The organism is Amycolatopsis sp. NPDC057786 (assembly GCF_042797905.1).
In the GTDB taxonomy this organism is placed as follows: domain Bacteria; phylum Actinomycetota; class Actinomycetes; order Mycobacteriales; family Pseudonocardiaceae; genus Amycolatopsis.
The window spans coordinates 1-44,176 of the sequence record NZ_JBHVKW010000072.1; the positions used below are offsets into that span (position 1 = coordinate 1).

At 68.9% G+C, this 44,176-nt stretch carries 44 protein-coding genes and 1 pseudogene; 19 read left to right on the top strand and 26 right to left on the bottom strand.

Annotated features, from left to right (window positions below; all coding sequences use genetic code 11):
* Positions 1 to 11 precede the first annotated feature (11 nt).
* Together ACFVM3_RS29230 and ACFVM3_RS29235 are read right to left on the bottom strand one after the other, a co-directional pair.
* Positions 12 to 458 carry a pyridoxamine 5'-phosphate oxidase gene (locus ACFVM3_RS29230; protein WP_378443178.1) on the bottom strand — a complete coding sequence of 149 codons (447 nt, stop codon included), beginning with the start codon at positions 456 to 458 and terminating at the stop codon, positions 12 to 14.
* A 56-nt stretch (positions 459 to 514) separates the two neighbouring features.
* A complete protein-coding gene (locus tag ACFVM3_RS29235) occupies positions 515 to 2,278 on the bottom strand; it encodes a family 20 glycosylhydrolase (RefSeq protein ID WP_378443179.1) in 1,764 nt (587 codons plus the stop codon).
* Between the two features lie 155 nt (positions 2,279 to 2,433).
* Here ACFVM3_RS29235 and ACFVM3_RS29240 point away from each other — a divergent pair, with 155 nt between their 5' ends.
* Entirely contained in the window at positions 2,434 to 3,483 is a 1,050-nt protein-coding gene (locus ACFVM3_RS29240; RefSeq protein WP_378443180.1) for an NAD(P)H-dependent flavin oxidoreductase, read from the top strand.
* Here ACFVM3_RS29240 and ACFVM3_RS29245 read toward each other — a convergent pair.
* From ACFVM3_RS29245 to ACFVM3_RS29255, 3 genes are all read right to left on the bottom strand, one after another.
* Positions 3,458 to 4,933, bottom strand: a complete 1,476-nt coding sequence (locus tag ACFVM3_RS29245) for an amino acid permease (protein ID WP_378443181.1) — start codon at positions 4,931 to 4,933, stop codon at positions 3,458 to 3,460. The genes ACFVM3_RS29240 and ACFVM3_RS29245 overlap by 26 nt on opposite strands.
* A gap of 79 nt (positions 4,934 to 5,012) precedes the next feature.
* Positions 5,013 to 6,056 carry an alpha/beta hydrolase gene (locus tag ACFVM3_RS29250; RefSeq protein WP_378443182.1) on the bottom strand — a complete coding sequence of 348 codons (1,044 nt, stop codon included), beginning with the start codon at positions 6,054 to 6,056 and terminating at the stop codon, positions 5,013 to 5,015.
* A gap of 171 nt (positions 6,057 to 6,227) precedes the next feature.
* Positions 6,228 to 7,205 carry a zinc-binding dehydrogenase gene (locus ACFVM3_RS29255; protein ID WP_378443183.1) on the bottom strand — a complete coding sequence of 326 codons (978 nt, stop codon included), beginning with the start codon at positions 7,203 to 7,205 and terminating at the stop codon, positions 6,228 to 6,230.
* Between the two features lie 59 nt (positions 7,206 to 7,264).
* On the opposite strand from ACFVM3_RS29255, the gene ACFVM3_RS29260 reads away from it, so the two are divergent.
* Genes ACFVM3_RS29260 through ACFVM3_RS29270 form a run of 3 tightly spaced genes read left to right on the top strand, consistent with a single transcriptional unit; the run spans position 7,265 to position 8,312 of the window.
* Positions 7,265 to 7,468 (top strand): hypothetical protein, encoded by a 204-nt coding sequence (locus tag ACFVM3_RS29260; RefSeq protein ID WP_378443184.1) that lies wholly within the window; start codon positions 7,265 to 7,267, stop codon positions 7,466 to 7,468.
* Between the two features lie 11 nt (positions 7,469 to 7,479).
* Entirely contained in the window at positions 7,480 to 7,959 is a 480-nt protein-coding gene (locus ACFVM3_RS29265; protein ID WP_378443185.1) for a ribonuclease domain-containing protein, read from the top strand.
* Complete coding sequence (locus ACFVM3_RS29270; RefSeq protein ID WP_378443186.1) at positions 7,956 to 8,312, top strand: barstar family protein; 357 nt, start codon at positions 7,956 to 7,958, stop codon at positions 8,310 to 8,312. The genes ACFVM3_RS29265 and ACFVM3_RS29270 overlap by 4 nt, the downstream gene beginning before the upstream one ends.
* Here the strand turns inward: ACFVM3_RS29270 and ACFVM3_RS29275 are convergent.
* The 10 genes from ACFVM3_RS29275 to ACFVM3_RS29320 all read right to left on the bottom strand — a co-directional run bounded on the left by ACFVM3_RS29275 (position 8,309) and on the right by ACFVM3_RS29320 (position 16,290).
* Complete coding sequence (locus tag ACFVM3_RS29275; RefSeq protein ID WP_378443187.1) at positions 8,309 to 9,082, bottom strand: enoyl-CoA hydratase family protein; 774 nt, start codon at positions 9,080 to 9,082, stop codon at positions 8,309 to 8,311. The genes ACFVM3_RS29270 and ACFVM3_RS29275 overlap by 4 nt on opposite strands.
* Before the next feature lie 78 nt (positions 9,083 to 9,160).
* The gene (locus ACFVM3_RS29280; RefSeq protein ID WP_340685470.1) at positions 9,161 to 9,784 is read right to left on the bottom strand and encodes a cyclase; all 624 of its coding nucleotides are present in this window, start codon (positions 9,782 to 9,784) and stop codon (positions 9,161 to 9,163) included.
* A gap of 193 nt (positions 9,785 to 9,977) precedes the next feature.
* On the bottom strand, positions 9,978 to 10,715 hold the full coding sequence (locus ACFVM3_RS29285; RefSeq protein WP_378443188.1) for a sirohydrochlorin chelatase: 738 nt from the start codon (positions 10,713 to 10,715) through the stop codon (positions 9,978 to 9,980).
* Positions 10,712 to 11,974 (bottom strand): sulfate adenylyltransferase subunit 1, encoded by a 1,263-nt coding sequence (locus ACFVM3_RS29290; RefSeq protein ID WP_378370802.1) that lies wholly within the window; start codon positions 11,972 to 11,974, stop codon positions 10,712 to 10,714. The genes ACFVM3_RS29285 and ACFVM3_RS29290 overlap by 4 nt, the downstream gene beginning before the upstream one ends.
* Positions 11,974 to 12,894 (bottom strand): sulfate adenylyltransferase subunit CysD, encoded by a 921-nt coding sequence (gene cysD / locus ACFVM3_RS29295; RefSeq protein WP_034316337.1) that lies wholly within the window; start codon positions 12,892 to 12,894, stop codon positions 11,974 to 11,976. Before cysD ends, ACFVM3_RS29290 begins: the two co-directional genes overlap by 1 nt.
* An 11-nt stretch (positions 12,895 to 12,905) precedes the next feature.
* Positions 12,906 to 13,601, bottom strand: coding sequence for a phosphoadenylyl-sulfate reductase (locus ACFVM3_RS29300; RefSeq protein WP_192745816.1), 696 nt, complete (start codon positions 13,599 to 13,601; stop codon positions 12,906 to 12,908).
* Positions 13,598 to 13,750: a hypothetical protein gene (locus ACFVM3_RS29305; RefSeq protein WP_034316341.1), complete on the bottom strand. Its 153-nt coding sequence runs from the start codon at positions 13,748 to 13,750 to the stop codon at positions 13,598 to 13,600. The genes ACFVM3_RS29300 and ACFVM3_RS29305 overlap by 4 nt, the downstream gene beginning before the upstream one ends.
* Complete coding sequence (locus ACFVM3_RS29310) at positions 13,747 to 15,441, bottom strand: nitrite/sulfite reductase (RefSeq protein WP_378443189.1); 1,695 nt, start codon at positions 15,439 to 15,441, stop codon at positions 13,747 to 13,749. Before ACFVM3_RS29310 ends, ACFVM3_RS29305 begins: the two co-directional genes overlap by 4 nt.
* Before the next feature lie 36 nt (positions 15,442 to 15,477).
* On the bottom strand, positions 15,478 to 15,564 hold the full coding sequence (locus ACFVM3_RS29315; protein ID WP_360907593.1) for a putative leader peptide: 87 nt from the start codon (positions 15,562 to 15,564) through the stop codon (positions 15,478 to 15,480).
* 153 nt (positions 15,565 to 15,717) lie between these two features.
* Positions 15,718 to 16,290: a TetR/AcrR family transcriptional regulator gene (locus tag ACFVM3_RS29320; protein WP_378443190.1), complete on the bottom strand. Its 573-nt coding sequence runs from the start codon at positions 16,288 to 16,290 to the stop codon at positions 15,718 to 15,720.
* 82 nt (positions 16,291 to 16,372) lie between these two features.
* Between ACFVM3_RS29320 and ACFVM3_RS29325 the strand changes: the two genes are divergently transcribed.
* From ACFVM3_RS29325 to hemW, 3 genes are all read left to right on the top strand, one after another.
* Positions 16,373 to 16,786: a VOC family protein gene (locus tag ACFVM3_RS29325; protein WP_378443191.1), complete on the top strand. Its 414-nt coding sequence runs from the start codon at positions 16,373 to 16,375 to the stop codon at positions 16,784 to 16,786.
* Between the two features lie 85 nt (positions 16,787 to 16,871).
* On the top strand, positions 16,872 to 17,228 hold the full coding sequence (locus ACFVM3_RS29330) for a hypothetical protein (protein ID WP_192745812.1): 357 nt from the start codon (positions 16,872 to 16,874) through the stop codon (positions 17,226 to 17,228).
* A 65-nt stretch (positions 17,229 to 17,293) separates the two neighbouring features.
* On the top strand, positions 17,294 to 18,508 hold the full coding sequence (gene hemW / locus ACFVM3_RS29335) for a radical SAM family heme chaperone HemW (RefSeq protein ID WP_378443192.1): 1,215 nt from the start codon (positions 17,294 to 17,296) through the stop codon (positions 18,506 to 18,508).
* 193 nt (positions 18,509 to 18,701) lie between these two features.
* Here hemW and ACFVM3_RS29340 read toward each other — a convergent pair whose 3' ends face one another.
* From ACFVM3_RS29340 to ACFVM3_RS29360, 5 genes and pseudogenes are all read right to left on the bottom strand, one after another.
* A complete protein-coding gene (locus tag ACFVM3_RS29340; protein WP_378443193.1) occupies positions 18,702 to 19,412 on the bottom strand; it encodes a hypothetical protein in 711 nt (236 codons plus the stop codon).
* The gene (locus tag ACFVM3_RS29345) at positions 19,409 to 21,211 is read right to left on the bottom strand and encodes a carbamoyltransferase C-terminal domain-containing protein (RefSeq protein ID WP_192745809.1); all 1,803 of its coding nucleotides are present in this window, start codon (positions 21,209 to 21,211) and stop codon (positions 19,409 to 19,411) included. The genes ACFVM3_RS29340 and ACFVM3_RS29345 overlap by 4 nt, the downstream gene beginning before the upstream one ends.
* Before the next feature lie 20 nt (positions 21,212 to 21,231).
* Entirely contained in the window at positions 21,232 to 22,509 is a 1,278-nt protein-coding gene (locus ACFVM3_RS29350) for a hypothetical protein (RefSeq protein WP_378443194.1), read from the bottom strand.
* Entirely contained in the window at positions 22,506 to 23,786 is a 1,281-nt protein-coding gene (locus ACFVM3_RS29355; protein ID WP_378443210.1) for an ATP-grasp domain-containing protein, read from the bottom strand. Before ACFVM3_RS29355 ends, ACFVM3_RS29350 begins: the two co-directional genes overlap by 4 nt.
* Positions 23,787 to 24,740 (bottom strand): annotated as a pseudogene (locus tag ACFVM3_RS29360) (glycosyltransferase family 2 protein); the annotation flags it as partial.
* Between the two features lie 319 nt (positions 24,741 to 25,059).
* Here ACFVM3_RS29360 and ACFVM3_RS29365 point away from each other — a divergent pair.
* From ACFVM3_RS29365 to ACFVM3_RS29380, 4 genes are read left to right on the top strand one after another with little or no spacing between them, the layout of a single operon-like run.
* Positions 25,060 to 25,785, top strand: a complete 726-nt coding sequence (locus tag ACFVM3_RS29365) for a hypothetical protein (RefSeq protein WP_378443211.1) — start codon at positions 25,060 to 25,062, stop codon at positions 25,783 to 25,785.
* Positions 25,785 to 26,888, top strand: coding sequence for a hypothetical protein (locus tag ACFVM3_RS29370; protein ID WP_378443195.1), 1,104 nt, complete (start codon positions 25,785 to 25,787; stop codon positions 26,886 to 26,888). The genes ACFVM3_RS29365 and ACFVM3_RS29370 overlap by 1 nt, the downstream gene beginning before the upstream one ends.
* Positions 26,885 to 27,928 (top strand): GNAT family N-acetyltransferase, encoded by a 1,044-nt coding sequence (locus tag ACFVM3_RS29375; RefSeq protein ID WP_378443196.1) that lies wholly within the window; start codon positions 26,885 to 26,887, stop codon positions 27,926 to 27,928. The genes ACFVM3_RS29370 and ACFVM3_RS29375 overlap by 4 nt, the downstream gene beginning before the upstream one ends.
* On the top strand, positions 27,922 to 28,944 hold the full coding sequence (locus tag ACFVM3_RS29380; protein WP_378443197.1) for a GNAT family N-acetyltransferase: 1,023 nt from the start codon (positions 27,922 to 27,924) through the stop codon (positions 28,942 to 28,944). The genes ACFVM3_RS29375 and ACFVM3_RS29380 overlap by 7 nt, the downstream gene beginning before the upstream one ends.
* Before the next feature lie 15 nt (positions 28,945 to 28,959).
* On the opposite strand, the gene ACFVM3_RS29385 is transcribed toward ACFVM3_RS29380, so the two are convergent.
* On the bottom strand, positions 28,960 to 29,634 hold the full coding sequence (locus ACFVM3_RS29385; protein ID WP_378443198.1) for a TetR/AcrR family transcriptional regulator: 675 nt from the start codon (positions 29,632 to 29,634) through the stop codon (positions 28,960 to 28,962).
* 112 nt (positions 29,635 to 29,746) lie between these two features.
* Here ACFVM3_RS29385 and ACFVM3_RS29390 point away from each other — a divergent pair, with 112 nt between their 5' ends.
* The 4 genes from ACFVM3_RS29390 to ACFVM3_RS29405 are packed head-to-tail and all read left to right on the top strand — an operon-like array spanning position 29,747 to position 32,589.
* Complete coding sequence (locus tag ACFVM3_RS29390) at positions 29,747 to 30,148, top strand: SgcJ/EcaC family oxidoreductase (protein WP_378443199.1); 402 nt, start codon at positions 29,747 to 29,749, stop codon at positions 30,146 to 30,148.
* A complete protein-coding gene (locus tag ACFVM3_RS29395) occupies positions 30,145 to 30,501 on the top strand; it encodes a hypothetical protein (RefSeq protein ID WP_378443200.1) in 357 nt (118 codons plus the stop codon). The genes ACFVM3_RS29390 and ACFVM3_RS29395 overlap by 4 nt, the downstream gene beginning before the upstream one ends.
* Before the next feature lie 29 nt (positions 30,502 to 30,530).
* Positions 30,531 to 31,331, top strand: coding sequence for a siderophore-interacting protein (locus tag ACFVM3_RS29400; RefSeq protein WP_378443201.1), 801 nt, complete (start codon positions 30,531 to 30,533; stop codon positions 31,329 to 31,331).
* Between the two features lie 10 nt (positions 31,332 to 31,341).
* Positions 31,342 to 32,589: a serine hydrolase domain-containing protein gene (locus tag ACFVM3_RS29405; RefSeq protein WP_378443202.1), complete on the top strand. Its 1,248-nt coding sequence runs from the start codon at positions 31,342 to 31,344 to the stop codon at positions 32,587 to 32,589.
* On the opposite strand, the gene ACFVM3_RS29410 is transcribed toward ACFVM3_RS29405, so the two are convergent.
* On the bottom strand, positions 32,565 to 34,028 hold the full coding sequence (locus ACFVM3_RS29410) for an alpha/beta hydrolase (protein WP_378443203.1): 1,464 nt from the start codon (positions 34,026 to 34,028) through the stop codon (positions 32,565 to 32,567). The two genes, ACFVM3_RS29405 and ACFVM3_RS29410, sit on opposite strands and share 25 nt — an antisense overlap.
* Before the next feature lie 173 nt (positions 34,029 to 34,201).
* Between ACFVM3_RS29410 and ACFVM3_RS29415 the strand changes: the two genes are divergently transcribed.
* The gene (locus tag ACFVM3_RS29415; protein ID WP_378443204.1) at positions 34,202 to 35,692 is read left to right on the top strand and encodes an FAD-dependent monooxygenase; all 1,491 of its coding nucleotides are present in this window, start codon (positions 34,202 to 34,204) and stop codon (positions 35,690 to 35,692) included.
* Between the two features lie 61 nt (positions 35,693 to 35,753).
* Here ACFVM3_RS29415 and ACFVM3_RS29420 read toward each other — a convergent pair whose 3' ends face one another.
* From ACFVM3_RS29420 to ACFVM3_RS29435, 4 genes are read right to left on the bottom strand one after another with little or no spacing between them, the layout of a single operon-like run.
* Complete coding sequence (locus ACFVM3_RS29420; RefSeq protein WP_063274641.1) at positions 35,754 to 36,743, bottom strand: TIGR03842 family LLM class F420-dependent oxidoreductase; 990 nt, start codon at positions 36,741 to 36,743, stop codon at positions 35,754 to 35,756.
* Between the two features lie 10 nt (positions 36,744 to 36,753).
* Positions 36,754 to 38,139, bottom strand: a complete 1,386-nt coding sequence (gene hydA, locus ACFVM3_RS29425; RefSeq protein WP_378443205.1) for a dihydropyrimidinase — start codon at positions 38,137 to 38,139, stop codon at positions 36,754 to 36,756.
* The gene (locus ACFVM3_RS29430) at positions 38,139 to 38,981 is read right to left on the bottom strand and encodes a nitrilase-related carbon-nitrogen hydrolase (RefSeq protein WP_378443206.1); all 843 of its coding nucleotides are present in this window, start codon (positions 38,979 to 38,981) and stop codon (positions 38,139 to 38,141) included. The genes hydA and ACFVM3_RS29430 overlap by 1 nt, the downstream gene beginning before the upstream one ends.
* A complete protein-coding gene (locus tag ACFVM3_RS29435) occupies positions 38,932 to 40,503 on the bottom strand; it encodes an NCS1 family nucleobase:cation symporter-1 (protein ID WP_378443207.1) in 1,572 nt (523 codons plus the stop codon). Before ACFVM3_RS29435 ends, ACFVM3_RS29430 begins: the two co-directional genes overlap by 50 nt.
* Before the next feature lie 241 nt (positions 40,504 to 40,744).
* On the opposite strand from ACFVM3_RS29435, the gene ACFVM3_RS29440 reads away from it, so the two are divergent.
* The 3 genes from ACFVM3_RS29440 (at position 40,745) to ACFVM3_RS29450 (ending at position 44,085) form a co-directional block, all read left to right on the top strand.
* Positions 40,745 to 41,428 carry a response regulator transcription factor gene (locus tag ACFVM3_RS29440; protein WP_185926950.1) on the top strand — a complete coding sequence of 228 codons (684 nt, stop codon included), beginning with the start codon at positions 40,745 to 40,747 and terminating at the stop codon, positions 41,426 to 41,428.
* Positions 41,425 to 42,462, top strand: a complete 1,038-nt coding sequence (locus tag ACFVM3_RS29445) for an ATP-binding protein (RefSeq protein ID WP_378443208.1) — start codon at positions 41,425 to 41,427, stop codon at positions 42,460 to 42,462. The genes ACFVM3_RS29440 and ACFVM3_RS29445 overlap by 4 nt, the downstream gene beginning before the upstream one ends.
* Positions 42,463 to 42,531: 69 nt before the next feature.
* Positions 42,532 to 44,085 (top strand): DUF4153 domain-containing protein, encoded by a 1,554-nt coding sequence (locus tag ACFVM3_RS29450; RefSeq protein ID WP_378443209.1) that lies wholly within the window; start codon positions 42,532 to 42,534, stop codon positions 44,083 to 44,085.
* Positions 44,086 to 44,176: the final 91 nt, after the last annotated feature.

Genomic DNA, 44,176 nt, shown 5'->3' on the forward strand with positions numbered 1-44,176 from the left:
GCCTTTTCACGTCAGCGATTCCCGCTGATGCGGTTCGCCGTGACGAAGACGGCGACCCGGCGTTCGGCGGCCATCACGCGGTCGTACTCGTCCCAGTCGTCGTGGGTCCCCGTCGCCGCGACGAAGACCTCGCGCAGCAACCGGGGAAGGCCTGCCGGGTCGAAGTCCGGATCCGGGTCGTCCGGACCGATCAGGTGCGTGCTTCCCTGGACCGCCGCCCACTCCCAGCCGCGCCGGAAGGTGACCGTGGCGTGGCCCGCCCGGCGGAACAGGTCGAGTTTCTTCACCCCGCCCATCGCTACGAAGGCGACTCCCGGTGCTTTGGTGACCGGGTCTTCGAAGACGCCGGCGTTGACCACCGAGGAGTGGACGGTGCCGTCCGCGCGGACCGTCGAGACGGTCGCGAGTCCGTTTTCGCGCAAGGAAAGTGTGCGGACGAGTTCGAGATCTGCGGCCATGGGACCACCGTAGCCCGCCCGGCCGGGGAAAGTGGGCCGAGCGGACCACCGGAAGGTCAGCAGGTGCCGTTGTCGCGCCAGACACCCCATTGGCCGCCTGCGCCGGGTTCCTCACCTTGCGTCCACCACTGCGCCGTCCACTTGTGCCCGTTGTGGGAGACGGTCGCTCCGCCGGTGTAGACCGAAGCGCGGTCCCAGGCGGGGAGCGAGCAGGTGCCCGGGTTTCCGGATCCGGTTTCCCAAGGCACCTGGCCCGACTTGTAGTAGTCGAGGCCCTGGGCCTGCCACCGCGGGGCTTGGGCGCCGAGGCGTACTCGGAAGGTGTTCCAATCGTGGGTCGACCACGGTGACCAGCCGAGCTCGGCGTGCGCGGGCAGGCGGGGGAAGGCGAGGTAGTCGATATTCGCCGGAGTGACCACGGTTTCGGTCCACAGCGGGGATTCGACGCCGCGGACAGCGGATTCGGGCACGCCGGAGAGGTAGGCACCCGGGTTCCAGTTGTAGGCGTCCTGGACCTCGATGTAACCGGCCCACGCGAGCCCGATCGGGGTACTGGAGTTGTACTTCATGTCCAGGTAGGCCTTGTTCGCCGGCGACAGGATCACCTTGCTGCCGCGGGCGACGGCGTTCGAGACCTCCGTGCTGGACGTCGTCGTGCCCCAGAACTGCGGCGTCGCCGTGGCGGGCAGGGTGGCTTTGCCGATTTCGTGCCAGCCGACGACCTGCTTGCCCGCGGCGGCCACCATCGGCAGCACCCGGTTCATGAACGTGCGGTAGTCCGCGTCGCTGGTGGCCTGGGCCTCGTCGCCGCCGAGGTGGAAGTACGGCCCGGGCGTCAGTGCGGCGACCTCGCGGATGACGTCGTTGACGAAGGTGTAGGTGATCTCCTTGGAGATGCAGAGCGAGCTGTAGCCGACGGCGGTGTCGGTGCGCAGCGGGGGAGCGGTGTTGTTGCAGTTCAGCTCGGCGTACGAGGCCAGCGCGGCGTTGGTGTGCCCTGGCATGTCGATCTCCGGGATGACCGTGATGAATCGCGAGGCCGCGTAGTTGACGATCTCCGTGTACTGCGCCTTGGTGTAGTAGCCGCCGGCGCCACCGCCGACCTGGGTGCTGCCGCCGTAGGTGGTCAGTCGGGGCCAGCTGTCGATCTGGATGCGCCAGCCCTGGTCGTCGGCGAGGTGCAGGTGCAGGTTGTTGATCTTGTACTGCGCCAGCTGGTCGATGTACCGCTTGACCGTGGCGACCGGATGGAAGTGCCGGGCGACGTCGAGCATCGCGCCTCGGTACCCGAATCGCGGGTAGTCCAGGATGTCGGCACCCGGGATCGTCCAGGGGCCTTGCTGGACCGTGGGGCTTTCGATCTTGCCCGGCAGCAGCTGCCGTAGCGTCTGCACGCCGCCGAAGAGACCTTGCGCGGTCGTCGCGCGCAGGACGACCGACGCGGAGGTCGAGTTGAGCTGGTAGCCCTGGTCGCCGACGCGAGAGTCGGCGCCGGACAGCAGGAGTGAGATCCCGTCGGCCGGGGTGCCCGAGGGTGCGTCGGAGACGGGCAGGGGGAAGCCGGTGGAGGCGCGGAAGATGCCGACGAGGTAGTCGCCGACGGCCTTGGCCTGCGCCGAACCGGGCTGGGTGTAGATCTTGGTGTTCGCGGTCAGGGTGTGGTCAGCACCAGTGGCCGCACGGACCGAGACCGGGACCGGGACGATCGCCTGCAGCGGCGGGGTGGCCGCGTCGGCGACGGGGGCGGCTGCGGTGGTGGCGCCGGCGAGCAGCGCCACCCCGACGAAGGCACGGCCCAGCCGCGCTTTCAAGGTCTTCACCGGGTGCCTCCAGGGGGACAGGGTGCGTGACGCACGTCACGCACGGATCCGATCGTCGCATTTTCGGTGTCAAAGGTCTAGACCACCAAGAGGGAACCTTGGAGTGACTCGAACGTCACATTCCGTGCCGCCACGGGGGGACTATCGTCGGAAACGTGTTCGAAGATCTGCGTTTTCCCGTGATCGCGGCCCCGATGGCGGGCGGGCCGACCACTCCCGAGCTCGTGGCCGCGGTGACCGCGGCGGGGGGATTCGGTTTCCTGGCCGGAGGCTATCTGAGCGCCGATGCCCTCTCGGACCGGATGGCGAAGACGGCCGAGCTGACCGGTGAGCCGTTCGGCGTGAACCTCTTCGTTCCGGGCGGCGCCGCCGAGGCGGACCTCGGCGCGCACATCGAGCGCTGGCGCGCCGAGGCCGAGCGCCACGGTGTCGAGCCCGGCGAACCGCGCTGGGACGACGACGCCTACGCCGCGAAGCTCGAGGTCGTCCTGGAGCGGAAGGTGCCGATCGTTTCGTTCACGTTCGGCACACCTTCGCCCGTGGACGTCGGACGCCTGCACGCCAACGGGAGCAAGGTGGCTGTCACCGTCACCAGCCCGGCGGAGGCCGATCAGGCCGCGGCTGTCGGCGCGGACGCCCTCGTGGTCCAGGGATTCGAGGCCGGAGCGCATCGAGGGCTCTTCGCTGACGAGCCCGGTGCTGAAGGCGGGGGCGCGCAGTACGGCGTTCTGAGCCTGCTCCGCCTGGTCTCGGCGCGGACGGATTTGCCGATCGTCGCGACGGGCGGGCTGGTGCACGGAGCCGATATCGCGGCAGTGCTGGCGGCAGGGGCCGTCGCGGCACAGCTGGGCACCGCTTTCCTGCGGGCGGACGAGGCCGGGACGCAGCCCGCGCACCGGCAGGCGCTCGCGGACGGCGGAAGGCCGACGGCGTTCACCAGGGCGTTCAGCGGGCGTCCTGCCCGGTCATTGGTCAACCGCGTGGTCGCGGACTTCTCGGCCTCGGCGCCGTCGGCGTATCCGGAGGTCAACAACCTGACCAAACCGATCCGCGCGGCGGCGGGCAAGGCGGGTGACCCCGAGATCATGTCCCTCTACGCTGGGCAGACCTACGAACTCGCGGGCTCCGGCCCGGCGGCGTCGATCGTCGAACGCCTCCAGGCCGAAGCCCGCGAAGCCGCTACGCGTTTGAGTCGTCTCCGCTGACCTGCTTCGCGTCGCCGTTGTCCGCGTTCATCGCGGAGTGACGGCGGCTGTAGGCGAAGTAGATGATCAGGCCGACGCCGAACCAGGCCGCGAACCGCAGCCAGGTCTCCGGGTTCAGGAACGTGATCAGCCAGATCGAGAAGACGACGCCGATGATCGGCACGATCGGCATGCCCGGCGTCTTGAACGTGCGGGGCAGGTCGGGCTGCTTGTAGCGCAGGACGATCACCGCGATGCAGACGACGACGAAGGCGAGCAGGATGCCGATGTTCGTCAGTTCCGCGGCCTCGCCGATGGGCAGTAGCCCGGCGATGACCGCCGAGGCGATACCGAGCACCCAGGTCATCCGGCTCGGCACCTTGCGGACCGGGTGGGTCTTGCTGAACCACTTGGGCAGCAGACCGTCGCGGCTCATCGAGTAGCCGACCCGGCTCGCGCCCATGAGGAAGGTGAACAGCACCGTGGTGATACCGATGATCGCGCCGACGGCGATGATCAGGCCGAGCCACTTCATGCCGAGCCCGGCGAAGGCGCTGGAGAAGGCGGCCTCGCTGTCGATGTCCTTGTAGTTGACCATCCCGGTCAGGACCAGGCAGGCCAGCACGTAGAGCACCATCGAGATGGCGAGCGAGTAGATGATCGCCTTCGGCATGTGCTTCTGGGAGTCGGTCGATTCCTCGGCAGCGGTGGACATGGCGTCGTAACCGAAGACCGCGAAGAACACCGTCGCCGCGCCGGTGAACGCGCCGCTGAGGCCGAACGGGAAGAAGTTCGAGTAGTTGTCGGTGTTGATGTGGAAGACACCGACGACGATGACCAGCAGGACCAGGCCGACCTTCAAGTAGACCAGCAGCGTTTCGAACCGGGCCGCGTTCTTCATGCCCTGGTTGAGGATGAAGGCGATCAGCAGGCACAGCAGCACGGCGAACAGGTTGATCTTGTAGGACCCCGGCGCGACATCGCCCGTTTCGGTACCCGGAGCGCCCAGCATCCAGGTCGGGAGCTTGATGTCGAGATAGCCCAGCAGTTCGTTGAAGTAGCCGGAGATGCCGATCGCGACCACCGCCACGATCGCGGTGTACTCCAGCAGCAGGTCCCAGCCGATGAACCAGCCGACGATCTCGCCCAGCACGGTGTAGCCGTAGGTGTAGGCCGATCCGGCGCGGGGGATCAGCCCGGCGAACTCCGCGTAGGAGAACGCGGCGGCGGCGCTGGCGATACCCGCGATGAGGAACGAGATGAGCACGGCGGGGCCCGCCGTCTTGTTCGCGACCGCGCCGGCCAGGGAGAAGATCCCCGCACCGATGATGCCGCCGACGCCGATCGCGGTCAGCTGTCGCAGGCCGAGCGTGCGTTGGAGCCCTCCGCCCCCACTGAGTTCTTGGATCTGATCGATCGGTTTACGGCGGAAAATCCCGGATCCCGAGCCCAGGCTGCGCGGTGCGGACATCGTCGTCTCCCAACAGGTTGTGCCCTTCGGACTGGGTCACAGTCCGAAGGGCACCGTACTGGCAGACGGGCGATCGCACCTATCCGGCGACGGTGTCCTCGCTCACTTCGGCGGCCACGCGAGCGGCGATCTTCGACGGCCTCGAGGCGCCGGCGGAGAAGTAGGTCAGCAGCTCGGAGATCTCGACGGGGTCGTCCAGCTGGGGGCAGTGGCCCCAGTCCTCGCGCACCATCAGCCTGCTGTGCGGGACCAGCGCGTGCAGCCGGCGTCCGGAGGCGGCGCTGACCAGCTTGTCCTTGCCACAGACGACCACCAGGAGCGGGACCCGGATCTCCTCGAGCCGGTACGCGTTCGCCAGCTCTTCGACGAGTTGCCTCGCCTGTTCGAGCCGGGTGGTGGTGGACCGGTAGTCCGGGAACAACGAGGTGAACCGGCGGACCTGGGTGGCGTCCGCGGCGGAGGAGTCGGCGTACAGAAGCCGGGGGACGACCTGCTCGGCGACGGCGCGCACGAGGAAACCGGGGATCGGCAGCGGCAGGGCCGAGTACATCCGGAGCGGCAGCGGGTACCGGGCCACGGTGCGGATGAGCCAGCTGTCCACGAAACCGGGCGCGGCGATCGACACCACGCCCGCGACGGGCAGCCGGTGGTTCTCGGCGGCCCGGAGACTCATCGTGCCGCCGAGCGAGTTGCCGGCGAGCACCACGGTGCCGAGTACCGCCTGCTCCTTGACCACCGCCGCGGTGAACGCGTCCAGCTGCGGGAGCATCGGGCCCGGCCGCAGTGGCTGAGCGTCACCGAATCCGGGCAGATCGACCGCGACCGCCGGAACACCGGCGGCCGCGAGCAACTCCAGAACCGGGCGCCAGGTGTCGGCGCTGTCGCAATAACCGTGCAGCAGCACCAGCCTCGGCGCCGTCGGCTTGACCTGTCCGCGCGCGGCGGCTCGCTTGCCGAGCACCCGCCGGGGTGCGCGGTCGGTGGACTCCACCGGCTGCGGCCCGACCTCGAGGACTCTTGTGCGGACACCGGCGTAGCGCCGGAACGAGACGCGGATCGGGTCGGCGTCGGTACTGGTCCGGCCCCCGGGGTCCGCCGGTTCGGGCCGCTGCGATGCGGTCATTCTTCAAGGCTAACCGCGAGACGTCGGATTTTGGTCGAACTTTGGTCGTGAAAAGCTCCCCGAGTCATAACGTTCTTGACACTTGACAAGACCGCGAAATGACTGTTTGACCTGCGAGGAGCGCGCGGACGTGCGCCTGTGTGCGCGGTTCATCGTGGCGCGGGGAAGGACTCACCCCTCCGATGAATGAGTGAAGACCACCTTGCCGGAAGTTTCCCCGTCGAGCATGTTCTTAAACCCGGTCTCGGCTTCCGCGAACGGCAGTTCGGCGCCGATCTGCGGACGGACCCCGGTGAGTTCCAGGTAGGCGAGGAGATCGTTCAGTTCGTCCCTAGTCCCCATGGTCGAACCCGCGATACGCAGTTGCAGAAAGAACACACGCTGCAACTCCGCGTGAGCGTCCGGACCGCTGGTCGAACCGGAGACGACGATGATCCCGCCCGGTTTGAGCGACTTCACCGAATGCGACCAGGTCGCCTTCCCGACGGTTTCGAAGACGGCGTCGACCCGCTCCGGCAGCCGCGCGCCGGACTCAAAGGTCTGATGTGCGCCCAGATTCTCGGCCAGCGCACGCTTTTCCTCGCTACGCCCGGTCACCCAGACCCGGAACCCCGCCGCGCGCCCGAGCTGGATGAGGGCGGTCGAGACGCCGCCGGAGGCGCCCTGCACGAGCATCGTCTGCCCGGGTCGCAGCCCGGATTTCACGAACAGCATCCGGTACGCGGTCAGCCACGCCGTGCCCATGGTCGCGGCTTCCGCGAAGGTCAGGCTCGACGGCTTCGGCACGACGTTGCGGGCCGGAACCACGACCTGCTCGGCGAAGGTGCCCTGGTACTTCTCGGTGAGCAAGGTGCGCTTCGGGTCGAGCGTGTCGTCGCCTTGCCAGCCAGGGGCGTTGATCACCGAGTGGACGACGACCTCGGTGCCGTCGTCGAGGGTGCCCGCGCCGTCACAGCCCAGGATCATCGGGAACTGCTCGGGTTTGATGCCGACGCCGCGTAACGTCCACAGGTCGTGCATGTTGAGGCTGGCGGCCCTGACGTTGACCCGCACCCAGCCTTCGGGCACGTCGGGCTCGGGTCGCTCGCCGATCACCAGCGAGTCCAGCGGCTTTTCGGCGTTGGGTTCGGATGCGTAGACGGCGAACATGTCAGCAACCTACATGGCCTGACCGGCGGTGGCAGTGGGTGCGAGCGTAGGCTCACATCGTGTTCAACGGGCTCGCAGACTGGTGGGACGGCGTCGAGTTGTGGCTCGCGCAGGCCCCGTTCCCCGTGCAGTTCGTGCTGGTCATGGCGGTCGTCGTGCCGCTGTGCCTGGTCGCGGCCTTGGTGCTCGATTCGGTGTTCGGAAAGGTCGCCCGGCTCTTCGGCACGGCCCGCGATGCGAACGACTCCGACGGGCCGTCCTAAGCTGGCACACCATGTTCAACCGTAGGCGGATCACCGCCGCCCTGATCGGCCTGATCGTGCTGGTGCTCGCAGGCTGGTTCGTCAAGGACGGCATCAGCGGTGACGACACGAAGAGCGCTCCGGCGAGTTCGTCCGCTTCGGCCACGCCGTCGGGTGACGCCGCGGCGGGCCAGGCGAAGGGCAAGGTCGCGGGCGCGGAGTCCGGGCTCCCTGTCAAACCGCTCACCGGACTTCCCCCGCAGGCGTCCGACACCTGGAAGCTCATTCAGGCGGGCGGGCCGTACCCGTATCCGCGCAACGACGACGTCACCTTCCAGAACCGGGAGAAGGTCCTGCCCGCCAAGGGGTCCGGTTACTACCGGGAGTACACGGTCAAGACGCCGGGCAGCCCTGATCGCGGGGCGAGGCGGCTGGTGACCGGTGGCGGCAAGGAGCTGTACTACACCGAGGACCACTACAAGTCCTTCGTCGTAGTGGATCCCAGCCGATGAGCGCGGCCAAGGAAGCGGCGGACAAGGCGTTCGCCCGCGGCGCGTATCCGCATCTGATCGACGGCACGCGGACGGTCGACAAGGACTCGACGCTCGATGCGATCGCGGAGGCCTTGTCGTTCCCCGACTACTTCGGGAAGAACCTCGACGCGCTCTACGACTGCCTCACCGACCTGTCGTGGCTCCCGGCCGGCGAGCACGTGCTGATCTGGTCCGGTTCCTCGGGCCTCAGGGAGCGCGAACCCAAGGCGTACCTGGCCGTCCGCAGCGTGCTTTCGGACGCGCAGCGGGCGCTGGGGCCCTCCGGTGACCGGAAGGACTCCCGGCGCCTCACTGTCGTCTTGCCGGACTAGACCTCCGGGACCCAGTTCGGCTTGCGCTTCTGCGCGAAGGCGGTAATGCCCTCCTGGCCTTCTTCGCTCGCGAAGAACCCGGCGGACAGCTTGTTCATGGCCTCGAAGCCTTCGGACGGCGTCGCCGGGCGAGGTTTGCTGAGCAGTTCCTTCGTGGCCGCGAGCGCCTTCGGTCCGCCGAGGGCGAGCGCCTTGACGTAGCGGGCGACCTCGCCGTCGAGTTCGTCGGCGGGGACGGCGGAGTTCAGCAGGCCGATCTCGACGGCGCGTTTCGCGTCGAAGGTGTCACCGGTCAGGAAGAGTTCGTGGGCGGCGCGGGCGTTGAGCCGCGGCAGCACGGTGAGTGAGATGACGGCGGGAACGACGCCGATCCGCACCTCGGAGAAGGCGAAGGTCGCTTCGTGGACGGCCACGGCGATGTCGGTCGCGGCCACCATGCCGATACCGCCCGCCCGCGCGGGGCCCGCCAGCTTGGCCACGACAGGTTTGGGGCTGGTCCACAGCTGCTCGAGGATCTTCGGGAACTCGTTGACGCCCTGGGCGCCCGCACCGGCACCGCGGGCCTCCTTGAGATCCATTCCCGCACAGAACACCGGACCGGTGTGGGTGAGCACGATGACCCGCACCGCGTCGTCCGCCTTCGCCTTGTCCAGCGATTCGCTCAGTTCACGCCGCAGCTGGGCGGAGAGCGCGTTGCGGTTGTGCGGGGAATCCAAGGTGATCGTGGCGGTGCCGCCCACCACGTCGTAGTGCACCAGTTCGTCAGCCATGCCCCACCTTCGCACGGGCGAAGTCGGGCCGGGCAGTGGCCTGCGCCACCATCTCCATGACGGTGGCGCAGGCACGGGTCAGCCGATCGTCGTCGTGGTGAAGGTCGGGCTCGGGTTCGGGAAACAGGCGGTCGGGGCGGAGACGTCGAAACCGGCGCTGACCACGGCGGTGAACGTCAGGCCCGGATCGCTGTAGCTGGTCCCGCCCAGTTTCGTCTCGATGGTGCCGGACGAGCCCGCGGTCAGATGCGCGGTCACGGTCGGCAGCTCGAACGTCGAGCCGCCCGCGATCGGGCCGGGGAAGCTCAGCGTCGCGACGCTGCCGGAGACGGTGATCTTCGGCGGGGTCGAGCCGATGCCGGAGCCGCCGGCGAGGTCGGCGCCCACCCAGGTCGAGTTCGCCGGGATCGGGATCTTCAGGGAGAAGTCCTTGATGTTCTTGACCTGGTAGCCGCTGACCTCGGCCGGGACGGTGTTCGGCGCCGGGTCAATGACGACGTCGAGCGCGGCGCCGGGGGCGACCGTGGCCGGAGCGGTGACGTCGGCGTCCTGGTTCAGCTTGAGGTACTTGTTGCCGACGAGCGGCGGCTTCGCCTCGCAGTCGAAGACGACAGTGGTCGCCGCGGAAGCCGGTGCGGCGAGCCCGACGAGCGGGACGAGCACGGCCGAGGCGCAGACCAGGGCACGGATGGCAGCCTTCATGTTCCACCTACCTGGGGGTTCGATGGGGAGAGAGGGAGCTGCGCAGCGTTTAGAGAGTTACCGGCAAGTTAAGTAACTCGTCAAGAAATCTCCGTTCCCATACGCGGGGCGTCACGGAACTGGGAACGGAACCCACCGAAAATCGGTATCAAGCGCCCGAACGGGACACGAAACTCTACTGGCCGTTGAGTGATCAGGCGGCGAGCCGGGCGGCGGCCACGTCGTAGCGGTCCAGGACGAGCCCGGCGATCCGCGGCTCCGGCCCCAGCGGCCCGGCGACGATCACCGACGGGTCGGCTTCACGGGCCAGTCGCGCGATCCGGTCCGGCAGGAGCCCCGGCGCGAGGAACCAGCCCGCGACCGCGAGCCGCTGCGCGCCGTTGAGCCGCAGCCGCGCGATGGCGGCGGGCACGTCCGGCTGCGCGGCGCTGGCGAAGGCGGGCGTCGCGAGCAATCCGCGGCGCAGGTGCCAGCGGGTGGTGATCCCGGCGACGGCGTCGTTCGCCGCTACGTTCGACGAACCGACGCCTGCCAGCAGGACACCCAGCCCGGGATCGTCCAGGTCGGCGCCCGCCTCGGTGAGCCGGTCCAGCGCGACCGTCTCGATGAGCGGGTCGATGCCCAGCACCCCGGAAACTCGCACGTCGAGGCCCGGGCAGTCCGCGGTCGCCTCGGCGACGAGCGCGGGCAGGTCGACCCGGGCGTGGTACGCGACACCGAGCAGCAGGGGCACCACGACGACCTCGCGATGCCCCTCGGCGTACAAACCGCGCAGGGCGTCGGTGAGCAACGGCTCCGAGAGATCCAAAAAGGACTCACGGATGTCCAGACCCGGCGCCAGCCCACGGGAGACGTCGAGCAGGGCGCGGATGGTCGCGGCCGACCGCGGATCACGGCTGCCGTGGGCGACGGCGAGGAGCGGTGGGGTCATGCGAACCTTTCGCCGACGAGTCCGGCCGCCAGTGTATCGCCGTCCTTCGGGTCGATGACCAGGAAAGCGCCCGTCCGCGGGCTGACGCCGTAGTCGTCGACGCCGATCTCCTCGGCCAGCCGGAGCGTGACCCGGCCGATGTCGTTGAGTTCCAACGTGCCCGGATCGTCCACACTGGACAACGTCTGTTCGTCGAACCGCGCGTGGAGTTCGCCGACGAGGGCCTGCACCGTCCGCGTCCCGTGCTTCACCAGCACCCGCGCTCCCGGTTTGAGCGCCTTGGCCGAGAGCCAGCACAGGGTCGCGGTGATCTCGTCGGTCACCGTCGGCTGCCGGTCGGCGGCGGCGATCAGATCACCCCGCGAGATGTCGACGTCGTCCGCGAGCAACAGAGTCACCGAGGTACCTGCGCCGGCTTCGGCGAGCGGCCCGTCGGCGGTGTCGATGGCTTCCACCCGGCTACGGATTCCTTGCGGGAGAACGACGATCTCGTCGCCCGGCCGGACGGTGCCCGCCGCGATCTGCCCCGCGTACCCGCGGTAGTCGGGGTGGTCGGCCGTGCGCGGCCGGATCACGTACTGCACCGGGAAGCGGAACGCCGAATCGTGCGGATCCGGCGCCACCGGAACGGTTTCCAGGTGCTCCAGCAGCGTCGGGCCGGAGTACCACGGGGTCTTGTCCGACTTCTCCGCCACGTTGTCGCCCACGAGCGCCGAAACCGGCACCGCGAGCACGGAACCCCGTTCGTAGCCCAGTGACGCGGCGTGCTCGGCGAACTCCTCGGCGATCACGGTGAACGTCGCTTCGTCGTAGCCGACGAGGTCGATCTTGTTGACCGCCAGCACCAGGTTCGGGACGCCGAGCAGGGCCAGTACCGCGGCGTGACGACGGGTCTGCTCGATGACGCCCTTGCGCGCGTCGACCAGCAGCACGGCCAGCTGCGCGGTGGACGCGCCGGTCACCGTGTTCCGCGTGTACTGCACGTGACCAGGGGTGTCCGCGAGCACGAAACTGCGTTTCGGGGTCGCGAAGTACCGGTACGCCACGTCGATCGTGATGCCCTGCTCGCGTTCCGAGCGCAGGCCGTCCACGAGCAGGGAGAGGTCCGGAGTGGACAGTCCTTTGTCGACACTGGCGCGGGTGACCGCGTCCAGCTGGTCGGCGAGGACGGATTTGGTGTCGTACAGGAGCCGCCCGACCAGGGTCGACTTCCCGTCGTCCACGCTGCCCGCGGTCGCGAGCCTGAGGAGGCTGGACATCAGAAGTACCCTTCCCGCTTGCGGTCTTCCATCGCCGCTTCCGACATCCGGTCGTCGGCGCGGGTGGCGCCGCGTTCGGTGAGCCGGGAGGCCGAGACCTCGGCGATGACCTCGTCCACCGTGGCGGCGGTCGATTCGATGGCGCCCGTGCACGAACCGTCGCCGACGGTCCGGTAGCGCACGGTCAGTTCCTTGACGACCTCGTCCGGCCTCGGCCCGCCCCACGGACCTTCGGCCAGCCACATGCCGTCGCGCTGGTAGACCTCGCGCCGGTGCGCGTAGTAGATCGACGGCAGCTCGACCTTCTCCCGCGCGATGTAGTTCCAGACGTCCGCCTCGGTCCAGTTGGACAGCGGGAAGACGCGGACCTGCTCGCCGGGGCGGTGACGGCCGTTGTAGAGGTTCCACAGTTCGGGGCGCTGCCGTCGCGGCTCCCACTGGCCGAAAGCGTTGCGCAGACTGAAGATCCGCTCCTTGGCACGGGCGCGCTCCTCGTCGCGGCGCCCGCCGCCGAAGACGGCGTCGAACTTGTTCTCGGCGATCGTGTCGAGCAACGGCGTGGTCTGCAAGGGATTGCGCATGCCGTCGGCGCGCTCTTCGAGCCTGCCGTCGTCGATCCAGTCCTGGACCTTCGCCACCACCAGCCGCAACCCGTGCTGCTCGACGACGCGGTCGCGGAAGTCGATGACCTCGTCGAAGTTGTGCCCGGTGTCCACGTGCAGCAGCGGGAACGGCACCGGAGCCGGCCAGAACGCCTTGATCGCCAGGTGCAGCAGCAGCGTCGAGTCCTTGCCGCCGGAGAAGAGGATCACCGGCCGGTCGAACTCGCCCGCCACCTCGCGGAAGATGTGGATGGCCTCGGATTCCAAGGCCGCCAGGTTGTCCTGTGCCGCGGCGGCGACTGGTTCGAGCGTGGTCATGTCGTCCCTTCTCACCCGTGCAAACCGCACTCGGTCTTGCCCTGCCCGGCCCACCGGCCGCTGCGCGGGTCCTGCCCCGGCGCGACCTTCGCGGTGCACGGCGCGCAGCCGATCGACAGATAACCGATGGATACCAACGGGTTCTCGAGGATCCCGTGCTCGTCGATGTAATCCCGGAACTCGTCGTCGGACCACGGCGCGATCGGGTTGATCTTCACCAGTCCGTTGCGGTCGTCCCAGGTGACGATGGGGGTGTTCGCGCGGGTCGGCGCGTCGACGCGGCGGACGCCGGTCACCCACGCCGAGTACTTCGCGAGCGTGTTACGCAGCGGCACGACCTTGCGCAGGTGGCAGCACTGGTTCGGGTCGCGCTCGTGCAGTTTCGGGCCGTATTCGGCGTCCTGTTCGGCGACGCTCTGTTCTGCCTCGGCGTTGACGATCCGCACCCCCGGGTACACCGCCTGCACCGCGTCACGGGTGCCGATGGTCTCCGGGAAGTGGTAGCCGGTCTGCAGGAACAGCACGTCGACGTCGGGTTTGACCTGGGTGGCCAGATCGATGAGGACGGCGTCCTGCATGTTCGAGGCGACGATGAAGTCGTCGCCGAAGGTCTCCGCGGTCCAGCGCAGGGCTTCGGTCGCGGTCGCCTCCGCGAGCTCCTTCGAAGCCCGTTCGGCGAGCGTCTTGTAGTCGGCAGTGGCGGTCATCCTTGCGACACCTCCGGAAAGGACAGTCCGAGGAACTTCACGGTGAAGACCCGGCGGCAGCCCGAGCACAGCCACGAGCCGCCCTCTTCCGGCCGCAGGTCTTCATCGCCACAGAAAGGGCAGTAGTACGGGGTCGCGCGCTCCGTCATTGCAAGACGCCCTCGTCGGCCCGCAGGACCCACTGGGCGAACCGCTCGCCGGGTTCGCGGCCGGCGATGTACGCCCGCACGACCCGTTCGACGTACGCGGTCAGCTCCGACGCGGTCACCTTGTGCCCGCGCAGTTTCCGGCCGAACCCGGCGTCCAGGCCGAGCCCGCCGCCGAGGTGCACCTGGAAGCCCTCGACCTGCTTGCCGTCCTCGTCGGTGACGATCTGGCCCTTGAGCCCGATGTCGGCGGTCTGGACGCGGGCGCACGAGTTGGGGCAGCCGTTGAGGTGCACGGTCACCGGGTTCTCGATCTCGGCCTGGATGTCGGCGAGACGCTTTTCCAGTTCGGTGACCAGTTCGATCGCGCGCGCCTTGGTCTCGACGATCGCGAGTTTGCAGAATTCCAGGCCGGTGCAGGCCATGATCCCGCGGCGCCACGGCGAAGGCTCGGTCTCCAAGCCGAGATCGGCCAGCTCGCTCTTCAGCCCGTTCACCTCGGCCTCGGGGACGTCGAGGACCACGAGTTTCTGGTGCGGCGTCAAGCGGACACGGTTCGACCCGGCCCGCTCGGCGGCCTTCGCGACGGCCAGCAGGATGGCGCCGGAAACGCGGCCCGCGACCGGCGCGGCACCGACGTAGAACTTCCCGTCGATCTGCGGATGCACGCCGACGTGGTCGATCTGGGCGGCGGGCACCTCGGGTGCCGGGCCGTCGGTCAGCTTGCGCTTGAGGTACTCGTCTTCCAGCACCTGGCGGAACTTCGCGGCGCCCCAGTCCTTCACCAGGAACTTGATCCGGGCGCGGGCGCGGAGCCGCCGGTAGCCGTAGTCGCGGAAGACGCTGATCACGCCTTCCCACACGTCGGGGACCTCGTCGAGGGAGACCCAGGCGCCCAGCCGCTGCCCGATCATCGGGTTGGTGGACAGCCCGCCGCCGACCCAGACGTCGAAGCCGGGGCCGTGTTCGGGGTGGTTCACGCCGACGAAGGCGACGTCGTTGATCTCGTGCGCGACGTCCTGCTGCCCGGAGACCGCCGTCTTGAACTTGCGCGGCAGGTTCGAGTAGCGCGGGTCGCCGATGTAGCGGCGTTTGATCTCGTCGATCGCGGGGGTGCCGTCGATGATCTCGTCGGCGGCGATGCCCGCCACCGGGGAGCCGAGGATGACGCGCGGGCTGTCCCCGCACGCCTCCATCGTGGTCATCCCGGCCTTCTCGAGCTTCGCCCAGATCGTCGGGACGTCTTCGATCTGGATCCAGTGGTACTGGATGTTCTGCCGGTCGGTGATGTCGGCGGTGTCACGCGCGTGGGTCTGCGAGATCTCGGCGAGCACGGCGAGCTGCTCGGTGGTCAGCGCGCCGCCGTCGAGCCGCACCCGCAGCATGAAATAGCGGTCGTCGAGCTCCTCGGGTTCCAGCGTCGCGGTGCGGCCGCCGTCGATCCCCGGCTTGCGCTGGGTATAGAGACCGAACCAGCGGAACCGGCCGCGGAGGTCACCGGGGTCGATCGAATCGAAGCCGCCGCGGGCGTAGATGTTCTCGATCCGCGCACGGACGTTGAGCGGGTTGTCGTCCTTTTTGGACCGCTCGTTGGGGTTCAGGGGTTCGCGATACCCCAGTGCCCACTGTCCCTCACCCCGTTTCTGTTTCACCCGGGGCGTGCGGGCAGGGGTCTCGCGCGTGGGCGACGACATGGGAGTCCTCCGGCAGATCGTGGTGGTGGCGGGGAGTCAGCGGTTCGTCGCACAGAGCGCGCTCGCCACACGACGGAGATCCACGTGGCGGCGTGCCACGAGGGTGATTCCGGCGCGGGTCATTGATTCAGCGTGCCACGCGCCCACTATGTGGTCCAGGCCGGTCCGAATGTTGGGAACAGTGTCCGGATTCCGTTGTTTTGGCTGGTCAGAGCCTCGGATTGAGGGTCAAGCCCGGGTTCGCCGCCGGGCATTGTGACGCAGAACGCGCGCTCCTCACGACGGCAGGACGCGGTCCACGATGATCCGGATGACCTCTTCGTCGGTGACGTCCGCGAGTACCTCCGGCAGGGTCAGCCGTTCGACGGTGAGCCCGGTCAGTGCGAGGTACATCAGCAGGACCTCCGGGCGCCCGCCCGGCATCCCGGCCGCGATGTGCCAGTCGACGCTCAAGTCGATGCCCTCGCGGATGGTCTTCGTCAGCGCGGCCGACAGATCCGGGCGCCGGGTGGCTTCGAGACGGAGTTCGAGCAGGGCGAGATAGGGCTCGCGGCGGGCGGTCAGGCGGCCCATGAGCTCGCCGAGCAGGACGCCGACCCGGTCGTGGGACGGCGATTCCGCCTGCGGGTTGGCCATCACCTCGGCCGGGGCCGACAGCCGCTCCTGCACGCGGACGCCCACCTCGCCGAGCAACTGGTCCCGGTTGCGGAAGTAGTTGGACGTCGTTCCCGGCGGAACGTCCGCCTCGACGTCCACGGCGCGGTAGGTGAGCCCGCGGGCGCCCTCGCGGGCGAGGACGGTGATGGCGGCGTCGGTCAGCGCGGTCCTGCGCTCCGGGTTCTGTCGCATCGGGACATTCTCCTTGCCTCGGTCAAACCACTATGTCTATAGTACTACGCATCAAGTGGTTCGAACTGGGAGGAAACACCAGATGCAACTCAGCGGTTTCGGTGCCTGTGTGCTCGTCGACGACATCGCCGAGACCACCGCCTGGTGGAAGCGGCACATGCAGTTGACGGTGACGATCGAGCTCGACTGGTTCTCCAGCCTCAACGTCGGCGTCCCCGGTTATGAAATGAGCTTCGCCAAGCGTGGGCACAAGGCCACGCCGGAGCCGTGGCGGGCGCAGGAAGCGGCCGGCTCCATGGTCGGCTTCATGGTCGACGACGCGGCGGCCGAGTACGAGCGGCTGCGCCAGGAGGGGGTCAAGATCGTCACCGAACTCGTGGACGAGGAGTTCGGCCAGCGGCACTTCTACATCGAGGACCTGAACGGCTTCCTGATCGACATCATCGAGGCGATCCCGCCGTCCCCGGAATGGCTGGCCGCGAACGGGTTGGCCTAGTACCGCTTCGGGTGAGTGAAGCCGCGCGGGGCCGCCGACGCCGCTAGCTTCGATCTCCGATCCACAGAGGACGGAGGAGTTGCGCATGCGCCGATGGGTGGTCGCCGCGATGGTGCTGGCGTCCCTGCTGATCCCGGGTACCGCTTCCGGGGCACAGCAGGGGTGCAGGCTGATCTCGCCCGATGAAGGGGCGGTGTTGCACAAGGGTGACTCGTACCGGTTCGAGGCGGTCGGCTGCTCGCCGGGCGTCCGGGGGCATGTGGCCCATACGGTGCTGGTCGAGGTCGCCATGAGCCGCGACGCCGTCACGGACCGCTACGGCGACTGGTCGGTCGACCACGTGGTCAACGACTACTCGCTGAGCATGGAGACCCTCGTCTGGGTGCGGTTCGAGGACGGCACCCGCTCCACGTCGGTCAAGGTGCGCATCGCCGACAGATAGCCTCGTCTCGTGAAGGCCTCTTTCCCCGGGGAAGGAGGCCTTCACGGCGTGGGGGACACTGGGGTGTGCCCGCGTTGCTGCCCGAAACCACCACGCCCGTCGAGTCCGCGCTCCCCGAGAGCGCGCTGGAAGGGCTCGGCACGCGACCGTTCGGTGTCTACGTGCACGTCCCCTTCTGCGCGACCCGCTGCGGCTACTGCGATTTCAACACCTACACCGCCGGAGAGCTGGACAGCGGTTCGTCGCCGCAGTCCTGGCTCGAAGGCCTCAAACGCGAGTTCGACCTGGCCGCGCGCGTGCTGGGGAAGCCGCCCGCGGTCGACACCGTCTTCGTCGGCGGCGGAACCCCGTCCCTGCTCGGCGCCGAAGGACTCCGAAGCGTTCTCGACGCCGTTCGTGACACTTTCGGGCTCACGCCGGACGCCGAGGTGACGACCGAGTCCAACCCGGAGTCCACCTCGCCCGAGTTCTTCGCTGGTATCCGCGACGCCGGGTACAACCGGATCTCGCTCGGGATGCAGTCGGCCGCGCAGCACGTGCTGAAGATCCTCGACCGCGTGCACACCCCGGGCCGTCCGGTCGCGGCCGCCGAAGAAGCCCGCGCCGCGGGGTTCGAGCACGTCAACCTCGACGTCATCTACGGCACGCCGGGGGAGCGGACCGAAGACCTCCAGGCTTCGCTGGACGCGGTGCTCGCCGCGGGTGTCGACCACGTCTCGGCGTACGCGCTGATCGTCGAAGAGGGCACCGCGCTCGCCCGCCGCATCCGCCGCGGCGAACTGCCCGCGCCGGACGACGACGTGCTGGCCGCCGACTACGAGATGATCGACCGCCTCCTCGCCTCGGCGGGGCTGCGCTGGTACGAGGTGTCCAACTGGGCGACCTCGGAGGAAGCCCGCTGCCGGCACAACATCGGCTACTGGCGCGGCGGGGACTGGTGGGGCGCCGGGCCCGGCGCGCACAGCCACGTCGGCGGCGTCCGGTGGTGGAACGTGAAACACCCGGCCCGGTACGCCGCGACCCTGGCGGCAGGGGAGTCGCCCGCCGCCGGCCGTGAACTGCTGACCGACGAAGACCGGCATCTGGAACGCGTGATGCTGGAACTCCGGCTGTCCGAAGGGCTTCCGCTCGACGCGCTCGACGACGACGGCCGGGCCGAAGCCCGGGCCGCCGCCGCCGAAGGACTGCTGGATCAGTCCGCTTTGGACGGTCAGGGCCGGGCGGTGCTGACCGACCGGGGGCGGTTGCTGGCCGACGGTCTGGTGCGACGGCTCACGTGAACGGAGGTGTTGCGAAAGCCACTTTCGCAACGTTGAAGGTTGTGAAAGTGGCTTTCGCAACTTCCTCGGCCGACATGGCGGCCCGGGTGACGAAGGCGTCGCGAAAGCCACTTTCGAGACATCCAACGTCCCGAAAGTGGCTTTCGCGACATGCGCCGGCATAACGGGGCCGACGGGGCAAGCCACGACTGACCTATGCCTCGCGCGAGGTCGAAGCGAGTCCCAGCGCCCGGTCCACCCACCGGCCGACCGGCAGCGCCACCACGATCGCCGCCAGCACCAGGTGCACCAGCATGAACATCACCGCGACCGGAACGCTCGGCGGCCCGCCGAGGAACACGATCATATGCGACGCCCACTTCAGCTCGGTCGGTTTCGTTCCCGCCGCCCAGACGTCGTTGAGCGCCCAGAACGTCAGGTCGTTCGCGCCCGAGATCACCACGAGGATCGCCGCGACGCCGGTCTTGAGCACGTTCGCCGTCCGGCCGCCGCCCAGCCGGTACGCCATCAGCCCGAACAGGACGATGAACGTCACGATGAACAGTTCGAACTGGTACACCGGCTGGAAGGCGTTCTCGTCGGTGGCGGCGTTCCTGGCGAACGCCTGGATCCGCATGATCAGCTCGGTGTCCAAATAGGACATGTAGACGAACACCGCGAGCACGATCAGCGCCGGACCCCATTTGGTCCTCGGGAAGAGCGCCACCGTGGCGACCGCGAACACGAACGGGCACAGCTTGAAGGCCCAGTCGACGACGTTGTCCAGCGTCTGGTCCGGCGGCAGGATGACCATGATCAGCAGCGTGGTCACCACGGCCGGGACGGCGGGCACCAGCCACAGCCATTTCCGCCGCCGGTACAGCGCGGGAATCCAGCCGTCGGTGTCGGGCAGTGTCGCGGTCACAGGTCGTCCTTCTCTGCCCAGAACGGCCCGAGGGCGAGGGCGTCGACATCGGTCTTGAGGTAGCAGGCCACCGCGTCGGCCGGGCTGGCGACGATCGGTTCGTTGTTGTCGTTGAACGAGGTGTTGACCACCATCGGCACGCCGGTGATCTTCTCGAACTCGCTGATCATCCGGTAGTACAGCGGGTTGTCGGATTCGGTCACCGTCTGCACGCGGGCGGTGCCGTCGACGTGGGTGATGGCCGGGACCTCGTCGCGTTTGTCCGGCAGGACGTCGAACACCAGCAGCATGACCGGCGACGGATAGTCGCTGACGAACCAGTCGCCCGCGCGTTCCGCCAGGCACGACGGCGCGAACGGCCGGAAGGCCTCGCGGTGCTTGACCTTCTCGTTCATTCGCGTCTTCGAGTCGGGGTCGCGCGGGTCGGCCACCAGTGAACGGTTGCCGAGCGCACGCGGCCCGCACTCCATCCGGCCCTGCACCCAGCCGATGATCTTGCCCTCGGAGATCTTCTTCGCCGTGTGCGCGGCGATGTCGTCGACCTTGGTGTAGCGGACCCCGGCGTCCTGCAGCGCCAGTTCCATCTCCGCCTCGGTGTAGTCGGGGCCGGTGTAGGTGTAGCCGTCGCGGGGACGCGGCTTGCCGTACTTGCCGACCGACACCTCCAGCGCCGAACCGAGCGCGCAGCCGTCGTCGGCGGCGGCGGGCTGGGCGAAGAAGTCCTCGAACGGGGTCTCCAGCAGGATCCGCCCGTTCATCACGCTGTTCAGCGCGACACCGCCCGCGACACACAGCCGTCGCGACCCGGTTTCCCGCTGCAGCCAGCGCGCGATGTGCAGCCCGGCTTCCTCCAGGGTGACCTGCAACGCGTAGGCGACGTCGCAGTAGTGCTGCGGCACGGGGTTCTCCGCGGTCACCCGGGTCTTGGGCCGTGCGGGGCCGAACAGGTCGGTGAACTTCTTCGACATCACGTGCTTGCCGGTGCGATGGTGGCCGAAGAAGCTCAGGTCGAGCTCATAACCGCCGTCGTCGTCGAGGTGGATCAGCTGCTTGAACGCGTCGACGTAGGTGTCGTTGCCCAGCGGCGCCAGCCCCATGATCTTGCCTTCGTCCCGGGTGGGGTAGAAGCCCAGATAGCCGGTGACGCCGGCGTACATCGCGCCGAGCGAGTGCGGGAACTTGATCCGCCGGATGTCGATGATCCGGTTTCCCTTGCCGTGGCCCAGATAGGTCGCGGTGCCATCGCTGCCGATCCCGTCGAAGGTGAGCACCGCCGACTCTTCCCACGGCGAGATGAAATATCCGCTCGCGGCGTGCGCCTTGTGGTGGTCGACCAGATGCGTCTTGAACTTCGTCGGGCCGGTCCAGCCCACGGCCTCCTTCACGTCGCGTTCGAGGGTGAAGGACCGCTTGATGTGCGCGAGCACCGCGCCGCCGACGTGGTAGTCGTCGACGCCCTTGCCGCCACCGGTCTTGAACGTCTCCACCATTCCCGCCGAGGAGCCACCTTCGTCGCCGTTCTGGTTGCGGAAGACCTCCAGCGTCGCCGGGAAGTACTTCGCGAACACCTTCGCCGCGTGGATGCCTTCGCGCCAGCGCTGCCAGTAGTAGGCGACGTGGTCGACGTCGGCGAGGGTGATCCCGCCGCGCTCCAGGCAGAACTTGATCGCCTCAGCGGGGAAGTCCCCGTCGTGCTTCTTCCGGGTGAAGCGTTCTTCTTCGGCGAACGCGATGATCTCGCCGTCACGCACGAGCGCGGCCGCCGAGTCGTGGACCCTGCTGATTCCCAGTACGTACATTTCCTTCTCCAGTGCGACGTTCAGAGTTCGGGGTGGTGGCGGCGCAGCAGCCGCCGGAGGACGATCGCCCGCGCGCCGATCGCGAAGACGAGGGCGGCGAACCCGCCGACCGGTCCCATCGCCGGGACGAGCGCGGCGGCGGCCGCCGGGGTGGCGATCAGACCGGCGATCGACGCCGACGCGGTGAGCGTGAGGACCTTGCTGTTGGTGTTCTCGATCAGGAAGCCCGCGTAGAGCTGGACGGCGAACAACACCGTTTCGACCAGGACGAAGACGCCGAGGACCACGTACGCGCCGACGGTGTCTTCAGCGGTCAGCACCGCGCGGGCTGTCGGGATAGCGAGGGCAACGCCCACCAGGACGAGGAACGCGAGCGAGCCCCGTTCGACCAGCTTCAGCAGTTCGACCGCGCGGGCCCGCCCCGCCGCCGCACCGCTTCCGCGCAGCCGCGCCGAAATCGACGGCTGGTGCACCCGGAGCTGGTAGAACAGCAGCGAGCAGAACGCGCTGCTGGCCAGCAAGGCGACGTAGAACGGTCCACTGTCGACGGTCCGGCCCGCCAGCGCCAGCACCCCGAACACGGTCGACGTCGCGAGGACGTCCAGCACCTCGGTCATCCCGAGCAGCACGGTGGTCCTGCCGAACGCCGGCAGGATCCGGTGCCCCTCGATCCGTCGGACGCGCAGCCAATTCCTCGGCAGCAGTGCCGCGGAGAAGCCGAGGATGAGCAGAATTCCGCCGAGCAGCAGGCCGAGGTGCGTCAACGGCGGCCAGCGGACGAACCAGGTGCCCACGGTCACGGCGCCGACCACCAGCGCCCCCGCGGTGAACGCCAGAGCGTCCAAAGTGGACCGGCCGGTGAAGCGGTGGAGGCCGGAGACCGTCATCAGGAGGCCGCCGGAGATCGACCAGCCCGCGGCCGTCAGGTACAGCGCGGCGTCCGAGTCCGGCGCGACGATCAACGTCACCGCCATCGCCGCCAGGACCACCAGCACCGGGACGACGGCGACACGGACGGCCAGCGCCGCGACCGCGTCCCGCGTCATCCGCAACCGGGGCAGGCATTTCAACGCCGACTTCTCCGCCGCGGACGGCACGAAGTTGAGCCAGGTCATCAGTCCGAGCGCGGTGGCGAAGCGGCCGTAGTCGTGCGCGCCCCACGCGGTGATCAGCACCAGGCCCATCGCCTGGATCGCCAGCCGGAAGACGCCACGCCCGGCGAGCAGCCGGAGCACCATCGACGGCTTCGGCGCCGCGATCGACGCGGTACCGGCACCGGTGAGCGAGGTTCCGGTCAAGGGAGCGGTACCGCCATCCCCTGTTCGTCGAGCAGGAACTTCAGCGTGCCGCGCAACTCGTCCTCCGCCGCGAGCACTTCGGGCACGGTCGGCGCGGAAAGCACGGCGTACCCCATCTTGTAGCCCGCCTGCTCGTACGGTTTGACGTAGGAGTCCTGCTCCGCGAACAGTTCCAGGTTGTGCACCGCGGGCATGGCGCGGACCTCTTCGACGCCTTCGACGCGCACGATCCGGCCGCCGCGGTCGGAGGCGAGGATGTGGATGAGCGTCGGCCGCGGGGCGCGCGGCGAGAGCACGACCTCACCGCCGGTCGCGGCGGCGATCCCCGCGGCGATCAGGTCGACGCCGGTGCTGTGCTCGATCGCCTCGGCCAGGCCGTTCCCGCCCATCCGGGCGCCCATCTCGATCAGGTAGAACTTCCCGTCCCTGCCCAGTACCGCGTCGAGCGTGAGCGGCCCGGTGCGGTAGCCGAGTTCGGCGCACAACGCGGCGAGCATCACCGGCAGCGCGCGGTCGACCACCGGCGGCAGGCCGGCGGGCAGCAGATGGGACGCCGTCACGAAGAACGGCGGCGGGGTCAGCGTGCGGCGGGTGACCGCGTGGAACACGATCCGGCCGTCGACCACGAGCGCTTCGATCGTGTAGTGCGAGCCGTCGAGGTGTTCCTCGACGACCAGCTTGCCGGACGGTGAGAACGCGAGCGAGTCGGAGAAAGCGGCGGTCAGGCCGCCGGGGCTCGCACACGAGACGACACCGCGGCTGCCGGAGGAGTCGACCGGTTTCACCAGCGTGGGGAACCGCAGCTGCTGCGCGGCGAGCGCGAGATCCGGGCCAGGCTTCCCGCCGACGCTGCGGTAGGTCGGCAGGCGCAGCCGGTCACAGAGTTCGCGGAAGACGGACTTGTCGACCGAAGCGGCGACGGCGGCCTCGGGCAGCGGGTCCGGCAGGCCCCAGTGCCGGGTGAGCCAGGCGAGCGCGGGCAGCCCGACGTCGCTGGCCGGGCAGAGCACCCCGGCGATGTCGTCCCGTCCGTCGAGTGCCGCCGCGATCTGCTCCGGCGCGCGGACGCTGACCTGGACGAACTCGTCGGCCAATGCCACGGCGGGCGCGCTCGCGCGGACGTCCACGCAGATCGTGCGGAAACCGAGTTCCCGCGCCCGGTGGTACGTGCTGACCGAACCGTCGGCGCCGCCCAGGATCACCAGGCTCCGCGCGGCCGCCGTGTCTTCGGTTTTCTTCACTCCCGCTTGCCTTTCCCCAGGATGGACCTCGGCCATGGCCGAGGTGTAGAGCCGGTCGTCCTCGTCGACCGGGAAGTTGGCCTCCCTGATGTAGAACTGTCGTGGCCGCGGCTGTCCGGCGCCGACCACGACCAGGTAGCGGACGGTCAGCGCGAGCACGGTGAGCAGCACGGAGAACAGGACGAACGTCAGCGCGGACGCGGCGGTCAAGCCGAGAAGCCCGGCGGCGGCCGCGATCCCGGCGAGTACCGAGATCCCGGCGGTCAGCATCGCCGTGCACGAAGCCACCGTCGTCAGCCGCCGGGTGAAGCCGACGAACAACTCGATCGCGTGCGAGGAAAGGAAGCTGAAGCCCACTTTGGACTCGCCGCGTTCACGGGCCCGATGCGCCACCTGGACGGTGGTGTAGCGGCTGGTCAGCCTGGGCACGGTGGCGAGGAAGTACGGGGTGCCAAGCCGGAGATCGACGATCTTGCGCGCGAGTTCCGTGCGCACCAGGCGGAACGCCGTCGCGCCGGGCGGGATCTCGATGCGCAGCACGCGCCGGCCGAGGAAATGGAAGGCGGCGGTTCCCCAGCGTCTTAGTAAGGGATCTTGCCTATTGGTGCGGACACCGAAAACGGCGTCGTGGCCGTCCTCGGCCGCGTTGATCAATTTCCCCGCTTCGGAGGCTGGGAACTGCTGGTCGGCGTCGATGTGCAGAAGCCACGGTTTTCCCGCGTACCGATAACCGGCGGAAAAGGCCGCCTCGAAGCCGAAGTTCCTGGTGAAGGACACGTACCGCACCCGGGGGTCGGTGTGCGCGAGCGCCCGGATGACGTCCAGTGTCCCGTCGGTGCTCCCATCGTCCACATAGAGCAGTTCGAGTGGGAGATTTCCCAACTCGCCGACGATCTCCCGGTAGGAGGGCTCGACGTTGTCGACTTCGTTGAAGCACGGGACGACTACGGTGAGTCCACTCCGCGTGGGTCCGGGTATCGACCAGCTCATCTGGCGAATCCCCGCGGTGAGTGCGCTATCGTGTTCGTGGCGTCACTCGTCGTGATTTCACGGTTCATGAGTCCCCTTGCCCCAGTGCCGTCAGGTCGTGCCGGCTCGAAAGTTCCCGTGTTATAGGCAGACTGGCTTTGTTCCCGCTAGCGGAATCCGCAAGTTCGTCCTTTCAGCTCAGTCGAAAAGATGGGAAGTCGGTCGAAAACCGGATGAACCTGGCGCGGGGTATTCCCAAACCGGCATCGATGACGCAAGCTTGCGCGCCATGTGGACAGTGGGGGTGAGTGCTGCCTGGCGTGCCGCCTACCGGCGGTCCGTGCGGTCGGCCTTCGCGACGGTGCCGTTCTACCGGGAGCGCTGGGCACTCGACGGCAGAACGGATCCCGTGCTGGTGCCCGGTCGCACCGGGACGGACGGCGGCGCGGCGCCGCTGGCCGAGGCCGTGCACAAGATCGTCGACCTGGTACCGCTGGCCGGTGGCACGCAACGGATCGAGCCGAGCCGCGGGCTGGGTCCCGTGCTGCGCAAGGCACGTTCGGTGACCGGGGACGCACTCGTCGTCGTGCTCGGTGGGGACGAGGCGCGGGCGCCGGTGGACCTGCCGCGGGGAGTTCGTTGCTGTGTGGTGGATCCCGACGTGCCGGCGCCGAGCGTGCTGGCGGAACTGTCGGCCGAGCTCCGCCGCGGTCGCCGCGTGCTCGCGATCGGTGACGACAAGCAGCTCGCCGTGTTCGCGGCGGCGCTGCCCGAGGACCGTGCGTACCGGGTCGAATCCGTACCGCGACGAGAACTGGACACAATGGATTCCGGTCCGTACGGGGTGCTCCACGATCCGGCGCTGGGCTACCTGGGCGCGATCGAGGAATGCGGCCGGTGGCACCTCGACTGGCCTCGTGTCTACGCGCGCCCGACGACGGGTGGTCTCGCGTTCACGCTGCTGCGTCAGGAATCCCCGCGGTTCGTGGACGTGCTCCCGGCGGGCGGTGTCCGTGGTGAGGTCGCGCCGTGCCCGCGTCACGGGACACCGGTCGTGCTCACGTGATGGCGACGACGAAGGTGGCGGCACGGAGCACCGCGTTCGAGGTCGAGGTGCTCGATCCGAGAAGCGCGGCCGAACCCGAAGGCTGGAGCGGCTTCCTGCGGCGGGCTCGGTTGTGGCCGGTGTGGGAGTACGACGTCTTGCGCCGGGAAGCCTGGATGGCGAAGAACCCGGCGGTGCTCGCGGTGCTCCGCCGGAACAGGACGATCGTCGGCGCGTTCACCGTGATGGTGTGCCGGAGCTGGCGGGCGGGCGACTTCGCGCCCCTGTCCGTCCTGGGGGGACGGTTCCGCCCGCGCTGGGCGGAGGCCTACCTCTGGCAGCTCAGCGGGTATCCCGCCGGGGTGTTCGACGTGCGGCTGGACGAGAGCGAGCGGCGCGAACTGGTCCGCCGGTTCGAACGGGAACTGTGCGCCTACCTCGGCCCGGGGCTGTTGGGCTTGATCTATCGCGCCATGAACCCGGAACTCCTCCCGGCGCTGGACGGCCGCGGCCGGATGTCCCGCGAGATCGACCCGGCCGCCGTGCTGACCAACGAATACTCCACTGTGGACGACTGGGAACGCGCGCTCGACGACGGGACCCGCAGGACATTGCGCGAACTACGTGAAGACGGGAACCTGCGCACCGAGGCGGCGTCGGCCCGCCGGGACCTGGACTGCCACGAACTCGCCGTGCTGCTCAACGCCCACCGGTCCAGGCAGGACGACCGCGCCTGGGCAGGGGGACAGCGGTCGCGGTTCGGCGGGCTGCACATGGACACCCGCAGCCCGATCGCACCGTCCTATCTGGACGCGCTCGTCCGCCGCCCGGACGTCGTCACCCATACCTACCGCGACGGATCCGGACGGCTGCTGGGCTTCGGCACGGTGTTCGACGCCGAGGACGGCTGCGCGCTGCACCAGTGGGCCGCGCTGCCGAGCGCGGGCGGCGGACGGAAAGGGCTCTATGTCGACTTCTACGCCAGGGCGGTGGAGCACATGATCACGCTCCGGCGTCCCGAACTCACCGCCGGCCGCGCGATGCTCGAGAACAAGACCCCGCTCGGCTTCGGCACCAGGTCCCTCGTGTCGGTCGCCGTGCCGAGACCGGTGCTGGGCCGATGACCTGGGAAGTGCGGGTGCTCGACCCGCGAACCGATCCGGAGCCCGATGGCTGGGCGGGATTCCTCGTCGCGCAGCAGGCGCCGGTCCCGTGGGACTACGGATTGCTGCGCGTGGAGTCGCGCTTTTCCCGCAGTCCCAACGTGCTCACCGTGATCAGTGACGGAGGCGAGATCGTCGCCGCGGTACTGGCGATGCTGTGCGCCCCGGTCTCCCCGGACCGCCCTGGCGCCGTACGCGGCTTGGCGCGGCTCGGCCCGCGCTGGGCCGAGGTGCAGCACGCGTGGCTTTCCGGATACCCGCCGTGGCTGTTCGCGGACGGTGTCGACGCGGCCGACCGGCGGGAGATCATGCGCCGGTTCGAACGCGCCGTCTGCCGCTACACCGGCCCCGGTTGTCTTGGCGTCCTGTACCGGACCGTCGAGCCGGAGTCGCTCGACATGCTGACCGGACGGGGCAGGCCCGTGCGCGACACGATGCCGACGTCGGTCCTGGAGAACCGGTTCGTCGACGTCGACGGGTGGCTGGCGTCCCTGCGCCGGAGCAGGCGGCTGAGCCTGCGCGGCCAGTCGAAGAAGATCGCCGCCGACCCGGACGTGATCGTCCGCACCGAGGCCGCCCGCACCGACCTCGACGCCCTCGAACTGGCCACCATGCTGCGGGAGCACCGTGCGCGGATGGGACCGGTGAAGTTCGACCGGCGCGGTCCGGTCACCGCCGAATACCTCGGCGAACTCGTGCGCAGACCGGACGTGATCACCTCGACCTACCACGACGGTGAGGGCAGGCTGCTCGCGTTCACCAACGTGCTCGACCATCCGGTCGCGCCCCTGCACCAGCATTGGGCGGCGCTGGCCCCGGAAGAGGGACGGCCGAAACATCTCTACTTCGAGGCTGTCGTCCGGAATGTGCGCTACATGATCGAAGGCAACCGGAAATCCCTGTCGATGGGGCGGGGGCTGACCGACCTCAAGGCGACCCTCGGTTTCCAGCCGGTCCCGCTGCTCGGGGTCATCGTGCCGAGACCGGTGACGCGATGGTGATCGAAGTCCTGGACCCCCGGCGCGATCCGGAGCCCGCCTACTGGAGACCGTTGCGGGCCAAGGCCGGTCTGCGCGCGGACTGGAGCTGGGAGGTGCTCACCACCCAGGCGTGGGCGGCGCGCACCGAGCAGCCGGTCACGGTCCTGCTCGAAAACGGGGAACCGCGTGGTGTGGTCAGTTCCGCTTGGGTCACCGGGCTCACCCGGCGGCACCGGTTCGCCCGCCCGAGCGGACGCGGCCGGTTCGGCGGGCTCGACGTCCGTTCCCCCGGTTCCGGTGCGATGCCGGGCTGGTGGTTCGACGGCGCGGATGCGGACGGCGGCGTCGGCATGCTGCTGGACTCGTTCGTCCCGGCCATGCGCGCGGAACTCGGCTTCGGCCTGCGCGCGCTGCTGGTGCGCCAGGTCGGGGAGTCCGGTGTGGACAGTGTCCGTGGCGGGCTGAAGATGGTGCGGCGGACCGAGGACGTCGCGGTCCTCGACGTCTCGCCGTTCTCGAGCCGGGACGACTGGATGCACTCCCTGGCCAGGAAACGCAAACAGAACCTGCGCAAGATCTTCCGGACTTTCGATGCCGACCCGTCGATCGAGGTACGCGTGCGGCCGGGCGCCGTGGCCGATCCGGTCGAGATCGCGGAGCTGTTGCGGTACAACGAATCCAAACACCACGATGTGCCGATCGTGCCGCTCCCGGCGTTCGTGGGTTACGTGGGCGCCCTCCTGCGGCAGCCGGACGTGCACGTCATCGAGTACCGCGAGACGGCGACGGGCCGGGCGGTCGCCGTCGCGACCCTTCTCGACCACCCGACGCTGCCGATCGCACGGCACTGGGCGGCGCTGCCACCGGAACTCGGCGGGCGGCCCGATCTGTATTTCCACTTCTACGGCGAAACGGTGCGGTGGGCGGTGGAAACCGGGCGGCCGCGAGTGGTGTTCGGGAAGAAGATGTCGGACATGAAGGCTTCCCTGGGGGCGCAGCTGGTGCCGCAGTACGCGGCCGCGGTCGCGCTGCTCTGAGCGCGCCCGGGGCACTCACGAGGCGCTGGAGGCCAAGCCTCGCAAGAAGAGATCGATCGCGAACTCGAAGCGTTCCTGCGCGGTTTCCGCGGTGAAGTACTCACCCGAAGCCAGCAGGTTCGGAAAGGCGCCGGGCGGGAACGACGTCATGTACTCGACCATCCGCTTGCCGCGTTCCTCCTGTTCGGCCAGGTCGATGTCGCCGTGCTGCCAGCCCGCGCCTTCGTACGCGAAAGCCTTGGCGTAGAGCCATAACGCGTCGGCGGCGAACAGGGCCCGCTTGAGGTCGAGGCCGCCCGCGCGCAGCACCGCGAGCATCGCTTCGGCCTGTTGCAAGGCGTTCGCGCCGACCGGCACGGGGATGGCCCACGCGATCTTGGCGATCCCTGGAACCGACGTCAGCGCGCGCACGTTGTCGCGCAGCAGGTCTTTCGCCTGTTCGACCCATCGTTCCGGATCGGGCTCCGGGAACGGGCCGAAAGCGAGGACGTGGTCGACCATCAGCTCGTGGAGCTCTTCCTTGTTCGCGACGTGGGCGTAGAGCGACGCCGGGCCGGTCTCCAGCGCCTGGGCCACGCGCCGCATGCTCACCGCCTCCAGCCCCTCGGCGGCGAGGAGGTCCAGTGCCGTCTTCACCACGAGTTCCTGGGACAGGACGGGTTTCTCGGCGCGACGCCGGGGCCTGCTCACTTCGTTCGCCTCCTGATCCGGGGTTCGCCGGGAACTCTACTTGACGCGAACACCGTTCGCCTGTAGAACGGTGTTCGTCTAACGAACACTGTTCGTCCAACTGGAGGAAATCATGACCGGACGAGAGACCGAAGTCCTCGCCGTGCTGGGCAAGCTCGCCGACGCGTGGAACGACGGCGACGCGGCCGCGTACGCGTCGTTCTTCACCGAGGACGCCGACTACGTGACCTTTTTCGGGATGAACATGCCTGGCCGGGCGATGATCGAAAGCGCACATCGGTCCCTGTTCGAGGGGCCGCTCAAGGGGTCGAAGCTGGTGGTGGGCGGCGGCGAGCCCAAGGTCCGGTTCATCCTGCCGGACGTCGCGATCGTCGTGTCCGGTGGCGGGTCGTCGCTGTCTGACGGCAAGCCTGAACCGGGCCGCGAGTCGACGCTGACGTACGTGCTCGTGGAGGGCCCCGGCGGCTGGCGCGTCGCATCGTTCCAGAACACTCGGGTGAGCGATCCTTCGTGAAGCTCCTGGTCGAGGTGTCCGGCGTGGTCCCCGCGCCGGCAGCGGAAGTCTTCACTCGGCTTGCGGAGTCGCTGCGGGCCCAGCCGTACAACCCCGGCTTCGAGATGGACGCCGAGCGTCGATTCCTTGCCCAGCAGGGTGGCTGGTGGTATCGCGGTGAGTACACCGTCGAGGAGGCTCCGGCCGGTGCCCGGGTGATCCACCGGGTGTACAACGTCGCCACCTGGAGCCGATGGGCGGTTCCGTTGGCGAACCGGTTCTTCGTCGGATTCGCCGAACGGGTCGCGGAGGGCTTTGATCGGATGATGGGAGACCTCGCCCGACCAGGCGGCGGAAGGCGTACGCTCGGTTAGGTTCACCTAACCCTGGAAAGGAAGTGTGCATGGCCGAGTCGCGGAGGGCGGTGTCGGCGACCCGCCTGCGGGTGCTGCGCACCGAGCGGATCACCCCGCATATGGTCCGGATCGTCGCCGGGGGCGAAGAGATCGCCTCCTTCCAGCCCAACGAATTCACCGACGCCTACGTCAAGGTGCACTTCCGGGTGCCCGGCGTCACCTATCCCGAACCGTTCGACCTGGCCCGCGTCCGCGAAGAGCTGCCGCGCGAGCAGTGGCCGCGGATGCGCTCGTACACCGTCCGCGCCTTCGACGCGAACCTCGGTGAGCTGGTGCTCGACTTCGTCCACCACGGTGACGAAGGCGTCGCCGGGCCGTGGGCCGCCGCCGCGAAACCGGGCGATGAACTGCTCGTTTCCGGACCCGGTGGGGCGTACGCGCCGGGCGAGGAGGCCGACTGGCATCTGCTCGCCGGTGACGAGAGCGCCCTGCCGGCGATCGCCGCTTCGCTCGAGGCCATGCCGGCGGGTGTGCCCGTGCACGCGTTCATCCTCGTGGAGGACGCCGCCGAAGAGCAGTCGCTGACGACCAAGGGCGACGCGCGGATCACCTGGCTGCACCGGAGCCGGGGCGACGATCTCGCGGCCGCCGTCCGCGCGCTCGACTGGCGTGAAGGTGTCGTGCAGGCGTTCGTCCACGGCGAGGCCGGGTTCGTCCGGGACCTGCGGCGTCATCTGCTGGACGACCGGGGCATGCGGCGCGACCTGCTGTCGATCTCCGGATACTGGCGGATCGGGAAGACCGACGAGGCGTGGCGACTGGAGAAACAGGCCGAGCGGAACGCGTAGCCTCGGTCGCATGATCGAGCTGAAGGTGGACGTCGACCCGGCCGAAGTGGGTTTCGACGCGGAGCGGCTGCGCCGGATCGACAAGCACTTCGACGGGTATCTGGAGCAGAAGCGGCTCCCCGGGTACCTGGCCGTGGTGACCAGGAACGGGAAGGTCGCGCATCTCGCGTCGAACGGGCGGCGCGACATCGAGGCCGGGCTTCCGGTCGAGACCGACACGATCTGGCGCGTCTACTCGATGACGAAGCCGGTCACCTCGGTCGCGGCGATGATGCTCGTCGAGGCGGGGCTCATCGACCTCAAGGACCCGATCTCCCGCTGGCTGCCGGAGTTCTCGGAACCGCGGGTCTTCGCCGGGGGTTCGTCGGTGAAGCCGGCGACCGTACCCGCCGCCGGACCGATCCGCCTCTGGCATCTGCTCACCCACACCGCGGGGCTGACCTACGGGTTCCACCGCACGCATCCGGTCGACGCGCTCTACCGTGACGCGGGGTTCGACCTCGGCACCGCGCCCGGGCTCGATCTGGCGGGTGTTTCCGAAGCGATCGCGCGGCTGCCGCTGCTGTTCGAGCCGGGCTCGGAATGGAATTATTCGGTCGCGACGGACATCCTCGGCAGGCTGATCGAGGTCGTCTCCGGTCAGTCGCTCGACGCCTTCTTCGCCGAGCGGATCTTCACCCCGCTCGGTATGCACGAGACGGGGTTCCAGGCCGCCGACGGCGATCTCGACCGGCTGGCCGCGCTCTACGTGCCGCATCCCGCCACCAAGGAGCCGTTCCGTCACGACGAGCTGGGCAACGTCGGCCGCGTCGCGCCTTCGTGCTTCTCGGGCGGCGGAGGGCTGGTCTCCACGGCGGGTGACTTCCACCGTTTCGCCCAGATGCTGGTGCGCGGCGGCGAACTCGACGGCGTCCGGCTGCTCGGCCCGCGCACGGTGCGGCTCATGGCGACCAATCACCTGCCCGGCGGCGGGGATCTGGAGACCTGCGGACGGACCGGGTTCTCCGAGGCGCCGTACGACGGTTTCGGCTTCGGACTGGGCTTTTCCGTGCTCGACGACCCGGTGAAGGCCAAGACCCTCGCCAGTGCCGGGGAATTCGCGTGGGGCGGCGCGGCGAGCACCGCGTTCTGGGTCGATCCGGACGAGGACATCACGGTCCTGTTCTTCACCCAGTTGCTGCCGTCGTCGACCTATCCGATCCGCGTCGAATTGAGGAACCTGGTGTATCAGGCTTACCTCGCGTCGAACGGCGCGTGATCCGGGGCGCAGACGGTGCCGCGCGCCGGAAGGCGTCCGTAGGACAAGTAGGCGTCGAGAGCCGCGTCGACACAGGCGCTGCGGTTCGCGGCGCCGTGTCCCCAGGCGTCCAGCGTCAGGAGCCGGGCGTTGTGGAGGATGAGTTCGGCTCGCTTCGCCCCGGCGTACGGCGTTTCGGGGTCGCCCTTGCCGTTGGCCAGCAACAGGATCGGCGCGGTCGGCCGGTTCCAAGGTCCCGTGTACCGCGCCGGATCCGAGGCGGGCCAGAAGGCGCACGGCAGCGACAGATACGTGTCGTACGAACCGAAACCGCGGCTTTCCCGGTCGGCCGCGCGGGCCGCGCGAGGCCAGGCGGCCGGATCACGCGGGTTCGCGGTGTCCGCGCAGATCGTCCCGCCGCCGCCCAACGCGGAATCGAAAGGTGTCGGGATGGCCTTCGCCGCGACGGGTTTCGTCGCGGACTGAAGGAATTCCGCCAGCGCGGGGGAGCGGGCCTCGTCGGTCAGCGCGCTGTGCGTACGCCGGATGACCTCCTGATAGGTGATCGGCCCCGGCGCGGCTTCGAGCCGGTCGAGGAGCGCGTCGTACTTGGCCCGCAGATCGGTCCCGGGCTCGCGGAACGCGCACCGGGTGTCGGCCGCGCACGCGTCGAGGAACGCCTGGAGCGCACGGTCCGCGTCGCGGAAGCCGCCGAGCCTGGTGCTGAACGGAACGTTCGCGTCCTCCGGGCGGTGCCCGGTGGACCAGGCGATCGGATCGTTGACGGCGTCCAGTGCCAAGGCGCCGACGCGATGCGGGAACAGGTTGGCGTACACCTCGCCGAGATAGGTGCCGTAGGAAAGCCCGTAGTAGCGCAGGCGGGGCTCGCCGACGGCTTCGCGCAGCCTGTCGAGGTCCTTGGCGACGTTCGCGGTGGACAGGTGCCCCAGTAGCGGCCCCGCGTTGCGGCCGCACGAGGCGGCGACCTCGCGGACGTCGGCGAGATGCCGGGTCCCCTGCTCGGTGGTGATCGGGAAGTTCCCCAGAACCCGTTTGAGCGGCTCGGTTTCCGCGTCGCCGGTGAAGCAGCGGACCGGAGTGCTGGCGCCGACCCCGCGCGGGTCGAAGCCGACGATGTCGAACTGCCGGTGCAGGGACGGCGTCTGGAACTTGCTGAAGCGGCCGGGGTTCCCGGGGCCGCCGGGGTTGGTGAAGAGCGTGCCGCGTTTGTGCTTCTGGTCCGTCGCGGGGAGACGGCCGAGCGCGATGGTGATCCGAGGTCCGCCGGGGTCCTGATAGGACAACGGGACCTCGATCTCGGCACAGTCGTGACCCGGTGGCGATCCGGACGGGCAGGGACCCCAGGCGAGACCCTTCGGCGCGGCCGAGACCGCGGGCGTGATCGTGACGGCGGCGAGTGCGGTGAGGGTGAGCGCGGCAGCGATGCGGAATCTGGTCACCCGGCCAGCGTCTCGCCTCGCGGGCGCGCGATCCCTGGTGCTCGTACCCGGAAAAATGGTGGGGTACGCCCCTCCATGGTCAACATATAGCGCACCGGGGGGCTTGCGGCAAGACCCAGGTTGTGCCGCAGAATCCTCGGCCGTAGCGAGAACAGGCCGAACAGGAGTGAAGATTGACGGACGTCGACGTGATCATCGTGGGTGCCGGCCCGACCGGTCTGATGCTGGCCGCCGAGCTGCGGCTGGCCGGTGCGCGCCCGCTGGTCCTGGAACGGCGGCCGGAACAGGGGAAGACTCCGAAGGCCCACGGCCTCAGCGGGCAGATCCTGGACCTGCTGCACTATCGCGGCCTGCTGGAGCGGGTGCGGGGGCTCGTCACCGACCCCGTTCCGCCGCACCGCTTTCCGTTCGGTGGGGTGCACGTCGACCTCACCCGGTTCGAGGAGCCGCCGCTGAAGGCGCTTTCGGTACGTCAGCAGTCGTTGGAGCGGCTGCTGGAGGAGCACGCCATCGAACTCGGCGCGGAGGTGCGTCGCGGGCACGAGGTCGTCGGCCTGCGCCAGGACGACGAGTCGGTGACCGCCGAGGTGCGCGGCCCGGACGGAGCGTACGAGATCACCGCCCCGTACCTGGTGGGCTGCGACGGCGGACGCGGCCCAATCCGCTCGATGGCGGGGATCGGCTTCCCCGGCACCACCTATCCCGAGGTCAACCGGATCGGGCAGGTCAAGATCCCCGACGGGCTGACCGTCCACGAGAACGGCGACATCGAGACGCCGGAACTGGGCCGGATCGAGGCGGGCTTCACCCGGACCGACACCGGTGTGTTCGCGCTCGGTTCGCTGACGTCGGGGATTCTGTTCATCCAGACCACGGAGAACGACCCCGGCGAGGTCGACGACGACGTGCCGATGACGCTGGCCGAACTCGGGGACAGCATCCGCCGGGTGCTCGGCGGCGACGTCCCGCTGGGCGAGCCGGTCCGGCTCTCGCGCTACCAGTTCTCCGCCCGCCAGGCGGAGCGCTACCGCGAAGGCCGGATCCTGCTGGCTGGCGACGCGGCCCACCTGCTGCCCTCGACCGGCACGGCGATCAACGTCGGCATGTCCGATTCGGTCAACCTGGCGTGGAAGCTGGCCGCGGAGATCCAGGGCCGGGCACCGGAAGGGCTGCTGGACACCTATCACGCGGAACGCCACGCCGCCGGCGCGCGTGCGCTCCTGCAGTCCCGGGCGCAGGTCGCGTTGCGGCGCGGGCACGACGAAGCCGCCGAAGCTCTCCGCGCGGTCTTCCAGGAACTACTGGACGACGAGCAGGCCGCGCGGCGGCTGGCCTCGCACGTCGCCGGGACCGACACGCGCTACCCGATGCCGGGCTCCGGGCACGCGCTCGCCGGCACGTTCGTCCCGGATCTGGCGCTGGAGACCGACGAGGGCGCGGCCAGCGTCGCCGAGTTGCTGCGTCCGGCGCGGCCGGTCCTGCTGGATCTCGCCGGGCGACCGGAACTCCGCGAACTCGCACAGGGACGCGTGGACGTCCACACCGCGAAGGCCGAGGACCGGCCCGCCGACGTCCTCCTGATCCGCCCCGACGGCTACGTCGCCTGGGCAGGCGACGACGCCGACGGGTTGCGGGAGTCCCTCGCCGCCTGGTTCGGCGCCTGACCCCACGCATTTCGTCCTCTGAATGCGGTAAGGACGCATTCAGAGGACGAAATGCGGGTCGTCAGCGGTTGATGACCTCCGAGCCGTAGCGCTTGAGGGTCTCCTCGCGCTGGTCGTGCATCAGGTACAGCGAGAACTGGTCGACCCCGAGCGAAGCCAGCTCCTCCAGGCGTTCCACATGCGCCGAAGACGGCCCGAGCAGACAGAACCGGTCCACGATCTCGTCCGGGACGAAATCGGTCGAGGGGTTCCCCGCCCGCCCGTGGTGCGAGTAGTCGTAACCCTGCCGTTCGCGGATGTAGTCGGTCAGTTCGTGCGGCACCGGCCCGGAATCGCCGTACCGCGCCACGAGATCCGCGACGTGGTTGCCGACCATCCCGCCGAACCAGCGCAACTGTTCCCGCTGATGCGCCAGATCGTCGCCGACGTACGCCGGGGCCGCGAGACAGATCGTGATCCCCGCCGGATCCCGCCCGGCCGCGCGGGCGGCCTCACGGACGGAGCCGATGGTCCACCGGGCGATCGCGGGATCGGCGCATTGGAGGATGAAGCCGTCGGCGTGCTCGCCGACCGTCTTCAGCGCCTTCGGCCCGTATCCCGCCATCCACATTTCGAGTCGGCCGTTGCGGATCCACGGGATCTGCACCGGCTTGTCCCGCAACAGGACTTCGCGCCCTTCGGCGAGTTCCTTGACCACGTGCATGCAGTCGCGCACGGTGGCCAATGTGGACGGTGGCATGCCGACCACCCGGTGCGCCGAATCGCCACGGCCGATCCCGCAGACGGTCCGGTTGCCGTACATGTCGTTGAGCGTGGCGAAGGTCGACGCCATCACCGACCAGTCCCTGGTGGCCGGGCTGGTCACCATCGGGCCGACGATCATCGACGACGTCGCCGCGAGGATCTGCGAGTAGATGACGAACGGTTCCTGCCACAGCACGCACGAGTCGAACGTCCAGCCGTAGCGGAAACCCTGGTCCTCGGCGGCCTTCATCAGCCGCACGAGGTCGCGCGCGGGCGGGTCGGTCTGGAGCACAATTCCGAAGTCCACGGCCACCGCCTCAGTTCAGGTACTGGTTCAGGTCACGCGAGAGGAATTTCCCGTGCGTCGTGCTGCCCGAGAATCCGGACGGCGACACGACCACGCGACCGCGTGAGAGCACCGTCTCGACCTTGCCGGTGATCTCCATTCCTTCGTAGGCCGAGTAGTCCACGTTCATGTGGTGCGTCTCGACCGAGAGGGTCTGCTTCGCCGCCGGGTCATAGACGACGATGTCCGCGTCCGAACCCGCCGCGATGACACCCTTGCGCGGGTACAGCCCGAACATCCGCGCCGGGGTGGTCGAGCAGGTCTCGACCCAGCGGCCGAGGGTGAGCTCGCCCGCCACGACACCCTGGTGCAGCAGGTCCATCCGGTGCTCGACGCCGGGGATCCCGTTGGGGATCGCGCGGAAGTCGCCACGGCCGAGTTCCTTCTGGTCCTTGAAGCAGAAGGGACAGTGATCCGTGGACACCACCGAGAGGTCGTTGGTACGCAGTCCTCGCCACAGATCCGCCTGATGCGACTTCTCCCGCAGCGGGGGAGAGGCGACGTACTTGGAACCCTCGAAATCCGGCTTCGCCAAGTCCTCGATGGACAGATAGAGATACTGCGGACACGTCTCCGCGAAGACGTTCTGCCCGTTGTCACGCGCTTCCGCGACCGCGGCCAGCGCCTGCGACGCCGAGAGATGCACGATGTACAGCGGCGCCCCGGTCACCTTGGCCAGCTGGATCGCGCGCGAGGTCGCCTCGCCCTCCAGCTCCGGCGGCCGGGTGAGCCCGTGCTGCACCGGGTCGATCTTCCCGGCGGCGAACGCCTGCGCGGCCAGCTGGTCGATCGCGATGCCGTTCTCCGCGTGCATCATGATCGTCGCGCCGATCTCGCGCGCCTTCTGCATGGCTAGAAGGATCTCGCCGTCCGTGGAGTAGAAGACCCCGGGATACGCCATGAACATCTTGAAGCTGCCGACGCCACCGTCGACACAGGCCTGCATTTCCTTCAACGACGAATCGTTGACGTCGGAGACGATCATGTGGAAGCCGTAGTCGATGGCGCAGTTGCCGTCGGCCTTCTCATGCCATTTGTCCATGGTGGACAGAAGCGACGTGCCCTTGGCCTGGACGGCGAAGTCGATGATCGTGGTCGTGCCGCCCCACGCCGCGGCCGTCGTCCCGGTGCCGAAGGTATCGACGGAATGCGTCCCGCCGAACGGCATCTCCATATGGGTGTGCGCGTCGATCCCGCCGGGCAGCACGTACTTCCCGGTGGCGTCGATCACCGAATCGGCGGGCCCCAGCGTGCCGGGGGCGCCGACGGCCGAGATCGTCTCGCCGTCGACGAGGACGTCCGCCGCCGAAGCGCCCGCCGTGGACAGCACCTGTCCGCCGCTGATGAGGGTGGTCATCACGCCTCCGCGAGGGGTCCGTAGCTGTCGGGACGGCGGTCTCGGTAGAAGGCCCACAGGTCCCGGACCTCGGTCAGCTTGGCCATGTCGAGGTCGCGGACGACGATCTCCTCCTCGGTGTCGGAGGCGGCTTCGCCGACGAGCTGGCCGCGGGGATCCGCGAAATACGACTGACCGTAGAAGTCGTTGTCGCCCAAGGGTTCGACGCCGACGCGGTTGATCGTGCCGACGTAGTACTCGTTCGCGACAGCGGCGGCAGGCTGCTCCAGCCGCCACAGGTACTCCGAAAGACCCCGGCTTGTCGCCGACGGGTTGAACACGATCTTCGCGCCCGCCAGCCCCAGCGCGCGCCAGCCCTCCGGGAAGTGCCGCTCGTAACAGATGTAGACGCCGATACGGCCGACGGCGGTGTCGAACACCGGGTAACCCAGGTTCCCGGGCCGGAAGTAGAACTTCTCCCAGAACCCCTTCACCTGCGGGATGTGGTTCTTGCGGTGCTTGCCGAGATAGGTGCCGTCGGCGTCGATCACCGCGGCGGTGTTGTAGTACACGCCGGGCTGCTCGACCTCGTACATCGGGACGACGAGCACGACACCGTGGCGTTCGGCGACCTCCTGCATGAGCTTGGTCGTCGGCCCGTCGGGGATGCCTTCGGTGTAGGAGTAGTAGTCGGTGTCCTGCACCTGGCAGAAATACGGGCCGTAGAACAACTCCTGCAGGCAGACGACCTGCGCGCCCTGCGAAGCGGCCTTGCCGATGGCATCGACCGCGTTCGCGATCATGGACTCCTTGTCACCCGTCCACCGCTGCTGGATCAATCCGGCTCGGACCACGTCGCTCACTTGCATCCTCCTCTGTTTCGGTGGTGCGCTTGCGTTCGGGCAGGGACAGCAGCAGGTAGACGACGAAGGCGCCCGCCAGGCCGACGACCCAGTTGTAGTCGTAGAGCGGTTTCAGGAGCGGGATCAGCCCGTCGGCGGGGAACGGCCCGCCGTACGCGCCGCCGACCGCGAGCACGGCCCCGACCAGCGTCGCGACCAGCGCCCGCCAGTTCCAGCCGCCGTTGAACCAGTAGACGCCGCGTTCGGTGTAGAGATCCCGCAGGTTGAGGCGCGTGCGGTTGACCACCCAGTAGCCGGCGACGAGCACCCCGGCGACGGCGCCGAGCAGGCCGCCGTAGAAACCGAGCCAGGCGAAGATGTAGATGTTCGGATCGGAGTAGAGGCGCCACGGCTGGATGAGAATGCCGATGATGCCGGTGATCAGCCCGCCCACGGCGAAGGTGATCTTCTTCGGGAACGCGTTGGAGAAGTCGTAGGACGGGCTGACGACGTTCGCCGCCAGGTTCGCCGACACTGTCGCCAGCACCAGGGCGATCAGCGCGACCACCACGACGATCGGGGAGTCGAACCGGTCGGCCAGTTTCGCCGGGTCCCAGATCTGCTCGCCGTAGAGGACACTGCCGCCGGAGGTGGTCAGGATGGCCACGATCGCGATGAACGTCATCGTGGTCGGCAGGCCGAGGATCTGGCCGCGGACCTGTTTGCCCTGGCTGCCGCCGAACCGGGTGAAGTCCGGCATGTTCAGCGAAAGCGTCGACCAGAACGCGATCATCGCCATCAGCGCCGGGGCGAACACCTTCCAGAAGTCCGGCCCCCAGCCGAGTTTGCCGGGTTCGGCCAGGATCGGCCCGAGCCCGCCCGCCTTGATCAGCACGTAGCCCAGCAGGATCAGGAAACCGACCGAGACCAGCGGCGCCGTCCAGTTCTCGAACTTCCGGACCGCCTCCATCCCGCGCCAGATGATGAGCATCTGGATCACCCAGAACACCCCGAACGACAGCCACAGCGTCCAGTGCTGGCCGAGGACGACGGTGGAGTTCTTCCAGCCGGATCCGGCCAGCCGCCCGACGATGATGTAGATCGCCTCGCCGCCGACCCAGGTCTGGATGCCGAACCAGCCGCACGCGATGAACGCCCGCAGCAACGCCGCCAGGTTCGCTCCGCGCATCCCGAAGAAGGCGCGGGCGAACACCGGGAAGGGGATGCCGTACTTCGTCCCGGCGTGGCTGTTGAGCAGCATCGGGATCAGCACGATCAGGTTGCCGATCGTGATCGTGAGCAACGCCTGTACCCAGTTCATCCCGAGCGCGATCAGCGACGCCGCGAGCGCGTAGGACGGGATGTTGTGCGCCATGCCCATCCACAGCGCGAAGTAGGTGTAAGTGGTCCAGGTCCGCTTTTCGACCGGGACCGGGGCGAGTTCTTCGTTGTAGAAGCGGCTGTCCTTCAAGGACTCGACCTCGCCGAGTTCCACCCGGCCATCAGGATGCACGTACTGCGTACCGCGTGCCGTCGGCTCCATTGCGGAATCGTGCTCGCCCGCGCCGCGCGGGTGGGACTGGCAGACTGTTCACTGTTGATGGCGTCGGAGCGCAGACTGTCGATTGCGTTCGCGGGCTCCTGGTGCATGACCTGCGTCACACACACGGACGTAGTAATCCGGCAAACCGGCCGAAACATCTCCACAGGATCTCCACAGCTCACCCGGATGGTCTCCACGGCCGGTGCTTACAGTCATCCCCATGGAACTGGGAGGACGCCGGGTGCTGGTCGTCGAGGACGACGTGACCATCGCCGAGAGCATCGCCGCGCGGCTGCGGGCCGAGGGATTCACCGTGGACCTGGCGCACGACGGCCCGTCCGGCGTCGAGACCGACGCGGAGCGCGAGCCGGACCTGGTGGTCCTCGACGTGATGCTGCCGGGGTTCGACGGGCTCGAGGTCTGCCGCCGGATCCAGGCCCGCCGCCCGGTCCCGGTGCTGATGCTGACCGCCCGGTCTGACGAGACGGACATGCTGATCGGCCTCGGCGTCGGCGCGGACGACTACCTCACCAAACCGTTCTCCATGCGGGTGCTCTCGGCGCGGGTGCACGCGCTGCTGCGCCGGGTCGAACGATCGGCGAGGACCGACGTGAGCGACGCCGGCACGAAGATCGTCCTCGGCGACCTCGAAATCGACGTCGAGCAGCGGCGCGTCACGCGCGCGGGCAACCAGGCCCAGCTGACGCCGATCGAATTCGACCTCCTCGTCCACTTCGCGAAGCGCCCGAGGGCGGTGCAGCCGAGGGAACGCCTGCTCAGCGAGGTCTGGGACTGGGACGTCGCGGGCACCGGGTCGGGCACCCGCGCGGTCGACAGCCACATCAAGGCGCTGCGCCGCAAACTGGGCGCGGACCTCATCCGCACCGTGCACGGCGTCGGCTACGCCCTGGAGGTCGGATCGTGAAGCTGCGCCCGCTGCTCGGCCGCGTCGTCGACGCGCTCCCGAGACCGCTCGACCCGGTCCGCTCCATCAAGCTCAAGCTCGCGATCCTGCTGGTGTCCTCGGGCGGTATCGCGTTCGCCTTCTTCAACTGGCAGATCGGCTGGCTGCCGCCGCGGACCACGATCGCCGCGATGGTGCTCGCCGTGGTGACCTCGCAAATCCTGGCGCACGGGATGACCAGGCCGCTGCGCGAGATGACCGCCGCCGCCCGCGCGATGGCCAAGGGCGACTACACCCGGCGGGTCCGGGCGACCGCCCGCGACGAGGTCGGGGAGCTGTCGCACGCCTTCAATCAGATGGCCGCCGACCTGGACGCCTCGGATCAGCGCCGCCGCGAGCTGATCGCGAACGTCTCCCACGAACTCCGCACGCCGATCACCGCGCTGAACGGGGTGCTGGAGAACCTCGTCGACGGCGTCGCCGAACCCGATCCGGCGACGTTGAAGACCGCGCTGCAGCAGACCGAGCGGCTCGGCAGGCTCGTCTCGGAACTGCTCGATCTTTCGCGGATCGACGCGGGCGCGTTCCCGTTGCAGCTGGAGGAGTTCGATCTCGAACTGCTGCTGGAGGAGGTCGCCGCCGAGGCCGGGGTGACCGCCGCCGCGACCGGCCGTGGCGTGCGGTTCGCCGTCGACGTCCAGCCGCCCGGCGCGACGGCCGTCGCCGACCGCGGCAGGCTCTACCAGGTCGTGGTCAACCTGCTCGACAACGCCGTCCGGCACGGGCCGGCCGGGGGTGAGGTCCGGGTGCGGGCGGAAGCACGCGAGGCCGACGTCGTCATCGAGGTCGAGGACGAAGGCCCCGGGATCCCGCCGGGGGAGCGGGACAGCGTGTTCGAGCGGTTCACCCGCGGCGAGCGGGCGGGCGGCGGGGGCACCGGCCTCGGGCTCGCGATCGCGCGGTGGGTGGTCGACCTCCACGACGGCAGCATCGCCGTCGTCACGCCCGAGCACCGGCCGGGCTGTGTCATCCGCGTCGTGATCCCCGTTCCGTAGGTCCCTGCCGCGTGTTTCCGGCGGCTCCGTACACACTGCGATATGTGCTTTCGCAAACTGGAGGATTTGATGAGCGAAGACCAAGAAGACCGGCAGGCGCACGCGTCGCCGCCCTCGGTGACCGCCACCTTGCCGCCCGCGCCGCCGATCCCGGTGCTGATGCGGCCCCGCGTTCCGCCCAAATCGATGATCGTCCCGCTGCCCGGCTCCGTCCTGCCCGCGGCGGCCGCGGCCGGGTTGATCGCCGCCTTCGCCATGCCGGACGCGCCCGGAGCCGGCTGGTTCGTGGCCGGGCTCGCGTTCGCGGTGGCCGTCTACTTCGCCGACAAACGCGCCCGCGGTGACGCCGAACCGCATTTCCGGCTGGTCAACGCGGTATGGGCGGCGGCAGCGCTGGGCCTGCTCGCGGTCGGCATGGTCCGCGCGTCGGTGTGGCTGAACGTGTTGTGCGTGCTGGCCGCCCTGGTCGCCGGATCCCTCGCCGTGGTCGGGAAACGCACGGTGAACACGATCATCTACGACGTCTTCGCGGTCCCGATCGAAGCGCTGCTTTCGATCCCGTGGATCGGGCGCGGGCTCGTGAAGCTCGGCAAGAAACAGGAAGGCCGCGCGAGGCCGAGGTTTCTGGTGCCGGTGCTGGCCAGCGGCTTGCTGTTGCTGGTTTTCGTGCCGCTGCTGCGCGGCGCGGACGCCGCGTTCGCGAACGTCGTCGACGCGGTGATCCCCGAACTGAACCCGGGAACGTTCGTGCGCTGGGGATTCATCTTCGTCGTGGCCGCGTTCGCCGTGGCGGGGGCGTGTTACCTGCTGGCGGCGCCCCCGCTGCCGTCCGACGACGACGCGCCGCGCAAACGGCTCAAGCACCGGCTCGAATGGACGTTGCCGCTGGGGGTGCTGGTGGCGCTGTTCACGAGCTTCGTCGTGGTCCGCCTGGTCGTGTTGTTCGGCGGCACCGAATACGTCCTGGCCACGAGTGGGTTGACAGCGGCCGAGTACGCCAGGAGCGGGTTCTGGCAGCTCTCCGCCATCACCGTGCTGACCCTGCTGCTGGTCGCCGCCGCGTTGCGGTGGGCGCCGAAGTCGTCGGCGGCCGACCGTGTCTGGCAGCGCGGGCTGCTCGGCGCGTTGAGCGTGCTCAGCCTGGTGCTGGTCGCGTCCGCGTTGAGTCGCATGTGGACATACCAGCAGGCGTACGGGTTCACCGTGCTGCGGCTGCTGGTCGAGGTCTGCGAACTCTGGATCGGGCTGATCTTCGTGCTGGTGCTCGTGTCGCTGATCCCGCTGCGGTCGGCCTGGTTGCCGCGCGCGGCCATCGGAGCCGCCGTCGCGGCGCTGCTCGGACTGGCCGTCCTCGATCCGGAGCGGTTCATCGCCGACCGCAACATCGACCGGCTCGCGCACGGCAAGACGCTCGACACCCGTTACCTCTCAAGGTTTTCCGCCGACGTCGTGCCGTCGGTCGGCCGGCTTCCGGAGCCGCTGAGGTCCTGCGTGCTCAGGCCGGTCCTCAAAGGAATTTCGGAAGATGATTGGCGCGAATGGAACCTGAGCCGGTCCCTCGCGCGTCAGACCTCCGTTGCCGCGAAGGACGGGATCGGGTGCGGGTACCTGCCCCGTTCTTGAGTCGTGACACCACGGCCTCGATCGCCCTCGTGGGGGTGAGGGCGATCAAGGCCGCGGTGAACGACGCCGCCGGGCCACCGAGGGGGAGGCC

Excerpts from the sequence above, each read along its gene's own strand:
- ACFVM3_RS29355 (WP_378443210.1), bottom strand. The coding sequence starts at position 23,786 with ATGGCCGAGGTCCATCCTGGGGAAAGGCAAGCGGGAGTGAAGAAAACC.
- ACFVM3_RS29315 (WP_360907593.1), bottom strand. The coding sequence starts at position 15,564 with ATGACCCGCGCCGGAATCACCCTCGTGGCACGCCGCCACGTGGATCTC.
- ACFVM3_RS29255 (WP_378443183.1), bottom strand. The coding sequence starts at position 7,205 with ATGTTCGCCGTCTACGCATCCGAACCCAACGCCGAAAAGCCGCTGGAC.
- ACFVM3_RS29405 (WP_378443202.1), top strand. The coding sequence starts at position 31,342 with ATGATCGAGCTGAAGGTGGACGTCGACCCGGCCGAAGTGGGTTTCGAC.
- ACFVM3_RS29305 (WP_034316341.1), bottom strand. The coding sequence starts at position 13,750 with ATGACGGAGCGCGCGACCCCGTACTACTGCCCTTTCTGTGGCGATGAA.
- ACFVM3_RS29435 (WP_378443207.1), bottom strand. The coding sequence starts at position 40,503 with ATGGAGCCGACGGCACGCGGTACGCAGTACGTGCATCCTGATGGCCGG.
- ACFVM3_RS29310 (WP_378443189.1), bottom strand. The coding sequence starts at position 15,441 with ATGTCGTCGCCCACGCGCGAGACCCCTGCCCGCACGCCCCGGGTGAAA.
- ACFVM3_RS29265 (WP_378443185.1), top strand. The coding sequence starts at position 7,480 with ATGTTCAACCGTAGGCGGATCACCGCCGCCCTGATCGGCCTGATCGTG.
- ACFVM3_RS29275 (WP_378443187.1), bottom strand. The coding sequence starts at position 9,082 with ATGGCTGACGAACTGGTGCACTACGACGTGGTGGGCGGCACCGCCACG.
- ACFVM3_RS29345 (WP_192745809.1), bottom strand. The coding sequence starts at position 21,211 with ATGTACGTACTGGGAATCAGCAGGGTCCACGACTCGGCGGCCGCGCTC.
- ACFVM3_RS29375 (WP_378443196.1), top strand. The coding sequence starts at position 26,885 with ATGACCTGGGAAGTGCGGGTGCTCGACCCGCGAACCGATCCGGAGCCC.
- ACFVM3_RS29390 (WP_378443199.1), top strand. The coding sequence starts at position 29,747 with ATGACCGGACGAGAGACCGAAGTCCTCGCCGTGCTGGGCAAGCTCGCC.
- cysD (WP_034316337.1), bottom strand. The coding sequence starts at position 12,894 with ATGACCACGCTCGAACCAGTCGCCGCCGCGGCACAGGACAACCTGGCG.
- ACFVM3_RS29280 (WP_340685470.1), bottom strand. The coding sequence starts at position 9,784 with ATGAAGGCTGCCATCCGTGCCCTGGTCTGCGCCTCGGCCGTGCTCGTC.
- ACFVM3_RS29330 (WP_192745812.1), top strand. The coding sequence starts at position 16,872 with ATGCGCCGATGGGTGGTCGCCGCGATGGTGCTGGCGTCCCTGCTGATC.
- ACFVM3_RS29370 (WP_378443195.1), top strand. The coding sequence starts at position 25,785 with ATGGCGACGACGAAGGTGGCGGCACGGAGCACCGCGTTCGAGGTCGAG.
- hydA (WP_378443205.1), bottom strand. The coding sequence starts at position 38,139 with ATGACCACCCTCATCAGCGGCGGACAGGTGCTGTCCACGGCGGGCGCT.
- ACFVM3_RS29380 (WP_378443197.1), top strand. The coding sequence starts at position 27,922 with ATGGTGATCGAAGTCCTGGACCCCCGGCGCGATCCGGAGCCCGCCTAC.
- ACFVM3_RS29285 (WP_378443188.1), bottom strand. The coding sequence starts at position 10,715 with ATGACCCCACCGCTCCTCGCCGTCGCCCACGGCAGCCGTGATCCGCGG.
- ACFVM3_RS29290 (WP_378370802.1), bottom strand. The coding sequence starts at position 11,974 with ATGTCCAGCCTCCTCAGGCTCGCGACCGCGGGCAGCGTGGACGACGGG.
- ACFVM3_RS29270 (WP_378443186.1), top strand. The coding sequence starts at position 7,956 with ATGAGCGCGGCCAAGGAAGCGGCGGACAAGGCGTTCGCCCGCGGCGCG.
- ACFVM3_RS29245 (WP_378443181.1), bottom strand. The coding sequence starts at position 4,933 with ATGTCCGCACCGCGCAGCCTGGGCTCGGGATCCGGGATTTTCCGCCGT.
- ACFVM3_RS29230 (WP_378443178.1), bottom strand. The coding sequence starts at position 458 with ATGGCCGCAGATCTCGAACTCGTCCGCACACTTTCCTTGCGCGAAAAC.
- ACFVM3_RS29320 (WP_378443190.1), bottom strand. The coding sequence starts at position 16,290 with ATGCGACAGAACCCGGAGCGCAGGACCGCGCTGACCGACGCCGCCATC.
- ACFVM3_RS29250 (WP_378443182.1), bottom strand. The coding sequence starts at position 6,056 with ATGACCGCATCGCAGCGGCCCGAACCGGCGGACCCCGGGGGCCGGACC.
- ACFVM3_RS29325 (WP_378443191.1), top strand. The coding sequence starts at position 16,373 with ATGCAACTCAGCGGTTTCGGTGCCTGTGTGCTCGTCGACGACATCGCC.
- ACFVM3_RS29450 (WP_378443209.1), top strand. The coding sequence starts at position 42,532 with ATGAGCGAAGACCAAGAAGACCGGCAGGCGCACGCGTCGCCGCCCTCG.
- ACFVM3_RS29400 (WP_378443201.1), top strand. The coding sequence starts at position 30,531 with ATGGCCGAGTCGCGGAGGGCGGTGTCGGCGACCCGCCTGCGGGTGCTG.
- ACFVM3_RS29300 (WP_192745816.1), bottom strand. The coding sequence starts at position 13,601 with ATGACCGCCACTGCCGACTACAAGACGCTCGCCGAACGGGCTTCGAAG.